Source organism: Ralstonia sp. R-29 (assembly GCF_049913345.1).
In the GTDB taxonomy this organism is placed as follows: domain Bacteria; phylum Pseudomonadota; class Gammaproteobacteria; order Burkholderiales; family Burkholderiaceae; genus Ralstonia.
In genome coordinates, this window is record NZ_CP184378.1 from 1,889,604 (window position 1) to 1,946,573 (window position 56,970).

A 56,970-nucleotide genomic window follows, 5' to 3' on the forward strand; every position below is an offset into this window, starting at 1 on the left:
GCGCCTCCCCTTCCAGCGCGCGGACATACGCCAGCACCTTGCGATTGGACGGCTGCAAGAACTGGATGGACCCACGCCCGAACACGCGGTGCCGCTTGCGCGTGGCCAGCAGCCGACGCGTCCAGTTCAGCAGCGAATGCGCATCGCGGCTCTGCGCTTCCACGTTCACCGATTCATAGCCGTACAGCGAGCCCATGATGGCCGGCAGCACAAGCTGTTCGGGGTCGGCGCGCGAGAAGCCGCCGTTGCGGTCGGGCGACCATTGCATGGGTGTGCGCACGCCGTCGCGGTCGCCCAGGTGGATGTTGTCGCCCATACCGATCTCGTCGCCGTAGTACATGACGGGCGTGCCGGGCATGGAGAACAGCAGGCTATTCATCAGTTCGACGCGGCGGCGGTCACGCTCCAGCAGCGGCGCCAGGCGTCGGCGGATGCCGAGGTTCAGCCGCGCACGGCGGTCGCTGGCGTAGACCTCCCACAGGTAGTCGCGCTCGGCATCGGTCACCATTTCGAGCGTCAACTCGTCGTGGTTGCGCAGGAAGATGGCCCACTGGCAGGCGTTGGGCACCTCCGGTGTCTGCCGCATGATGTCGGTGATCGGGAAGCGGTCTTCCCGCGCGATCGCCATGTACATGCGCGGCATCAGCGGAAAGTGGAACGCCATGTGGCATTCGTCACCCGCGCCGAAGTATTCCTGTGTGTCTTCCGGCCACTGGTTGGCCTCGGCCAGCAGCAGGCGGTTCTTGAATTCCGCATCCATGGCCGCGCGGATCTTGCGCAGCACGGCGTGTGTCTCGGGCAGGTTTTCGTTGGAGGTGCCTTCGCGCTCCACCAGGTAAGGCACGGCATCCAGCCGCAGGCCGTCCACGCCCAGGTTCAGCCAGAATTTCATCACGCCCAGCACCGCTTTCAGCACGCGCGGGTTGTCGAAGTTCAGGTCAGGTTGGTGCGAATAGAAGCGGTGCCAGTAGTAGGCCTTGGCCACCGGGTCCCACGTCCAGTTGGAGGGCTCACTGTCGATGAAGATGATGCGCGTGCCGGCGTACTTCTTGTCGTTGTCCGACCACACGTAGAAGTCGCGCAGCGCAGACCCTGGCTTGGCGCGCCGCGCACGCTGGAACCACGGGTGCTGATCCGACGTGTGGTTGATGACGAGCTCGGTAATCACCCGCAGGCCGCGTGCATGCGCCTCGGCAATGAAGCGGCGTGCATCGGCCATGGTGCCGTAGTCGGGGTGCACGCCACGGTATTCGGCGATGTCGTAGCCGTCATCCCGGCGCGGCGACGGGTAGAACGGCAGCAGCCAGATCACATCCACACCCAGCTCGGCGATGTAGTCGAGCTTGGAGATCAGGCCGGGGAAATCCCCCACGCCATCGTTGTCCGAATCGCAGAACGACTTGACGTGGATCTGGTAGATGACGGCGTCCTTGTACCAGAGCGGGTCGTCCACCAGCAGCGCGGTCGGGTTGCGCGTCATGACGGTTGCTCCTCCGATGGCAGGGCCGGGCGCACGCGCCAGATGGCAAACGGCTGCTCGGGCTCCAGGCGGATGTGCTGCCACTTGCCGCGCCATACCGTGCGCTGATTGGTGACGAGGTTTTCGGCCATCAGCGCGCCGTGGTCGGGCAGGCCCCATTGCCACAGCGGTAGCTCGATGTCGGATTCGTGCGCGTGGCTTGGGTCGAGGTTGATGGCGACGAACAGCGTGTTGTCGCCAAAGCGGTCTGCGGGAAGCGCATTGGCCAGCTCCGCAGGCGGGTTGTTTGACTGCGCGGGCAGCACGGGCGGCGTCGATTTGCTGAAGAACAGGATGTGCTCGCCGGATGCCGGCTGGAACGTCACGCCCAGGTGCGAGTGCAGCGCGGGGTTGGCGCGGCGGATGCGGTTGAGCAGAGCGATCTCTTTGACGATGTTGCCGGGGCGGTCGTGGTCCCACGCGCGCAGCTGGTACTTCTCGGAATCGAGGTACTCCTCCTTGCCCGGCACTGGCGCACCTTCACACAGCTCGAAGCCGTTGTACACGCCCCAGAGGCCCGACAGCGTGGCGGCCAGCGCGGCACGAATCAGAAACCCTGGTCGGCCCGACGTCTGCAGGAATATCGGGTTGATGTCCGGCGTGTTGACGAAGAAATGCGGGCGGAAATATTCCCGCACCGGTGTGCGCGTGAGTTCGTTCAGGTAATCAATGAATTCCTGCTTGGTGTGCCGCCACGTGAAGTACGTGTACGACTGCGAGAACCCGACCTTCGCCAGCCGGTACATCACCTTGGGCCGCGTAAAGGCTTCGGACAGGAACACCGCATCGGGGTAACGCGCGCGTACCTCGCCGATCATCCATTCCCAGAACGGCAGCGGCTTGGTGTGCGGGTTGTCGACGCGGAACAGGCGCACGCCTTCGTCGGCCCAGAACATCACCACATCGCGCAGTGCGGTCCACAGACCGGGTTTGGCGTCGTGCGCATAGAAGTCGACGTTGACGATGTCTTCGTACTTCTTGGGCGGGTTCTCGGCGTATTTGATGCTGCCGTCGGGGCGCCACGCAAACCAGCCGGGGTGCTCGCGCAGCCAGGGGTGGTCGGGTGAGCATTGGATGGCGAAGTCGAGCGCCAACTCCAGGCCCTTCTCGCGTGCGGCGTCACGCAGGCGGCGGAAATCGTCCAACGTGCCGAGCTGCGGGTGGATGGCATCGTGCCCGCCCTCTGCAGCGCCAATGGCGTAGGGGCTACCCGGGTCATCGGGCCCGGCCTGCAGGCTGTTGTTACGGCCCTTGCGGTTGGTGCGGCCGATGGGGTGGATGGGCGGGAAATACAGCACGTCGAACCCCATGCCGCGAATGGCGCCCAGCCGGCGGATCACGTCATCGAAGGTGCCGTGCCGGTGTTCGTCGTCTGAAGCCGAGCGCGGAAAGATCTCGTACCAGCTGGCGAAAGCTGCACCGCCGCGTTCGACCTCCAGCGGGTATGACACGCTCTCCACATAGAACGGCCGATAGTGCGACGCCTGCGCCATCACGTGCGCAGTCACCGGGTCCAGCAGCAACTGCAGGCGGCGGGCGTCGTCGGCATCGGCAAGCAGATGGGCGAGCTTATGCAGGGCATCGACGGGCGCGTCCTTGGGTGCATGCTCGGCGGCCTGTGCAACCAGGCGCGCGCCTTCTTCCAGCTCCAGCGTCACGTCGACACCGGCGGTGTGTTTCTTCTCCAGCTCCGAACGGTAGGTGCCAAACGCATCGCGCCAGGCACCGATGGCGTACAGGTGCCGCCCGAGCCGTTCGGGCCGGAACGCGCTGCGCCAGCGGTCATTGCCCAGCGGCACCATTGGCACGTGCTGCCAGGTGTCTTCATCCTGCGCGCGCCACAACAGATGCACGGCCAACTGATCGTGCCCATCCATGAGCACATCAGCTTCAACGACGATGTCGTCGCCCACCAGGCGTTTCACGGCAAAGCGGCCATCGTCCACGGACGGCTGTACCTGCTCGATGCCGATGCGCGGGGAGGCAATGGCAGCGTTGACCGGCTCCTTTGCGCTACTAGCCTTGGTGCGTGTGCCCTTGGTGGGTCCTACGCCGGCAAAACGCACCGGTGCATTGCGGAACACGCGCCACACCTGTACGTCACCGGGTAGCAGATCAATTTCGGCTAACGGCCGGGCGGTGGGGCGGAGCGTGTCATCGCAACTGCCGGCCGGCTCGGTCAGCAGGTCCAGCGCCACGCCGCGCGTAAAGCCGCCGGCCACGCCGGGCAGGAAATGATCCGTATGCACCGATACGCCCATGTGCAGATCGGGGTTGATGACGACCAGCGTGGCGGCATCGCTGGCGCGCAGGTCGGGGCCATCGGCACGCAGCAGGGCGGCGGCGGGTGCGTCGGGGCCGGTCAGCATGCGCAGTTCGGCATGCGGCGCGATGGTGTTGGCTTCGCGGGCCGCGCGGATGGTGGCGTTCACGTCGCGCACCGCATCGCTCAGGTCGAAGGCAGCATGCGCGTCGATCCATTGCTGGTCGGATGGGTCACCGCGCTCGGCCAGCATCGGCAGCAAGGCGCCGCGCTCGAAGCCCAGCGGCATCAGCCAGCCGGCATCCAGCGTGTCCGCCACGTGAAGCAGGCGGCGATAGGCGCGTTCACGCACCATCGCATCGCCAAACGCTTGTCCGTAGCGGGTGCCGAAGGGCGCTTCTACCGTGGCGATGGGTGGCGCGACGGCGGCCAGGCGTGCGTGTTCCTCCACCATCCAGCCGGCACGGAAATCCCACCAGCGCAATGACGAGAACGTGGCGTCAAAGCCCGCACCCGCCAGGGCTTCCACGGCACCGGCATCCATGCCCGGCGTCCAGGCGAGGAAGCGTGTGGCAGTGTCCTTGCGCACGTCGGCAATGAGCGTACGCCAGCGCTCCGCAGGTAGGCGTGCTGGTGCTTCGCAGCGGAAACCGCCGATGCCCAACGCGGCCCACGCGCGCAGCTGCTGCGTCCACCACGCGAGGATGGCGTCGGCGTAGCGTGGGTCGTGGTGGCGGAAGCAGGCCACTTCCAGATGAGATGGCGGCAGGCGTGGGTCGAGTGCGTTGCCGTCTTCCGCGCGGGCGGTGAACCAGTCGGGGTGATCGTCGCGCAGTGGGGCATCGGCAGCCACGCGGTCGATCACGAGGTCGAGCAGCAGCGTGAGGCCGCGCTGTCGGCACGCGCTGGCGAGGGCGGCCAGGTCCGCATCCGCCGCTCCGCCGCCCAGCGCGGCATGCAGTTGCGCATGGTCGCGCGTGGCGAACACGTTGCCACCTGCACTCACCGCAAACGGCGGCGCCATCAGCACATGGTCAAAGCCGAGGGAGGCAATGCGATCGAGCACGCTGTCCCAGCGGTCCAGTCGGCCGAGTTGGAGCGGATGCACGTAACAAATGGCGGGCGCGTAGACCGGCGCCGTAGCCGGACGCGAAGCGGCTTTGGCGACTGCCTTGGCTTCGCTGCCGGGCGGTTTGCCCGCCTTGAGCGCGGCGGTGGTCTTGCTTGGCGTGGTGGGTTTGGGTGTCTGGGTTGAAGGCATGCGTGACAGCCGGTGCGAACGTCAGGCGCGGATCTTCTCGGCGCTGGCGGCGCGCGCCACGGCGTGCGCGCGGACTTCGTCGGACAACGCCGTCGTGCGCGGGCGGACGGGCGTGCGCTCGGTGGGTTTGTCCCGGCGGGGCAGGGCCGCGGCGTCGGGTGTCGGTGCGGACAGCGCCAATGTCGGCATCGGCGTGGCGGCGGGCACCAGCGTGCGGTACAGCGCGACGTATTCGCGTGCCGGCTGCGACCAGCCGAAGTCTGTCGTCATGCCGTTGTATTGCAGGATGCGCCACGCCTGCGGCTGTGCGAACACCCGCAGCGCGCGCTCGACAGCGGCGACCATCGCCTCTGCGGTGTCCCCGTCGAATAGGAAACCCGTAGCGCCGCGCCAGGCGGCTTCAGGCGAGCCCCGATCCGTGATGGTGTCGACCAGTCCGCCCACGCGGGACGCCACTGGCACGGTGCCATAGCGCATCGCATAGAGCGGCGTGAGGCCACACGGCTCGAAGCGGCTGCCGTGCAGGAGAAGGTCGGCCCCCGCATGCAGCAGGTGGGCATGCGCCTCGGTGTAGCCGATCTGGGCCGCCATCTGGCGCGGGTAGCGGGCGGTCAGTTGCGCCATGCCGCTTTCGTATGCATGTTCGCCGCAGCCGAGCACGGCCACTTGCAGGCGCGGGTTCGATTCCAGCAACTGCGGCAGCGCCTGCAACGCCACGTCCGCCATCTTTTGATGCGTAAGGCGACTGCCGAGCGCCAGCAGCGGGGCTTGCGCGTCTTCCGGCAAGCCGAAGCGTTGCTGCAGCGCGCGCCTCGCGGCGTGTTTGCCGTTCAGGTCGGCGGCAAAGAATGGGCGTGGCAGGAATGGGTCCTTGGCCGGGTTCCACACATCGTTGTCGATGCCGTTGAGAATGGCGACCAAGTCTTGCTGGCGGGCGCGCAGCACGTCTTGCATGCCGCAGCCGGCAGCGTCAGTCAGGATCTCGCGCGCATACGCGTGGCTGACGGTGCTGATGCGGTCGGTCCACAGCAGCCCCGCCTTGAGGAAGCTGAGCTGGCCCCAGAACTCCGCCGCCAGTGCGACGTCGGGCGGTACGCCAATCTGCGGTGCCATCTCCATCGGGAAATTGCCCTGAAAGGCCAGGTTGTGCACCGTGAAGACGGTCTTGGCGCGTGCACCCGCGCGCCGCATGAACAGCGGCACCAAGCCCGTGTGCCAGTCATGCGCCTGCACGATGTCGAAGCTGGGCGTGCCCGGTACCCCCGCAGCTACGCGCGCCGCCGCCTGGCTGAACGCGGCAAAGCGCAGCGCGTTGTCGTCATACGGCGTACCGTGGTCGTCCAGATACGGGTTGCCCGGCCGATCGAACAGGGCCGGCGCATCGAACAGCAACACCGGCACCCCGTGCGGGCCCATGGTTCCCTTGAGAAGACGCGCGCGTCCACCGGGCAGGTCGGTCCACTCACAGACGGTCTGGGTGCGCTGCATCTGGGCGATGGCGCCGGGGTAGCCCGGCAGCATCACCGTCACGTGCAGGCCGGCACGCTGCAGCGCACCGGCGCAGGCGCCCACCATATCTCCCAGCCCGCCGGTCTTGGCCAGGGGCACCGCTTCTGAAGCGACAAAGAGGACATTCAGCGACAAGGTCATGCTCCCGGAGGAACCGCCATCACTCCGGCCTCGGCCGCCCGCATGAGCGAGGGCCGGGCGCCGATGTGCGGCAGAGGTTGCGATCCTCCCCGTCGCGCAAGAGCTATGCCAGTCGGACGGACGCTGACACGCGTGCCACGCCGGCGCATGCCGTGCCTTGGCAGGCAGTGAGGATCACCGTGCGTGGCGGTTCACCCAAGCACGTGCGGGGTGTGCAACGTGGGGATGCGCGATGTAATTTCGCCTATGGCGCTGGGGGCACATTCGCTGGGCGATCGAGAGACTCGAGAGAGCTGTCGCGGAGGCTCGATGTCAGACGCCGGGCAGAGCGGCGACTTGAGGCGGGAGATAGCGTGATAGAAAAAAACAATCAATAAAATCAGATCAATCAACTTGTGCAATGCATCGAACGACGATACGATCCACTCCGTTGTCAACCAAGCAACCCCAACCGAAAACCACTATGTCGCTGATCAATACTCAAGTCCAACCGTTCAAGGCCCAAGCGTTCCACAACGGCAAGTTCATCGAAGTTTCGGATGAGTCGCTCAAGGGCAAGTGGTCCGTGCTGATCTTCATGCCGGCCGCATTCACCTTCAACTGCCCGACCGAAGTGGAAGACGCAGCGGACAACTACGCTGAATTCCAGAAGGCTGGCGCTGAGGTCTACATCGTCACGACCGACACGCACTTCTCGCACAAGGTGTGGCACGAAACCTCGCCGGCAGTCGGCAAGGCCCAGTTCCCGCTGGTGGGTGACCCGACGCACCAACTGACCAACGCCTTCGGCGTGCACATCCCTGAAGAAGGCCTGGCTCTGCGCGGCACGTTTGTGATCGACCCGCAAGGCGTGATCAAGACGATGGAAGTGCACGACAACGCCATCGCCCGCGACGTGAAGGAAACGCTGCGCAAGCTCAAGGCTGCCCAGTTCGTCGCCAACAACCCGGGCAACGTGTGCCCGGCCAAGTGGAACGAAGGCGCGAAGACCATCAAGCCGTCGCTCGACCTGGTTGGCAAGATCTAAGTTGTAAGGCTGTTTGCTGCAGAAATGCAGCGGAAAAAACGGCCGGCTCTGCCGGCCGTTTGCTTAAGGGCGCAGGCATGTGCCGCGCCCTGTAACTGAATCAAAAACGAATAAAGGAAGTCGTCATGCTGGACGCTGATGTCAAGGCCCAACTGAAGGCCTACCTCGAACGCCTCGTGCAGCCCATTGAGCTGGTCGCCAACGTCGATGACAGCGAGGGCTCCCGCGACATGATGGACCTGCTGCGTGATGTGGCCGAGCAGTCCAGCATGATCGTGCTGACAGAACAACGCGATGCCGCCGAGCGCGCGCCGTCGTTCCAAATCCGCCGCACCGGCGCCGATGTGAGCGTGCGTTTTGCCGCCATCCCGACGGGCCACGAGTTCACCTCGCTCGTGCTGGCGCTGCTGCAAGTGGGCGGCTATGCCCCCAAGCTCGAAGCCGACGTCATCGAGCAGATCCGCAATATCGAAGGCGATTTCCGCTTCGAGACCTACATGTCGCTCACGTGCCAGAACTGCCCGGACGTGGTCCAGGCGCTGAACGTGATGTCCGTGATCAACCCGCGCATCCAGCACGTCGCCATCGACGGCGCGCTGTATCAGGGCGAGATCGAAGCGCGCCAGATCATGGCCGTGCCGACCGTCTTCCTGAACGGTGAAACGTTTGGGACGGGCCGCATGGGCGTGGAAGAGATCCTCGCCAAGATCGACACCGGCGCCGCCGCGCGTGATGCCGAGAAGCTGGCCGCCAAGGAAGCGTATGACGTGCTGATCGTCGGCGGTGGCCCCGCTGGCGCAGCGGCTGCCGTGTACGCGGCACGCAAGGGCGTGCGTACCGGTGTGGTGGCCGAGCGTTTTGGCGGCCAGGTGCTCGACACGCTGGGCATCGAGAACTTCATCTCCGTGCAGGAGACCGAAGGGCCGAAGTTTGCCGCCGCGCTGGAGCAGCACGTGCGCCAGTACGACGTCGACATCATGAACACGCAGCGTGCGGTCAAACTCACGCCGGCCGATGTGCCGGGCGGGTTCGCCGAGGTGACGCTGGCCAACGGCGCAGTGCTCAAGGGCCGCTCGATCATCCTGTCGACCGGCGCACGCTGGCGCAACGTCAACGTGCCCGGCGAGCAGGAATACAAGAACAAGGGCGTGGCCTACTGCCCGCACTGCGATGGCCCGCTGTTCAAGGGCAAGCGCGTGGCCGTGATCGGCGGCGGCAACTCGGGCGTGGAAGCGGCGATCGACCTGGCTGGTCTGGTGAGCCACGTCACGCTGGTCGAATTTGCTGGCGAGCTGAAGGCCGATGCCGTGCTGGTGCGCAAGCTGCAAAGCCTGCCGAACGCGACCATCGTCACCAACGCGCAGACCACCGAGATCACCGGTGATGGCCAGAAGGTCAACGGCATGCGCTACAAGGACCGCGTGGGCGGTGTCGAGCATGAAATTGCGCTGGAAGGCGTGTTCGTGCAGATCGGCCTGGTGCCCAACACCGAATGGCTGGATGGCGCGGTGGAACGCAACCGCTTCGGCGAGATCGTCGTCGATGCGCGCGGCCAGACCAGCGCAGAAGGCGTGTTCGCTGCAGGCGATGCGACCACGACGCCGTACAAGCAGATCATCATCGCCACGGGTGATGGTGCGAAGGCGGCACTGTCGGCGTTCGATCATTTGATCCGCGTGCCGCTGGCGGAAGCTGCCTGAAGCTGGAATCAAGCTGTATGAGGCCGGACCTTGCGAAAGCGGGGTCCGGTTTTTTATTGGTTCAACGCTTGCGCCCGTTCCTCGCACATCCGCGCCAACCGTTCACGCAAGGTACGGCCAGCGCTGTCCAGTTCCGATCGTGCATATAGCGCCAATTCGAGCCCACCGATGTCGGGAAAACCGTCAGCGGCGCCCAACACGCGATGCCCAGGCTGCACGCTGCCGGCCGGCAGCAGGCTGACGCCCAGCCCCGCGCTGACCGCCGCGCTGAGGCTGGCCAGGCTTGCACTCGAATAGCTGATTCGCCAAGACCGCCCCTGGGCTTCCAGCGCGTGGATCATCTCCTGCCGATACAGAGCGCCGAGCGGAAACACCACCAGCGGCAGGGCGTCCGTGGCGGCGTGCTGCGCCAGCACGGGGCGTGCGGCGCTTTCCACCCAACACAGCGGCTCTGGCCAGCGCGCATGGCAATCGCTATCGGCGCCCCATTGCTTGACGAGCAGTAGATCCAGCTCGCCGTTCCGATAGAGCCGCAGCACGTGATGGCTCAAGCCGCTTTCCACCTCCAGTCGCAAGCGCGGGCGTTCCACCGCAAAGTCGGCCACCAGCGGCATCAGCGCTTCGCCGCCCAAGTCTTCCGGCACGCCTAGGCGCAGGACGCCTTCGGTGTGCTCGGGGCCGAGCGCTTCGCTGGTCTCGTTGGCAAGGCGTAGCAGTCGGCGCGCATAGCTGAGCAGGCGGTCGCCTTCTTCGGTGGGCAGCACTTGGCGCTGGCTGCGGTCCAGCAAGCGACAACCGAAGTGCTGCTCCAGCCGGATCACCTGCTGGCTGACAGTCGATTGCGTCAGGTGCAGGTGCTCTGCCGCGCGCGTGAAGTTGCCCGTGTCGACCACGATGACAAAGCTGCGCAGCAAGACGAGGTCAATCATTCGGAATTCCACTCATAGGCATTCAATCATTTAATTTGAACATGCCTGGGGGCGCAACCATAATCGGCCGATTCAGGAGAACACCATGTCCGATGAACAGTTCATGCGCGAAGCCGTTGAGCTTGCGCGCAACAACGTTGCAGAAGGCGGCTTGCCGTTCGGTGCCGTGCTGGTGCGCGATGGCAAGATCGTTGCCCGCGCCGTCAACGAGGTGCACACCACCCACGATCCGACCACCCACGCCGAAATGCAGGCCATCCGGCAAGCCAGCCGCGCGCTTGCTACGCCCGACCTGCGCGGCGCGGTGATGTACGCCAGCGGCCATCCGTGCCCGATGTGCTTTGCCGCCATGGCGCGCTGTGGCATTCGCACCGCGTATTTCGCGTATTCGAACGACGACGGCGAACCCTTCGGCATGTCCACCGCCGCGATGTATGAAGCCATGCGCGGCGCCCCCGCCGCCGGCGCACTCCAGCTCAGCGCGCTGAAGCCGGCGGGCGAGCAAGGTTTGTACGAAGCCTGGCAGGACCGCCAGTCGTGAGCGAAGCGGCCATGCAGGGCGCAGCATCGGCCGCGCCATCCGCTGTCTCCGCACGTGCCGATGCGGGCTGGATTGGCGTGGCGCTGGTCGTGGCATTGGCGCTGAACCTGCGGCCGATCCTCACGACCATCGGGCCGCAGCTGGCTGAAATTCGCGCGGGCACAGGCTTGGGCTTGCAAGGCGCATCGCTGCTCACCGTGATTCCGGTGCTGTGCATGGGCAGCGTGGCGCTGTTTCTGCCGTGGCTGGCGCGCTGGCTGCCGGAGCATCGCGGCGTGGCGTGCAGCCTGCTGGCGATTGCGGGGGCGTGCCTGTGGCGGCTGTGGGCGGCGCAGGGCGCGGCGCTCATCGCCAGCGCGGCCCTGGCCGGAACGGGCGTGGCGATCATCCAGGCGTTGGTGCCGGGTATCGTCAAGCGCTGGTTTCCGCAGCGCGTGCCGATGGCGCTGGGTGTGTATTCCGCCGCGTTGATGGCGGGTGGTGGCATGGCAGCCACGCTCAGCCCGCGCATCGCGCATCTGGCAGATTGGCACGCGGGCCTTGGCGTGTGGGCGTTGCCAGCGCTGCTAGCGCTGGTGCTCTGGATTGCTGCACGCCCGCGCGAAGCGGCGGCGCCCACGCAGCGCGGTGCTGTGCTCAACTTTTTCGGCAACCGTCGCGCATGGCTGCTGGCGGTCTACTTTGGCGCGGCCAATGGCGGCTACACCAGCATGATTGCGTGGCTGCCGATGTTCTATCGCCAATTGGGGTGGAGCGCGCAAGACGCCGGTGGCCTCATCGGTGTGATGACCATCTTCCAGGTGATCGGCGCATTTACCGCGCCCATGCTTGCTCGCCGCCACCCCGATCGCCGCCCGTGGCTGATGGCGATGCTGGTGCTGCAACTGATCGGTATGGCGGGTTTGTTGCTCGCGCCACTCGCCGGGACTGCACTGTGGGTGGCGTTGATAGGCTGCGGCTTGGGCTCGATGTTTTCGCTGTGCCTCACGCTCACGCTCGACCACTTGCCCGATGCCCGCGCCGCCGGTTATCTGGCGGCCTTCGTGCAAGGCATCGGCTTCATCATCACCGGCATCATCCCGTATGCCGTTGGCTGGCTGCGTGAGATGACGGGCAGCTTTCAGGTGCCGTGGCTGCTGTTGCTTGCCATCGTGATCGTTTCATCGCTGACCACGCTACGCTTTGCGCCGGCCGGTTATGCGCGTGCCATCGGGCGCGTTTGACGCGGCCCCCGGGCCTCCACCGCAACGACTTTCGGCGATTTGCAAAAAACCCTTGAAATGCGAATCATTCGCATTTATAGTCTCTCCATCGACAGCGCAGACGCCGATGGGGCAGCCCCCCAAAACGCAAGGCAACGCAGCGCATCGACCCGAATTCCGCTGCGAGTGCGCGCATCTTCTGAGGATGCAGCGCCCCGGCAACCGATCTTTTGTGGGGACCGCTCTGACACACAGAGCGTTTGGCAGTAGCAAGCCGCCCGACAGTCGGGAAAGCACTTAGACCCCGCTTTCCCGACTGCGACTTTTCCGGGCCGCCAGCCATGCCGTTTTTTTTGAATCCCTCCTGCACGATTCCGACGATTGCGACGCCGTTCCTGGTTGCCGCTGATCGCCCTCCTTTTTTTACGCTCCGACCTTCACGTCAGGCCATGCCAAACTCGACCGACCTACCTGATTTGCGTAGAGCCGGGCTCAAAGCCACGTCGCCGCGCGTCAAGATCCTGGAAATCCTCGCGACCGGCACGGACCACAGCCGCCATCTCAGCGCCGAAGACGTCTATCGGCAGTTGCTCACGTCGGAACTCGATGTCGGCATCTCGACGGTGTATCGCGTGCTCAATCAATTGGTGGACGCCGGCGTGCTGCTGCGCCATACCTTCGAGGCCGGCCATGCGGTGTATGAGATCAACGAGGGCGCGCACCACGATCACCTGATCTGCATGTCGTGCGGCCGGGTGGAAGAGTTTCATGACGAGGCCATCGAGGTGCGCCAGGAGCGCGTGGCCAGCGAGCGCGGCTTCGTGCTGCGCGATCACGCCTTGGCGCTGTATGGCCTGTGCCCGACGTGCCAGCCTGCCGCGGGCACCTCACACTGAGTGAGTGCGCGTGGGCTGAGCGCATGTGATCTGGTAACGCCCTGAAACAGTATCGGGGCAATCATGGCGAAACTCATCGGGCGACAGCGGTTCCAACATACCGTGTTACCCAGGAGATGCCGATGCGACGCCGTCTGAAGTCCGAAGATGAAATCAAGACCTTGCTGGCCCGCTGTGTCCAGCAGCACCCGGAATGCGCCCAGTGCGAGCTGCGCGCCATGTGCATCCACCGCCCCGATCACACTGGTTGCAATTGGAGCGCCGAGTTCGATGTCTTGACTGAAGACGATGACGCGGCCATCCGAGGTTTGTCGGTGGCCAAGCGTTTGCTGATGCGGGCACGTACGCAGTACAACGTCGTGCGCTGAACGATATTCGCGAGCTATCCCTTCGCTTGCCGCGCGATCCGCTCCAGCAATTCACGGGCGCTTTCGCTGTGGCCTTGATGCGCCAGCAGGCGCGCATTCAGCACCAGGTTTTCCAGCACCAGCTTGGCGATGCTCGCCGTGAGCGAGACGATCACTTCGTCCTGGCTGAAATGCGCATCTTCCATTTGCGTTAACTGGCGCGAGACCAGCTTGCAGACGAGGTCACGCAGCATCTGCTCATCAAAGGGCAGGTTGGCGAAATCCACCGGGTCTTCCTTCTCGACTTCCGCGATCAACTGGACCAGCAACTCTTCGGTCATGATGCGTCCCCCGTTCAGGTTTGGACCAGTCTACGCCTGCGTTCGCCAAAAATGAAACGGGCCCGCATGGTTTGTCCCCATGCGGGCCCGTGGGTGTTGTGACGTTACGTCGGCCGTTATTTGCGGCGCACGAAGTGGATTGGCTGTTCAACCGCCGCAGACGAGGACGATTCGCCCGATGCGCATCCGCTGCAGCCACTGCCGCAGGCACTGCCCGAGAGCGGATCGGAATGGCACGAAGGTGCTTCGCCCGGCGTGAGCAAGCGCTGCCCGAAGGCGCGCATCCAATCGGGTCGTGATGGCCGGTCGCACCAGCCCGCCACACGTGCCATCGTGCGCGCCCGCATGGCCGGCGCATAGCGGCCGGTAATCGACAGCGCGCTGAAGGCCACCACGGTGGCAACAACGCCGGTTTCAACCACGTGGTACACGCTCATGTCAGCACCCGTGCGATCTGGTAAGTGGCAAAGGCGGCCAGGTAGGCCAGCGCGAAGAGGTAACCGGCCGTAGCGGCCATGATCTTCCACGAGTTGGTCTCGCGGCGGATGGTGGCCAGCGTCGAGATGCATTGCGGCGCGTACACGTACCACGCCAGGAAGGCCAGCGCGGTGGCCAGCGACCATTGCTGGGCGATCACGGGTGCCAACTGCGCGGCCGCATCTTCATGCGTGGCCGACAGCGAATACACCGTTGCCAGCGCACCCACGGCGACCTCGCGGGCAGCCATGCCCGGAATCAGCGCAATGCACATCTGCCACGTAAAGCCGATCGGCGCGAACACGACTTCCAGCGCGCGACCGATCATGCCGGCAAAGCTGTAATCGATGGCCGGCAGGGTGGCGTTGGCGGGCGGCGCCGGGAAGCTCGACAGGAACCACAGCACCACCATCATCTTGAGGATGACCGTGCCGATGCGGCGCAGGAAGATGCGCGCGCGTTCGATCAGGCCGACGGCCAGGTTGCGCACACTGGGCAGGCGATACGACGGCAACTCAAGAATGAGCGGGTGTTCGTTGCGGTCGCGCTTGAGGTACTTCAGCACGTAGGCCACCACCAGTGCCGACACGATGCCTGCCATATAGAGGCCAAACAGCACCAGGCCCTGCAGGTTGAACACGCCCCACACCTGCCGCATCGGAATGAACGCGCCAATCAGCAACGCATACACCGGCAGCCGTGCGGAACACGTCATCAGCGGCGCGACCAGAATCGTGACCAGCCGATCGCGCGGGTCCTGGATCGTGCGCGTGGCCATCACGCCGGGAATCGCGCAGGCAAAGCTCGACAGCAGCGGAATGAACGAGCGCCCCGACAGCCCGGCACCGGCCATCAGCCGGTCGAGCAGGAACGCTGCACGCGGCAGGTAGCCTGATTCTTCCAGCGAGAGAATGAAGAGGAACAGGATCAGGATCTGCGGCAAGAACACCAGCACGCTGCCCACGCCAGCGATGATGCCGTTGACCAACAGGCTCTTGAGCAGGCCATCGGGCATGACCGTACCGACCCACACGCCTACGGCTTCCACGGCGCCCTGAATGCCCTCCATGAGCGGCTGTGCCCACGAGAACACGGCCTGGAACATGAAGAACATCAGCACGGCCAATAGCAGCAAGCCGAACACCGGATGCAGCACGATGCGATCGAGCCGATCGTCCAACTCGGCCGTGCTGCGCGGCATGGTCACCGCAGCGTCGAGCAGGTGCTTCACCTCCACGTGCGGGTCAGCGTCGGCCGGCAGCCCCGCCGGTACGGCTGGCAGTTTTTCGTGATCGATATGCGCAACGAGGTCGGCTGCGCCATTGCGCTTGATGGCCACGGTCTGCACCACAGGCACGCCCAGCGCGGCTTCCAGCTTGGCGCGGTCGATGCGGATGCCGCGCCGTTCGGCCGCATCCACCATGTTCAGCGCCAGCACCATCGGTAGGCCCAGGCGTTGCAGTTCCAGCACAAAGCGCAGGTGCAGCCGCAGGTTGGTGGCATCGACCACGCAGATCAGCAGATCGGGCCGCGCCTCGCCCCGGAACGTGCCCAGGCAGATGTCGCGCGTGATGGCTTCGTCGGGGCTGGTGGCGACGAGGCTGTAGGCGCCAGGCAAATCCAGAATCTGTACGTGCCGACCCGACGGTGCAGTGAAGCGGCCTTCCTTGCGCTCGACCGTAACGCCCGCATAGTTGGCGACCTTCTGGCGGCTGCCCGTCAGCAGGTTGAACAGCGCGGTCTTGCCACAGTTGGGGTTGCCAACCAGGGCCACCCGCAGTGCAGGTGAGGAAGAGGAGGGGGAAGAAGCGTGCATCTGCATGAAGCCGGATAAGCGAGGCCGGAAAACGGCCGAAAGCAAAGGCGGGGCTACGCAGCCTCGCGCACCTTGGGCGGCGGCGCCGTCTCTTTGGCGGTAATGACAGTGGCGGTAGGCTGCGCGGCAGGTTGGGCCCGCAGGCGCACACGGGCGGCTTCCTGCCGGCGCAGCGCAAAGCGCGTGAAGCCTACTTGCACGACCAGCGGATCACCGCCGAAGGGCCCCACGGCCACCACGCGCACCTCTTCGCCCGTCACGAACCCGAGTTCGCGCAGGCGCTGGCTGATGGGATCGGCGGTCTCACGGTCTTCAACGTGGTCCACCACCGCCGTGGCCCGGCGGGAAAGCTCGGAAAGCCGCATCGTGCGAGATCGTTAACGTGGTAACTGCTGAGTGGCTAAATGCGAATCGTTTTCATTATATCGCATCAGCCTGCTTGAAGGACTGCGGCACCGCGTCGCCCGGATGGATATTTTGACGGAGGGCAGAAGATGCAACTGGAGACGGCCGCGCGCGTTGCGCCCAAGGCACAGAATGCGGCAGGTTCCCGTAAAACCGTTGTCAGCACGGGGTTTTTGCCAAATTACCTTATCCTGGGTATTGGCTGGGCTGGGGTCCTTGCCTATCCTTCAAGTGCGCTGAACTTCCCCGTTCAAAGCGTATTCTTGAGGCCACCGGATACCGCTATCCGGTGGCTTTTTTCATGGGCGCTCGGCCTGCGCGGTTCTTAGAGTCGTTAACAAAACCCAGCGCAGCGATCCTGGCTAGGCGTGCCGACGCAGACAGTACTTTGAGTACGGCAAGGAGGCACAACGACGCCAGGAGGGTTTTGTTAGCGACTCTTAGTCGGTCGCAATGGCGCCGCGCCCGGCATGCTTGGCGCGATAGCACGCCGCGTCGGCGCGGGCCAGGAAGGCACTGGCGTCGGTATCATCGGGGCGCAGTTCCACCACGCCTTGTGACAGGGCGATCTCCGCACGGGCGCCTGCGGCCTCAACCGGCTGCCGCGCCAGCGCCGCGCGAATCCGATCGGCAAACGTGACGGCCGCCTGTATGTCGCAGTGCGGCAGGATCACGGCAAATTCGTCACCGCCGAGCCGAGCGACGTGGTCTTGCGTGCGGGTGTTCTGCACGATGCGCTCAGCCACGCCACGCAACACGTCATCGCCTGCGGCATGGCCGTAGCGGTCGTTGATGGCCTTGAACCCATCCAGGTCGATCATGATGAGTGCCATGGGCGCGCGCGTGCCTGGGCTGCTGCGATGCGCGTCAAATTGCGCGCGGAATGTGGCGTCAAAGCCGCGCCGGTTCAGCAGGCCGGTCAGGACATCGTGCGTGGCATCCCAGGCGATGCGTTGTACGGTTTCACGCGTGGCGGACACATCGCGCAGCACCAGCACGCCACTGCCCGAGGTGCCTGGCAGCGGCCCCCAGGAGAGTTCGACATCGTGGCGGCGGCCGTCGGCGCGCTCCAGACGCAGGCTGCCGAACAGCGTGCCGCCCCCGCGCAGCAACTGCGTGGGGATGACGCGCCGGCCCCCGTCATGTTCAAACAGATGCAGTAGACGATTGATCGACTGGCCGACCGCGCGTGCAGGGTGCATGCCCACCAGCGTTTCGATGGCGCGGCTGGCGTGCGTGACGGTGCCGTCGCCATCAACAGTGAGCAGCGGTTCCTGAATAGCGTCGAGCACCAGCAGCGCGGCACGCACCTCGTGTTCGAGCGCTTCCTTGGCGCGTTGCTCGCGGGTGCTGTCGACCACCGCCACCGCCCATCCCGCCAACGGCGTGCCGGCGCCACCGACGGGCCGCGCCGTCAGCAGGACCGCGCCGATGCTCTCGCCTTGCCCTGTCGCCACCACCATCGGATGGTCGGCCAGCGCCAGCGGTGCATGCGGCAGCTGCGAAAGCGCAGCGGCCACGGCCCGGGCGGGGGAGGCGGCAGCATCGTCCGTGGCTTGCAGGGCCTGGCTGATGGCATGCGCGCTGGCTCCAAGCAAGCGCTCGAAACGCACGTTGGCAAACGACACGGCCAAGGTGCGATCCAGAAAGGCCAGCCCGACCGGTGCCTGCTCGGCCAGCCCGCGAAAGAAGGCGACATCCTGCTCGCTGGCGGCCAGCGTCTGTTCCCAATACTCGGCAAGGTGCCCGATGCGCGTGGCCAGCGCGCCCACTTCGGTGCCGGGGTCGAAGGCCGAGGCCTGGGGGTCAGCCAGTTCGCCCAGTCGGGTGAGCGGGCCGGGCGGAGGGGCGTCGTGCAGGGCTGGCCTGCCGGACACCGGCGCTACCGGGTGGATTGGCATGCCACCCTCCACTTCATGGCGCAGGCGCTCCAGCGGGCTGACCGCGCGCTCGATCCAGAACCAGGCGAACAGCAGGCACACCGCGCCAAACGCAATACCGGCGGCGATGAGCGTGCGTGTTGTGCGGCTGGCGCCTGCGTAGGCTTCCTGTTCGGGCCACCAGACGCCCACGCTCCACGGCACGGCGTTCAGGCGGCGGTAGCCCACGATGATGGCGGGCTGCCCCGGTGGGCTGAACACCGTGCCCTGGCTCCAGCCCTGCGTGGCTGCGCGAGCAGATGCCGGCATGGCCGCCAGATCGGGCGCTTGCTGCAACTGGCGCGAGCGGTCGGGCGCGACGATGTATTTGCCGGCTTCCGACACCATCACCAGCCGGCCCGTGCGCCCGAGCCGCACGGCCTCCAGGTCGGTCAGCATCGGGTTACGCGACAGCTCGATCGAGCCGATCACCAGCCCTGCGAAGCGCCCCGCCTCGTCGTGCAATGGCATGGCGAACGATGCCACGGGCCGCTTGCCCGCCGGTGCCAGGAACGGCTCCGGCATGACGAGCCGCTGGGTCGTGCGCGCAGCCACGAAGATGGGGTGGTTGGCCATGTTGTCGCCGCGGCGCTCGGGCAATTGCGGCGCGTCGGCCAGGATGGTGCCGTCAGCGGCCACCAGCAGCAGGTTGTCGAAAGCGCTGCGCAGGTCGGGGTGGTCTTCCAACCAGGCTTGGCCTTCCGCGGCCGTGCGTGGGGTGCTGGCGGTATCGGCGGCGGCGGACAGGCGGTCGATGCTATTGGCCAGGCGCGCATCGATCGGGCGTGCGGCTTGCGACAACGCTTGATCCAGGCGGCTGTCGATCTCTTGCCGCGTATCGTCATAGACTGTAGAAACCGCCACGACGATCAGCGCCGCAAACGGTATCAGCGCAGCCACCACCACGCCCGGTAGCAGACGGAACAACAGGCGACGCGGAACGATGAGCGGTGGCGGGGTCGACATGGGGCCGGATTGTAGGGCCAGTTCGTCGTTCGAAACCCGTTGATGTCGAGAAAGCCAGTTTGATTGCAACAGTGGTGTACAGACTATCCACAAGTTGCGTGCGATAGGAATTGCAAGCAAAATGCTTGCGCACTGCGTCAGCCGTTGTCCGGCACGATGCTGCAACTGCATCGTGCGCTTGGGGTGCGGTTCCTGAGCCGCGCATCGTGCAGCCTCTTTCCATACCAAGGCTCTACCGGTCATCCAAGTGCCGAAGCACGCTTTCTTTCCCACCACGCTGCGCGGCCGCTTGCTCGCACTGGCTGCGGTGGCCGCCTTGCCGGCCATCCTCGTGGCGGCGGCGGGCGTGGCGCTCTACCGGGATCGGCTCAATGACCACCTCGCCCAGCGCCTGACCCACGAGACCGAAGCCGCCGCCGCGCGTGTCGGCATGGTGCTCTCCAACGCCAACGAACTGCTCTCCGTGCTGGTGGCCGACGACTCCGCCCTGCGCATGGACCAGCAGGAGTGCAGTCGCTTCGTCAGCCGCGTCTTTCACAACCAGAGCGAACTCGCCAACCTCGGCATCATCGATGCCCACCGCAAGCTGGTCTGCACACCCAATACTGCCCGTCTGGGCATCGATCTGTCCGACCGGGATTACGTCAACGAGGTGCTGGCCACCGGTCAGCCCGCGCTGTCGACGTTCGTGACGGGGCGCGCGTCGAGTCAGGCGGTGCTGGTTTCCGCGCGGCCCATGATCGGCGGCGACGGCGCCATCCGCGGGGTTGCGTATGCGGCCGTACGGCAGCAAGCCATCATCCTGGCCGCGGCCGGTGGCATGCCCAGCGCACCGGTCTACCTGATCGACGCGGCCGGCAACGTGCTCTCCGTCAATGGCATGGTGGCCACCGCGCAGGTGCCGGCCATCGTGCAGGGGCAGTTGGTGGCCATGGCCGGCCAGCAGCCGGGCGAGCCGGTGCTGGTGGATGACGCAGATGGCGTGCGTCGCGCCTACGCTGCCATGGTGGTGCCGCATGCGGCGGCCGGACGGCTGCGCGTGGTGCGCGGCGTGGACGCTACCGACATCATTCGCCAGCAGCGCGACATCACCTTGGCCGGCGGCGGCGCCATCCTGCTGATGATGGTGTTGCTGCTGGCTCTGATCCAATTGGCGATGCGGCGCTTGGTGCTGCCGCGCGTGGATGCGCTGGTGGATGCCGCACGCCATTACGCGGCGGGCGATTTCTCCGCACGCGTGGTCGAGCAGGGCGCCGCGCGCGATGAGCTTTCCTTGCTCGAGCGCACCTTCAACGAGATGCGCGCGGCCATCGAACGCCACGACGCCACCGTGCATCGCCTGACCGAACGCTTCCAGCGCGTGGCACGTGCCACCAATGACTGGATCTTCGACTGGGATATCGCCACGGGCGAATCGTGGGCGAACGCGAGCCTGCACCGCCTGTTGGGTAGCGATGCGCTGCTCGGCCCCAGCGATGGCGAGGGCATTTCGCGTGCGCTGACGTTCCAACAGTTCGTGCATCCGGACGACGTGGAGGCTTTTGGCCAGGAACTGCGTGCCGTGCTGCATTCGGACCGCGATAGCTGGTACCACGTCTGCCGCGTGATCGACGCCAACCGCGCCACGCGTACGGTGGAGATTCGCGCCAGCGTCTATCGCGGCAAGGACGGCCGCGCCGTGCGCATGGTGGGCGGCGTGACCGATATTTCGCAGCGCTCGGCCATGGAGCAGGAATTGCGCGCGAGCGAAGCCAATCTCAGCGTGGCCGAGCAGATCGCGCAACTCGGCAGTTGGCGCTGGGATGTGCTGCGCGACTCCGCCACCTGGTCGTCCGGCATGTATGTGCTGACGGGCATGCCGCCCGGCACGCCCCCCACATTTGCGCAGCAGGCACAGTTCTTCACCGCTGAAAGCTACAACCGCCTGCGCGAAGCCGCGAGCCGCGCTGTCACCGAAGGCGAGTCGTATTCGCTGGAGCTGGAGATGATTCGCCGGGATGGCGAACACCGCTGGGTGCTCTCGCGCGGGAACATCGAGCGCAACAACCGCGGCGAGGTGATCGCATTGTTCGGCACCATGCAGGACATCACCGAGCGGCGCGACTCCGACGAGCAACTGCGTCTGTTGCGCCGTGTGGTGGAATCCGTGCCGTCGGGCATTACCGTGGCGGACGCGCAGCAGCCCGATTTGCCGGTGGTCTATGTGAACCCCGGTTTCGAACGCATGACCGGCTACCGCGCGGAAGAAGTGCTGGGCCGCAACTGCCGCTTCCTGCATTCCTCCGAGCCAGGACAACCGGCGCTGAACGAGGTGCGCGCTGCCCTGCGCGATGCCAGCGAGATCCGCGTGCTGCTGCGCAATTTCCGCAAGGACGGTCACCCGTTCCTGAACAACTTCCTGCTCTCGCCCGTGCGCGATGCCAAGGGCGCGGTCACGCATTACGTCGGCATCCAGGACGACGTGACCGAGCAGGAAATGACGCGCACGCGCCTGGCGCAGCACGCCACCATTGATTCGCTCACCGGTCTGCCCAACCGCACGCTGCTGGCTGACCGCGTGCAGCAGTCGGTGGAAATGGCCGCGCGCCAGCGCAGCCGCTTCTATGTGGTGCTGGTCAATATCGACCGCTTCAAGGTCATCAACGACAGCCTGGGCCACTTGCTGGGTGATGAAGTGCTGCGCCGCATTGCCGAGCGCCTGCGCGACGCCGCTGACACCGTCGACACCGTGGCGCGCTTCGGCGGCGATGTGTTTGCGCTGGTGGTGTCGCATGCAGGTTCGCGCGGCGGTGAGTTCGGCTTTGACTTGTTTGCCGATGCGATTCGCGTGGAAGGGCACGAAGTGTTCGTCACGGCCAGCATTGGCGTGGCGGAATACCCGACGCACGGCGCCGATGCCGATACCCTGATCCGCCATGCAGAAATGGCGATGTACTACGCCAAGCAGAACGGTCGCAACCGGTTGGAGTTCTTCGCGCCCGAGATGGACATCGGCGTGTCGTATCGCCTGAACCTGGAGCACCAGATCCGGGCCGCGCTGGAGCAACGCCAGTTCCGCCTGCTGTACCAGCCGCAGATCGACACCAAGACCGGCCGCGTGTGCGGGCTTGAAGCGCTGATCCGCTGGATTCACCCGACGCGGGGGTTGTTGCCGCCGGCGGCGTTCATCCCGGTGGCGGAAGAGAGCGGGCTGATCGTCGACATTGGCAACTGGGTGTTGGAGGAAGCCGCGCACCAGCGCGCCGAGTGGCACGCGCGCGGCTTGGCCGATGACCTCACAATTGCCGTGAATGTGTCGCCGCTGCAGTTCAAGCGCGGCACGGTGCTGCCGATGCTGCTTAAGCTGCAGCGCCAGTACGGGCTCGGCTCGGGCTTCCTGGAGCTGGAGGTGACCGAGTCGATGCTGATGGAAGGCACCGAGCGCACCATTGAAGACCTCACCGCCATCCGCCAACTTGGCGTGCGTATCGCCATTGACGACTTTGGCACCGGGTATTCGAGCCTGGCGTACCTGAAGCGGCTGCCCATCGACCTCATCAAGATCGACCGCGCTTTCGTCAAGGATATCGACCGGGACTCCAACGACGCGGCCATCTGCACGACGGTGGTGGTGCTGGCGCACAACCTGGGCGTGGCGGTCTGCGCGGAAGGCGTAGAAGACGCGGCGCAGTCGGCCTTCCTGACCTCGCACCGGTGCGATGTGCTGCAGGGCTATTACTTCAGCGAGCCACTATTGCCCGAGGCGGTGACGGAGTTGTTGGAGCGCGACGCGCGCTTCACCGTATAGCGCGCGCCGCCAGGCCACATCAAGACCGGAATACGGCCACGGCGCGCTTCAGGTCTTCCGATTGGCGAGCCAGCACCGACGCGGCTGCGGCTGCCTCTTCCACCAGCGTGGCGTTCTGCTGCGTGACCCCATCGAGCTGCGAGACCGAGTCGTTGATCTGCGCGATGCCGCTGCTCTGCTCGCGCGAGCTGGCCGAGATTTCCGACATGAGATGCGTGACGGTCTGCACGGATTGCACGATCTGCGTCATCGTCGCACCGGCCTTGTGCACCAGTTCGACGCCATCGCGCACGGATTGGTCGGACGTGCGGATGATCTCCTTGCTCTGTGCGGCGGCCTGCGCGCTGCGTTGCGCGAGGCTGCGCACCTCCCCGGCCACGACTGCAAAGCCGCGGCCTTCTTCACCCGCGCGGGCGGCTTCAACCGCAGCGTTCAGGGCGAGGATGTTGGTCTGGAACGCGATGCTTTCAATGGTGGCGATGATCTCCGTCACGCGCTGGCTATCGGTGCGGATGGCGTCCATGGTCTGCACCACGCGTTGCACGAGCTGGCCGCCATCCGACGCGATGGTGGAGGCCTGTTCGGCCAATGCGCTCGCCTCGCGGGCGTGATCGGCGTTTTGCGCCACCATCGAGGTGAGTTCTTCCATGCTCGAGGCGGTTTCTTCCAGCGCGGCGGCTTGCTGTTCGGTGCGTGCCGACAGGTCGTGGTTGCCGGCAGAAATCTGCAGCGTGCTGTGGGCGACATTCGATGCGCCGTCCTGGATGTCGCGCACGATGGACGACAGGCTTGCGCGCATGGTGCCCATGGCACGCATGACCTCGCCCACTTCATCGTTGGAACGCGCCTGCACGGTGGTGGTCAAGTCGCCGGCGGCCAAGCGTGTGGCCAGCGTAGCCGCTTCTTCCAGCGGGCCGATGAGGGTGCGTGCCAGCAGCACGCCGGAGAATGTGGCCAACGCTGCGCAGCCCACCCCGCTCAGCCAAAGCCAGTCACGGCTGAACACGAGCCATGGTGTGCCACGCAGATCGGCAGCTTCCAGCGCAATGTGCGCCCACACGGTGCCGATGAGGATGGCCATGGCGATCAGGCTTTGCAGCCCGATCACCTTGAAGCGCAGGCTGTCACGCTGGAACAGGTTGAGGCCGCGTCGCCAGCCCGTGCGCAGAACGCGGCCCGCGCGCACCGTGTACGACGTGTCGCCCTCGTTGATGGCGGTATAGGCGCGTTGGGCGCGGGCGATCTGCGCGGGCGTCGCCATGGAGCGCACCGAGGTGTAACCCGTCACCGCGCCGTTTTCGAATACCGGCGTCACATTGGCGAGCACCCAGTAGAAGCCGCCGTCCTTGCGGCGGTTCTTGACAAAGCCGCGCCAGGGTTTGCCGGCTTGCAGCGTGGCCCACAAATCGGCAAAGGCCGCCTCGGGCATGTCGGGGTGGCGCACCAGGTTGTGGGGCGCGCCCATGAGTTCTTCCTGCGCGTAACCGCTGATGCGCACGAACGCCGCATTGGCGAAGACGATGCGGCCTTTCAGGTCGGTGCGGGAGATGAGGTAGTCCGTTGGGTTGAGGGCGGTTTCGGCTTGGGTGACCGGCAGGTTCTGGCGCATGGTGATGCCGCGCTTCGTGGGCGCGGAGGTCGGAGTGAGCGGGAGTCCCTTCTTGCAACGGCAGCCCGGCGGCCCGCTAAAGGGGCGCAATGTGACGGGATTTGATCTCGATCAACTGGGCGCTACGCCAGCGTAAATGGGCATGAGCGTTGCTAACCTCCTCGCAATGCGCCCATCAGGCGTTGGAAACGGAGGAACGAGGTGCACAAGATCTGTGGGGATGTCGAGATCGTCCCGCGTGTGATTCCCGCGGGTGCCCGCGGTTGGGAAGCGCGTATCGAAGTGGTGTTCCGCAGCGCCGAGGGCCAGTCGTTGACGGGTTCGCAGCCGGTGCGGCCCGGCTGTACGTTCGGCTCGCCGCGCGAGGCGATGGATGCGGCGCTGTTGCATGGCCAGCGCTTGCTGCGCGATTGGGTGCGTGGCGCGACCCCGCCCAAAGCGGGGGCCGCCACCTAAGCGACAGTGCGTCTGTCAGTCCATTAGCGCGCTTCGAGGGCTTTGCGCTCCTCGCGCGAAAGGCCGGCTGTCCAGTAGCCCTTGGCGTCAATGGCGTCGTGCGGCACCGACCACGCGCCTTCCAGCAGCGCGCGCACATGTTTGAGCAACGAGGCTTCGCCGGCCAGGAACACCTGGGGTGTGCCGGATGGCATCGGTTGCGCGCTCAGCGCGCCGACCATCATCGCCCCGGCGTGCGCAGTGTCGGTTTCCACCCAGTGGATGCCCTGGCTGCGCGGGTGCGTGGCAAAGCTGCCTTCCAGCGGCAGCCGAGCACGTGCATCGCCGATGGCAATGTAGGTTTGCACGTGCGCGTGCTCCGGCAGGCTTTCCAGAATGGCAAAGATGGCGGGCAGGGCGGTTTCGTCGCCCACGAGCAAGGTCCACGGCGCGGCGGGGTCGGCTACGAAGCCGCGCTTGGGGCCGGCAAATTCCACTTCGTCGCCGGGCGCGGCGCGTTCCAGCCAGCGCGCGGCCGGACCATGCTGCGCGGCGGGCGTTTCGTCGTGCACGACAAAATCGATTTCCAGCTCACCGCGGGCCGCGTGGTACCGACGGATCGTGTAAGCGCGGCCGAGTTTGCGTCCTGCGCCTGCGGCGTCGTGCGCAAACATCAACTTGATGGCGGCGCCGGGTGGCGCATTGGCCAGGTCGGCCAAATCTGCCGCCGTGCCGGTAAAGACGACGCGCCGCATGCGGGGCGAGAGCGTGTGGATGGCCCGCACACGCACGCGACGTGTGGCGGGTTTGAGAGGGCTGAGCAGCTGCGACATGAGACCTTGTGTGCGAGTGAGGGCAAACATAGTGGCTGCGGAAAGAGGGATCGGCGAAGGCGCAGGGTCAGCGCCCTTCGGTGATTTCCTTCAGGGCACGTAGCAGGATGTCTGCCACGCGTTGTTGTTCTTCGCGCGAGGCGAAGCGTTTTTCCATCAAGGCGAACTTCAGGCGCCAGCGCGCGGCGCGCAGTGGGTCGTTGCCCGTGTCGGCCCATTCCCCCGCGTGTTCGGTTTCGCGGTCGAAGGCCATGGCTTCGTTCATGCGCTTGACGCGCTCGCCCATGGCACGCAACTGCGCGAGGATGGCGTCGGCGCTGTTCTGGCGCTCCGCCAGCCAGGCGAGGCCCTCGGGCGTGATGCCGTAGCGCTTCTTGTTGCCCTCGGCGGTGACAGAGGCAAAACCGTGGTCTTCCAGATACGACAGCGCCGGGTACACCATGCCGGGGCTCGGTGTGTAGAAGCCCAGCGAATGCTCTTCCACGGCCTTGATCAGTTCGTAGCCGTGGCGCGGGGCTTCCTTGAGTAGCGCGAGCAGCACGAGCTGCAGGTCGGCCGAACTCAGCCGCCGGCCACGCCAGGGGCTGCCGCCCTCGTCATCGCCTTCTCCATAGCCGCCCGGGCCGCCAAAGCCGCCCATTCCCCCCATGCCGCGCCCGAAACCGCCTCGTCCATGGCCGTGGCGGCCCATCATCGTGCAGTGCTTCTCCATCCACAGCTTGTGGTGGTGTCCAAACCATCCGCGCATCGTCGCTCTCCTGCTGAACATCGTCAGATATATCGTAAGATACATCGGATGATAGTGGCAACGGCACGGAAATCAAGGGCGACGATCGAAAAATTGGAAGACGGAAGTATTGGAGCCAGAAAAAAGCCCGCAATGAGCGGGCTTCTAGAGGCGATGCGCGGTCCTTTTGCCGGACCGCTTTCCATCGGACAACGCGGCTCCGCCGATCGGGGAGGCGTTGCCATCGATGTGCGGCGCGATCAGATCTGAATGGCAGCGCGCCGTTGCCTTTGCATGTTGTTGACGAACAGGATGGTGAGCAGCAGCACAGCGGCAATCGTGAAGATGGTCGCCCCCAGGCTTTCCGGGGCCATGCCTTGGGCCATGTCATGCGCGGCGTGTTCGTTATGGACGAACGTCGCGGCGCTCATGCCGGTGTAGTGCATGCCGCAAACGGCGATTCCCATGACCATGGCGCTGCCCAGCAATTGCACCCAGCCGCGTGTATGAAAGGCGAGCCACAGGGCCGCAATCGACGCCGCCACTGCGATGACGAGCGACAGTGCCACCATAGTCATGTCGTACACGGTGGTTGCGGGCATCAACATCGCCGCCATGCCCATGTAATGCATGCCGCCCACGCCCAGCCCCATGACGGTTCCGGCGGCAACCAGTCGGCCCCAGTTGGACGTATTGCCGCTGACAATGGCCAGGCCGACGATGCACGAGGTAATCCCCACCAGGGCCGAGACCAGCGTCAGCACCACATCGTAGGAAACGGGCATCGCCATTTCGCACCCGAGCATGGCAATGAAATGCATGGCCCAGATGGCCCCGCCACCCATGGCGACGCCGGATGCCAGCAACGCGGTCCGCCGTTGCTCCGAGGTTTTTGCCCCCGGAATATCGAGTGCCAATTGCAATGCGGTGTAAGAGCCAAGCACCGAAATAACGTACGACAGGGCAATCAATAGACCATTTTGTGTATGGTGAATATCAGTCATGAGAAACTTGATTAATCGTGGTGAGAAATCGTGAAACAGCAGTGGTGGGCACCAAGGCTGGTGCAGGATGTCTCCTCAACCTCGATTTTCGTATTGTTCGTGGCGCCTTGAACAATCCCTTTTAGGAACCCAGAAAAGAAATGGCAAGTGTTGCCGTGGTGGTCGCGGCTGAAAAATGGACTCGACTTCGTGCGGAGGTGATCGCCGTCCAGTTCGACCGGAATCAGCTCACGGAGCGCGGGCACGGCAATTTGCTTGAGCGACTGATTGACGTTGAGCTTGGCCCCACGAGAGAAATCGCGCCGATATACCCACGAGCCCACGCGCAGTCCGATTTGCGTCAGGACAGATTCCTGCACGCTGCTCGGTAATTCACGCTGTAGCTGCATGAGCCTGGGTAATACGTTCGGATAGCTTGCCGCCAATTGCGGGAGGAGCCGCTCGATGCTTTCGTCGTCAAACCTGGGTTTGGATGGGGGCGGCGCGAGCGGCTTTTTGTCGTGCTCCACCGATCGAGTGGCCGTGGGCTTCTCTACCATCTCCGGAGTGGAAACCGGCGCCGCAGCAAGCACTGCACTCGGTTGCACGGAAGATGGTGCAGGAGATTCCACGACCTGAACGCTGCACGAGCGCACCCGGGCATGGCTGCTCAGATGGTCGGCAAGTTCAAAGAGTCGTTCCTCCGGGCCGCGGACCACCAGGCTGGCGGACGCGCCTTGCGCACCCCCGAACATTGCGTGTTTCTGGAGCCGGAATCCGTAGAAGGTAATGCTTTTCCCAAGTTCGAGCAGTAGCCCTTCTTTCGCGTCCGCGACAATGCGGATCTGAGCGTCCACTATCTGGATTTCACTCACAACTTCCCCGTTTATTTGTTTTATTTTCGCTATTTTATGGATAAGTTTGATGTGGATCAATAAATGCGTGGGCGTTTTTTCAATCGTTTAACATTTCGATTAGAGGGGTATTCTTTAAGTTGATGTGATCCCCTCGAGAGGAGGGGGTGATGCTCTTGACATACTGCTGAAATGGAGAAAATCCGGGGTGGTTGCGGATAAATCAACGGCCTTATCTCGGGGGTATTGCGCGGACTTAGCGAAAATCGCTCAGTCTTGGAATCGCCCCGATGCCCTCTCGCTTTGAGGGTTCTTTGCGGACGAGGTTGGCCGGGCGTTGCCGATGTCGCTTGTGGTCGGATTCGCCGCTGGGGGGCTCAAGACGCTGACTTGTCGTCGCCCAGCAGGGCCACATGCACCAGCCAGCGCCGCACAACCTGCTCTTCATCGGGCGTGAAGCCCTCCAGTAGATCGCGTTCAATGCCACCCGAGCGTTTGCGGCAAGCGGCAAGCAATGCGGCGCCCTCCGGCGTGACGTCGATGTGCTGAATGCGGCCATGCACGGCATGCGGGCGTCGCGCAATGGCGCCACTGCGCTCCAGGTTGGCCACGATGACGCTCACCGTCTGCGGCGTGAGCAGCGTCAGGCGGGCGAGGTCAGCATTGGAGAGTCCGGGGTAGGCGCGGATCATTGTCAGCACTAGGAACTGCGGCAGCGTGACACCCACATCGGCCATGGCGCGCTCCATGCGCAGCCGGTGCGCGCCGCTGGCCTGGCGGAGCAGATAGCCGAGGTAGCCTTCTTCGCCGCGCTTGCCTTGGCCGGGCTGAGGGATGACGGGTGCGTTCGTGTCGGTACCCGCGCTGTTGGCAGGGGTGCGCTTGCTCATGATGTCAGTGCTCGAATATGATGTTCGAACTGTGATATTAACACGCAGCCCTCTCCCAACCCCTCAGGAGCCCTACATGGAACACATGGAAGATCTCTCACCCCGCATTGACTACGCAGAATTTGTCGACACCGCCGGTGGTGTATCGGCTGCCTTGCAGGCGCTTGGTAAGGCGGTCGACGCCTCCGGGTTGGAAAAGCCGTTGACCGAACTCATCAAGCTGCGTGCTTCGCAAGTCAACGGCTGTGCGTTTTGCGTGCAGTTTCATCTCAACCTCTCGCGCAAACTCGGCGTGGCGCAATCCAAGCTGGACCTTGTGGCCGTGTGGCGCGATACGCCGGCCGTGTTCACCGCACGCGAGCGTGCTGCATTGGCGTGGGCGGAAGCGCTGACCACCTTGGCACGCGCCACCGAGCATGGCGTGGAAGACCACGCCTATGACGCCGTGTGCCAGCAGTTCTCCCGGACCGAGGTCGCCTTCCTGACCGCCGCCATCGCCAACATCCAGGCGTGGAACCGCATTGCCGTGGCATTGCGTTTCGCGCCTCCGGTACCGGCAACGACGGCTGCGCACGTCTGACCATGGACGCCATTCGCCCCATTGAAGAAGAAGCCGCGCTGCGTGCGTGCTTTCCCGTCATGCACCAGCTGCGTCCGCATTTGGCGGATGCCGATGAGCTTGTCGCGCGCTGGCGCCGGCAGATGGAAGAGGGCTACCGCCTCATCGCTGTGTGGCGAGATAGCGTGCCCGTGGCGCTGGCGGGGTATCGGCTGCAAGAGAATCTCGTGTACGGCCGGTTCCTGTATGTCGACGACTTGGTGACCGATGCCAACCTGCGCAGCAGCGGCCTGGGCAATGTGCTGATGGACCACCTCAAAGCCGAAACACAGCGCCAGGGCTGTGTGCGGCTGGTGCTCGACACACCGATGTCCAACGTACTGGGCCACCGCTTCTATTACCGCAGTGGCCTGCTGGCGGGCGCGCTGCGTTTCGGCATCAATGTGCCGCCCGGAGGTATGGCATGACGACACTGCTGCATGTGGCTGTGAGCCCGCGTGAAGATCGCTCGCACAGCCGGCGCGCCGCGCAACTCATCCTCGATCAACTGGCCGAGGCGACGTCCGGGCTGCGCATCATCGAACGGGATCTGGCGGCAGCGCCCCTGCCGCACCCCGATGCCGGCTTCGTCCACGCCAGCTTGATGCCCGACGCTGATCGCGTGGGCACGCATCGCGCAGCGCTGGCGTTGTCGGAAACCTTGATCGGCGAGCTTGAGGCTGCCGACGCCGTGTTGATCTCCACGCCGGTGCACAACTACACCGTGCCATCGGCGTTGAAGGCGTGGATCGATCTGGTGGTGCGCCCGGAACGCACGTTCCGCCGCACGCCGACGGGCAAGGTCGGCATGCTGGCGAATCGCTCGGTGCTGGTGGTGTCCGCATCGGGCGGGCACTTTGACGGGGCGCACGCGCAGACGGATTTTCTGATGCCCTATCTGCGCTACGTGTTTGCCACCGTAGGGATTCACCAGGTTGAGGGGATCCGGCTGCAGAACACGGCGCGTGGCGCCGAGGCGACCGCCCAGGCGTTTGAGGGCTTCCGTCGGGAACTGGCGGCGCGCCTGTTGCTGATGCCGTTGGTGGCCTAAGCCGCTCGCAGGCAAAAAAAACAGGCCGGTGCATGACCGGCCTGTTTGTGTTGCAGAGGTGGCTCAACGGCATTTGCCGTGGCGTGTCTGCCCGCGCGGGCAAGGGTGGATGCGATTGCCGCCACGGTCCCAGCCGCCTTGGCGCATCTCCCAACCACGGGGCCCGTGTACCCACCTCGGCTGGCGCCAGTGATAACCCGGTCGGCCACGCATCCGATGGCCGGGGCGCCAGACGTAGCGGTTGCCCTGCAGTTGCCAGTACCCCGGCGCCCATACATAGCCTGGCGGCAGTGGGGGAATCCGCTCGTGGCGTGGCGCAGGCGGCGGCCCGATCCGCACATGCACGGACACCTGAGCCTGCGCAGGCAACGCGCTCGCACCCAGCACGCCGGCCACGGCCAGGCAGATGCTGAGTCGCCATGCATTCTTCTTCATAGTTGGGTCTCCCGAGAGCGATCGTGGTTGGATCGTAGCATCGGGCAGATGGTTTGCCAGTCTTCGTGTTAGTGCACCGCGCCGCCGCTGACTTTCACATCGGTGTGGGTTCGCAATGCCGTGTGTATGGCCATGCGGATGCCTTTGGTTTGCGTGTCGAGAGAGAGGCTCGGTCGGCCCGCATGCTGTGCTGCGAGTTCGGGCGTGGTTGGCACGTGGATGAAGCCCCCACGCACCTGTGGCGCGCGCCGGGCAAGGTGGTGCATCAACCCGTAGAACAGGTGGTTGCAGTTATAAGTGCCCGCGCTTTGCGACACCGCCGCCGGCACACCGGCTTCGCGCAGCGCCCGCACGATGGCCTTGATGGGCAGCGTCGAGAAATACGCCGCGGGCCCATCTGCCACTACCGGAGTATCGACCGGCTGGTTGCCGGCGTTGTCGGGAATGCGTGCGTCAATCACGTTGATTGCTACGCGTTCCACCGAGATCTCCGCGCGGCCCGTCGCGAGACCGAGTGCAACAACCAGCGCAGGCGAAGTTTCCTCAATCGCTTCGATCAGCTTTTTGTTGGCGACGCCGAACACGCACGGCAACTGTCGCGCCACGATGGTCGCGCCGTCGATTTGGGTGCCATTCAGCGCTTGCGCGATGTCCCACGACGGGTTGGTCGGGTCGGATTCGAAAGGTTCGATGCCGGTGATGAGAACGGTGGTCATGTGTGGCACGCCTCGTAAAATAGGTAGCAATGCAACTAGTTGACGATAAAAAAGAGCGGCTCAAGCCGCCCTGTTTTGTTTAGGTGCTTAGTGCGTTGCGTACCTCACGGATGGCTCGCACCGTGCCATCAAACGCGTCGGCGCCGACGTGTTCGCGCAAGCGCCGCGCGACCTTGGCGCTGGCCGCTTGTAACGGGGCTTCCAGCGCGAGAGCCGCATCGGTGGGGAGCAGATTCCACTCGCGGCCGTCTTCTGCCGACGGCTGACGTTCCACCAGACCCTTGGCAATCAAGCCATCAACGAGGCGCGTGGCGGTGGGACGAGCAATCCCCAGCACGTCGGCCAGCTCGCGGTTGAGCACTCCTGGCCGTTTGAGCACCATGCGCAGCACGAAGCCTTGCGGCGGCGTCAGCCTGAACGGCGCATAGGCGTCCGCCCATTCGCGCTCGATGGTGCGCGCGAGCGCAGTCGTGTTGAAGTACAGGCAGTGATCAAACATGCCCGCAGTCTAGCGACAGATCGTTAGTGATGCAACGATTCTCCGTAGACCGCTCGGCTCAGGGCGCAGATTCCGCCGCCTGCGCGAGCTGCTTCAGCGCCTGTACGAAATAGGCGCGATCATGCGGCGCCAGTTCCTGCATGGCTTCGGACAAGCGCTCTACGGCAGCGCGAGCCGTAGTGTGATCACCGTCGGCATGGGCGAACCACGCCAGTTCGAGCAGCAAGCCGCTGACTTGCACGCGGCCGTAGCGGTGGCGGCCGCTGTCATGTTCGCGCAGGCGCAACGCGGCCACGTCGGCCCAACGTACGGGCCAGTAGCGCGCATCAAACGCCTCGGCAAATGGCCCTGCCTGATTTTGCAGATCGGCTAGCGTGAGCGGAGCTCGGCTTGTGTCAGCGCGCGCAATGCGCATCAGTGCGATGGCGTTCCATGCCGATTGCAGCGGGCCGCCATTGCGCAACGCTTGCCATTCGCTCATGGCGAGCCAGCGCACGGCATCGACAGTGCCATCGCTGTGGGCCGCTTCGCACAGTACGTCGCGCAGCAGCCAGCAGGTCATGCCGAGGTTGGCAGCAACCTGCTGCACCGCATCCGCAGCTTGGCTTTCCAGTGCGGCGGCCAGCGCCGTTTCGAATTGCGCGACGATATGCCGGGCCGCTTGTGCGCGCACGTCGATGGCTATGTCGGTGGCATCGGCATAGAGCAGGCGTGCGCGTTCAATGAGGGCACTGAGGTTGTTCCACTCGAAGCGGATCTGCGGGTGATAACGCAGCAGGCTGCGCCCCGGTTCGGCATCGACCAGGCGGACGAGCAAGCCGGTGGCGAGGTCGAGGTCCCGCCGGTCATACGCGCACCAGGCGGTGACGATGCGTTCCATCGCCGCGAGGTAGTCGTTGCCAAGTACGTGACGCTGGCGGCGGTGCGCGCGCAGTTGCGAGAGCAGTGCGCTGGCGCGGGTGGAATCGCCCAAGCGGCGTGCGGCCATCGCCTCGCCCAGGGTGACGAGCGCGCGCTGGAAGTCGTTGTCGGCGGCGTCGCTGGCGTGGCGCAGGGCGAGCAGCGCGCCGCCGCGCTCGGTGGCCGATGCACTCGTGTTGGTGCTGAGGGCGTGCAGCAGGCGGCCCTCGCGCATGGCATGGCGCGCCGTCAGAAAGGCGTGCCAGAACGTCGGATTGGGCGTGCCGGGTGCTGGGCCAGAGAGAGCGCTGGCGGCGTCCACAGCGTGGTCCGCCGCGCTGTCCGGCACAGCGATGCCGAGAAAGGCGCGCACGTCGGTATCGTCGGCGATGCGGCCTTCCACCAGGCAGACCACGCGCACCGCATCTTCGGGCGTGAGCCAGAACGGACCCTGGCTGCGCTTGTCGGCGTTGAGAAAGCGCGGTTCGCGGTCGCGCGCCTCGCCCCAGCCGGCTTGCACGCCCCAGTTCTGCCAGTCGCGAAAGGCGCGGCTGATCATCATGCGCTGGGTACTGGCGTCCGACACAGCGCCACGCAAGTCAGCGAGCCGCACCACAGGCTGCTCCGGTGACAGCCGATGCGCATACGCCAGGCGTACCAGCAGCCACAAGCTCTGGAACGGCGCGCGCCGGCCATCGACGGTTTGCGGCGTGGTCAGCTCAACATGCAGGGTGGGGTGGGTGGATGGCGTCATGCGCAGGGCGCGGCGAAGCAACAACGTGGTCGCCATTGTGCGCCAAGCCATGCGTTACAGGCGTTACGCCCGTGACGTGCTGCCCGTGTTGCCAACTGGCGAGCGTCTCCCGTGCTCCCTACGATGCGCAGCGCCGGTGTTTGCCGGCAACCACCCCAACATTCAAGGAGCTCGTATGTTTTCTCGCTGGTTCAAGACCCTCGCGCTGGCCATCGGCGGCGGCGCCGTTGCGCTGTGTGCGACCACCGTCCACGCCGAGCTGATCGTGCGCAACGACCTGAAGCGCGTGTTTGACGACGCTGGTGTCACCGGCACGTTTGTTCTGATGGACATCAGCGCGGATCGCACCTACGTCGTCGATCCGGCGCGCGCCGCGCGGCGTATCAACCCGGCGTCCACCTTCAAGATTCCGAACAGCCTGATCGCCTTCGACACGGGCGCGGTGCGCGACGAGCAGGAAATCATTCCCTACGGCGGCAAGCCCCAGCCCTACAAGCAATGGGAGCACGACATGGCCTTGCCCGAGGCGATCCGGCTCTCAGCCGTGCCGATCTATCAGGAGGCGGCGCGCCGCATCGGGACGCAGCGCATGCAGGCCTATGTCGACGCGTTCGATTACGGCAACCGCCAGATCGGCGATGAGATTGACCAGTTCTGGCTACGTGGTCCGCTGGAGATTTCTGCATTCGAAGAGGCCCGCTTCACCAGCCGCATGGCGCTCAAGCAATTGCCGGTGAAGCCGCGCACGTGGGATTTGGTCCACCGCATGCTGCTGATCGAGCAACAGGGCGATGCCGCGCTGTACGCCAAGACCGGCGTTGCGACCGAATACCGGCCCGAGATCGGCTGGTGGGTCGGCTGGGTCGAGCGCGCGGGGCGCGTGTACGCCTTCGCACTGAACATCGACATGCCCCGCGAAGGCGATATGGCCAAGCGCATCCCGCTGGGCAAGCAGTTGATGCAGGCGCTCGCGGTGTGGCCGACCCCGTAAAGCGCACTGTGACTACATCTCGGGTATTCCTAGCTTCAATCAGGAATACCCGTAGTTATCGATGAGAATCAGACTGTATGACCATGCAATCTGCAAACAAGTGTTGCGCAAGGCTGTTACAAGATCGCCATTAAATGGGCAGCCGAGTGTGGTCGTTCTTCAACCACGAAACATCGTGGAACGCCCAAGGGTCGGGCAAACGGGGGTGCTATGTGCAGGGCTTATATGAAGGGATTGGTTGCCTTGATGGCAGCCATTGACTCTACCGGCGTATCGGCGGCTGGAGGCCAGATGGGCGGCACGATCCGGTTCACCGGTGCCGTCTTGGCAAGCGGATACAGCGTGACGGCCGCACCGCGCGTGGCTGCTGCAGTCGGGGGGCTGCAGACGCAGAACGCCGGGAGCGGCCGTCAGGTAGTGATCGATTTCAGTACGCCGATCACGCATCCGGTACCGGTGGTGGTGTCTGTGGCGTCACGCTCCAAAGCCTCGTCGACGTGGCGGCGCGTAGGGGCAGTGGGCAACGACACCGGTGTTCGTGCCCAATATGTCGGCTTCAAAGCCAACAGGCTGACCGGCAATAGCGGCACCCTTACGCTGTCGAATCCGCGAACGGCGCCACCAGCGTTGGCGGTCGTTATGGTTGCCTATCAATAGGCGAGGAGTCTTCCTCGCCTTTTTTGTTGCCGCCCTTTATGCCGCTACCGGCCCTACCGGCGATTGAAACGGGTGGTACTGATACAGCCACGTTTCTGATAGCGGCTTGCCATCCACGCGCAGGAACAAGCGCATGTCTACAGGCTCCTTGCCCTCGACCGTCAGATCGAACTGCGCACGCCAGTGGCCCGGCACACCATTGGGCACTGCCTCGGTAAACACATACGAGAACGTGCCGCGCGAGGTGGAGAGCACCGCCTCCGGCTTCACGCCAAAGGGTAGCTTTTCCAGCGGGCCACCTTTGAACTCCACCATGAATTTGCGTACCCCGCGTGGACGCGGCTGACCAGGCTGGCCGCCATTGCCCAGGCGCGTGGCTACGCAGCGCGCCAGTTGCGTCGGATACGGTTCATCGGCCAGCCAGTGCAAGCGATAGCGCAGGCGGTACTGGCTACCCGCGCGTGCCGGCGCCTTCGGCACCCACATGGCGACGACATTGTCGTGGATCTCGTCATCGGTCGGGATCTCGATGAGCTGCACGGCGCCTTCGCCCCAGCCCTCCAGCGGTTCCACCCACAGGCTCGGGCGGCGCTCGTAGTGCACGCCGTCCTGGTAGTTGTTGAAATCGCGATCACGCTGCAGCAGGCCGAACCCGCGCGGGTTGTTGTCGCCAAACGCTGACGCCACCGTGCGCGGCGGGTCGTTGAGCGGGCGCCAGATGCGCTCGCCGTTACCTGTCCACAGGGCCAGACCATCGGAGTCGTGCACCTCGGGGCGCCAATCGGTGGCGGTGCCCTTGGCGGTTTCCGAGAACCAATACATCGACGTGGCTGGTGCGATGCCGAAGCGGTCGACGTCCTTGCGCAGGAAGATCGCCGTATCGATATCCATCACCACGCCCTTTGTGCGATGCATGACGAAGCGATATGCCCCCGTGATGCTTGGGCCATCGAGCAGCGTGTAGATGGTGACCGAGTCGGCGCGGCTATCGTTGCCCTGTGCCGGCGTGTCGAACCACACGTGCGTGAAGTTGGGGAATTCTTCCGGCTTGCCAGCCTGGGCCACATCCAGCGCAATACCGCGCGCGGACAACCCGTACTGATACAACTCGCCGATCGCGCGGAAGTACGACGCGCCCAGGAAGGCCACCCAGTCGTTCTTCTTCCAGTCGAGCTTTTTCTGGTCGCCCAGGCGGCTTTCCTGGAAGCGGAAGCCGGCAAAGCCGCTGCCACGCGGTAGCTTGCGTGCCGGGCTGTCGGCCGGCATGTCGAAGTACGACTCGTCGTAGACGACCTCGCGCGCCGCACCTTTTTCCACCACATGCATGCGCACCGGCGCGCGGAAGAAGGTGCCCAGGTGGAAGAACGTCACCGGAAACTGCCCGGGGCCATCGGCAAACAGCGCGTGCGCGGTGTCGAACTTGATCTTGCCGTGTGCCTCGTAATCGATCTTGGCGAGGATGTCGGCCGGCGCGGTGGCGGGCGGCGTGTATGGCTTGCTTGCCATCGTGCGCGCTCGCTCGATGAGCGTGTCGAACGAAAACGGCGATGCATCGCCAAGCTTGACGCGGCTGGCGGCTAGCGCTTCGGGCGTGATGCCGAGCGCAGCCAGCGTGGCGGTGAGGGAAGCGGAGGCAAGAAGGGTGCGACGCGTGACCATAGGTGCCTGTGACGTATCGTTGAATCAGAAGAGTCCGACATGGTAACGCGGGTGGGGTTCCGGAGCCGGTTTGTGCCCCGTTCCCCCAAATGGCTGAGTGATGGCGCCTGTCTTACAGGAACCGGTCCAGGATTTTGCGGCTGGCCTTATCCAGCCCAAACTGATCGCGGATCAGGTAGTGGATGCCGTGGCTGTCGGAAATCAGCAGCGTGGTGCCCGTCAGGCGACGGATGTCTTCCTCGCCGCGCAGCACGAGGTCGGTCTGGCCGCGATCGGTTTGCACGGTCCACGTGCTGGGCGTGGCATAGGTCGATACGCCGATGATCTTGCGGATCTCGGGCATGAACTCGCGCGCGGCCAGTTCGGCTGCGATCAATTCGCGTGTGGGCGCGGGCAGCGCATCCAGCCGGGAGATCCACGCCAGCTCGCGGCCATCGGTGCTCATCAGGCTCAAACCGTCGTCTGCTGCGGAAATCGGGAACGCGCGCACGGGCATCACGCCCTCGTGGGCGGTGCCGTCGGCCAGGGTCACGACCAGCTTGCCGAAGCTGTTGCGGCTCAGGGTGAAGTCAGGTGTCTGCATCGTTGTCGCAATCCGTGATTACTGCGCCGACTGGGCGTAAGCCGGCTCGGCGGCGTCTACGCGTTCACCGTCGCTCGTCATGTCGGTGTCCGCATCGACGTTGCGGGCCTGTGCCTGATAGAGCTTGTAGTACGCGCCTTCGCGGGCGAGCAGTTCGTCGTGGTTGCCTACCTCAACGATCTGACCGCGGTCCATGACCACGAGGCGATCGGCCTTGCGCAGCGTCGACAGTCGGTGCGCGATGGCGATGGTGGTGCGGCCCTGCACGAGGTTGTCGAGCGCCTTCTGGATTTCCTTCTCGGTGGTCGTATCCACGGAAGACGTGGCCTCGTCCATGATCAGGATGCGCGGGTTGATGAGCAGCGCGCGGGCAATCGAAATGCGCTGGCGCTCGCCGCCTGACAGCGCCTGGCCGCGTTCACCCACCAGCGAGTCATAGCCATGCGGCAAGCGCAGGATGAACTCGTGCGCGTGCGCGGCGCGCGCGGCAGCGATGATCTCCTCGCGCGTTGCATCCGGCTTGCCGTAGGCGATGTTGTCGGCGATCGTGCCGAAGAACAGGAAGGGCTCCTGCAGCACGAGGCCGATGTTGCGGCGGAATTCCGAGATGGGCAGCGAGCGGATGTCGACGCCATCCACGCGGATCGCCCCTTCCGACACATCGTAGAAGCGGCAGATGAGGTTGACCAGCGTGCTTTTGCCCGAGCCGCTATGCCCCACCAGGCCAATCATCTCGCCCGGCTGGATCGACAGGTTCAGGCCGCGGATCACCGCCCGGTTGCCATAGCGGAAACCCAGGTCGCGCAGCTCAATGGCGCCGTTCACCTTCTCGATATGCACGGGCTTGGCCGGCTCCGGCACGCTCGACACGTGGTCGAGAATGTCGAAGATCCGCTTGGCGCCGGCCGCCGCCTTTTGCGTGACCGACACGATGCGGCTCATCGAATCCAACCGCGTATAGAAGCGGCTGATGTACGTCAGGAACGCCACCAGCACACCCACAGTGATGGCGTCGTGGCTCACCTGCCAGATCCCGAAGATCCACACCACCAGCAAGCCGATCTCGGTCAACAGCGTGACGGTGGGCGTGAACAGCGACCACACCGCGTTGACCCGGTCGTTGATCGCCAAGTTGTGCTTGTTGGCCTCGGCAAAGCGCGTGACTTCGCGCTTTTCCTGGGCAAAGGCCTTGACCACGCGGATACCCGGGATCGTGTCTGCCAGCACGTTGGTGATTTCCGACCAGATCCGGTCGATCTTCTCGAAGCCGTGGCGCAGGCGGTCGCGCACCAGGTGGATCATCCACGCGATAAAGGGCAGCGGCACCAGCGTGACCAGTGCCAGCCACGGGTTGATCGAGATGAGGATCACCGCCGTCATCGCAATCATCAGCACGTCGGTGGCGAAGTCCAGCAGGTGCAGCGACAGGAAGACGCTGATCCGGTCACTTTCCGAGCCGATGCGGGCCATCAGGTCACCCGTGCGCTTGCCGCCGAAGTATTCGAGCGAGAGCTTGAGCAGGTGCTCGTAGGTGGTGGTGCGCAGGTCGGCGCTGATGCGCTCCGACACGCGCGCCAGCAGGTAAGTGCGCGCCCAACCCAGCGACCAGGCCACCAGCGCAGCGCCCAACAGGCCGGACAAGTAGAGCGTGACGAGGCTGTAATCGATCGGCTTGCCGTTCTGATACGGGATCAGCACCTTGTCCATTAAGGGCATCGTAAGGTACGGCGGCACCAGGGTGGCGGCCGTACCGAGCAGCAGCAGGGCAAAGCCGGCCAGCAACTCCCACTGATACGGCCGTGCAAAGCGCCACAGACGCAGCAGTGCCCAGGTCGAGGGCGGCTGTTCCAGCTCGCGGCTGCATTGCGGGCAGGTGTCTTCGCTGGGCGGTAGGGGTGCCTTGCAGGTCGGGCAGATGTCCGCGTCGGGCTGTACGACTTGGGTGCCGTCGGTCAACGCCTTCAGTGCATCCAGGCGGGCGTCGAACAGATCGGCCAGTCGCAGGGCATCGGCGTTGTGGCCCAGCGTATAACGCCAGCCCGCCAGGCGGCGTTGTCCGTCAGCCAACTCCAGCGCGCCCACGCCGGCGTGGTCGGTGTGCGAAAGGGTCATGCCGGGGGCGATGTCCCAGCTTTGCAAATCCTGTTCACCCGGGTTCAGCGCGATCAGGCGACGATTCGTAACAACCAGCCACCCGTGGGTAAAATGCAGTTTGGCGTCCAGATCCAGCTGCATCCCGGCCAGGACGGTTTCTTCTGGGGCGAGGCTTGCGCCAAGCGCGGCGCTCCAGGGATCCTGAGTGCGGATAGAAGCGGGGATGGACGATGGGGAGGACTGGGTCATGCGCGGCGCAAAGAACTCAAAAAGCGCGTCTCCGTGGCACAAAAAACGGCCCAAAACGGATGAAAGACGAACATTAATCGGAGCAAGAGCGCGGGCTCGCACGTCTGGCGGCCCGCAAATTTTGCCCGCAAGTATACATAGCGAACCGAGCCTGACATTTGTTGCAATGCACAACGGGCGTCTGGCTCAAGAGGTCAACGCCGAAGCCGTTGTAACGTTATTGAAAGGTAACGGTTCGATTTCACGGGCCAATTCACGGGTACATCGCCCCCTGCTTTCCAAGCAAATTCAATGAAGAAGAAGGACATTGAGATTCTCGATGTCATGTCGCTGCGCGGCCCGAATATGTGGACATATCGGCCAGTGCTGGAGGCATGGGTCGACATCGGTGAACTGGAGGATTTCCCTTCCAACACGATTCCGGGGTTCTACGAGCGCCTGTCGACGTGGCTGCCAACGCTGATCGAGCACCGCTGCAGCCCCGGTGTGCGCGGCGGCTTTCTGATGCGCTTGAAGGAAGGCACGTGGCCCGGCCACATCCTGGAACACATCACGCTTGAGTTGCAGAACCTGGCCGGCATGCCCGGCGGTTTCGGCAAGGCACGCGAGACCCCCATCCGCGGCGTCTACAAAGTGATCGTGCGTGCCTGGCACGAAGACGTGACGCGCGCCGCACTGTTTGCCGCGCGTGACCTCGTCATGGCGGCCATCGAAGACCGCCCTTACGATGTGGACGCGACCGTCGAACGCCTGCGCGACCTGGTGGAGGAGCACTGCCTCGGCCCCAGCACGGCATGCATCGTCGACGCCGCTACGGAGCGTGGCATTCCGTCGATCCGCCTGTCCGACGGCAACCTCGTGCAACTCGGCTACGGCGCCCGCCAGCGCCGCATCTGGACGGCCGAGACGGACCGCACCAGCGCCATTGCCGAATCGATTTCGCGCGACAAGGACCTGACCAAGAGCCTGCTGCAATCATGCGGCGTGCCGGTGCCGGAAGGGCGCATGGTCGATAGCGCTGAAGACGCCTGGGACGCCGCCGAAGACATCGGCGTGCCCGTGGTGGTCAAGCCGTACGACGGCAACCACGGCCGTGGCGTGTTCACCAACCTGATGACGCGCGAGGAAGTGGAAACCGCGTACGCCGTGGCCATTGAAGAAGGCAACGGCGTGATCGTCGAGCGCTTCGTCTCCGGCAATGAGCATCGCCTGTTGGTTGTGGGTGGCCGCGTGGCTGCAGCGGCTATGGGCGAGTCCGCATCCGTCGTCGGCGATGGCACGTCCACCATCGAGCAACTGATCGAATCGCAGATCAACGCCGACCCGCGCCGTGGCAATACCGAAGAGCATCCGCTGAACCCGGTACGCCTGGATTCCGCCGCGCAGCTCGAACTCAAGCGTCAGGGCTATGCCGATGGCAACGCCGTGCCGCCGGTGGGCCGCAGCGTGCTGATCCAGCGTAATGGCAACGTGGCATTCGACGTGACGGATCGGGTGCACCCGAGCGTGGCCGCGCATGCGGCGTTGGCGGCACGTGTGGTTGGGCTCGACATTGCTGGCGTGGACCTGGTGGCTGAAGACATTTCGCGCCCGCTCGACGCACAGCGCGGCGCCATCGTGGAAGTCAATGCCGGGCCGGGCCTGTTGATGCACATCCGCCCGGCGCAGGGCGAACCGCGCCCCGTTGGCCGCGCGATTGTCGATCACCTGTTTGCCGGGAAGGACGGCGTGGACGAGGACGGCCGCATTCCCATCGTCGGTATCACGGGCACCAACGGCAAGACCGTGGTGGCCAAGCTGGTGGCGCATCTGCTGCAGCTTTCGGGCAAGCACACGGGCCTTGGCTGCAGCGACGGCCTGTACCTGGACCGCCGCCAGGTGGAACCCGGCGCGCGCACTGACCGTGCAGCATGGGACGCCTGCCACCGCATTCTGATGAACCGTGCTGTAGAAGCCGCCGTGTTCGAGAACGACAGCGGCATGATGCTCTCGCAGGGCTTGCCGTATGACCGTTGCCAAGTCGGCGTGGTCACCAACTTCAGCAAGCCAGATCACCTCGGCGACTTCTACATCGAAGACGAAGACCGGATGTACAGCGTCCTGCGCACGCAGATTGACGTTGTGCTGAAGACCGGCGTGGGCGTGCTCAATGCCGCCGACGCGCGTCTCGTTGAAATGGCTGAGCTGTGCGATGGCGATGTGATCTTCTTCGCGCTGTCGGGCGATCTGCCGGCCATCGTCGCGCACCGTGCACAAGGCAAACGCGCCGTGTTCGTGCGCGAGGGCAAGGTGGTGCTCGCCACTGGCCAGACAGAAGTCCCACTGGCCGATCTCTCGGCGATTCCGCTGGCTTACGCTGGGCGCGTGCCGTTCCAGATTGAGAACGTGCTGGCCGCTGTGGCCACCGGCTGGGCGCTGGGCATTTCCAACGATCTCATTCGCGCTGGCATCGTCACGTTCGACGTGGGCCAGGTCGATGTGCCGGGCCGCTTCACGCTCATCCAGCACAACGGCGCGACGATCGTCGTGGACGACGCGCACAACGCAGCAGCGCTCGAAGCGCTGGTTGCGGCGCTGGACAACTTCCCGGCTGAGCGCCGGACCTTGGTGTTTGGCGCTGGCCTGCAACGCCGCGATGAAGACTTGGTGGCGCAGGGCGCGGTGATCGGCAAGGCGTTCGACCGCGTGCTGCTGTGTGAGGACGTGAGCGTCAAGCGCACCGATGCCGGCTTCGATCGGCAGGCGCGTGCACTGCTCAAGCAGGGGCTGGAAGAAGGCGGTCGCGTCGCTGAGGTTGTTGTGGAGGGGGGTAAGCGCCAGGAGGTGGTGGCGGCGGCGCTGTCGCAGCTCAAGGCCGGCGATCTGCTCGTCCTGCAATGCGACGAATGCGCGATCGAGGGCACCGTCGAGCAAGTCCACCAGTGGATGGGCCGCGCTCAATCCCAGACCTGATGACCAGACCTGACGTCACAAAGAAAGCCCAAAGCACAACGGAAACCTGATTGCATGGAAGTCTCTCGTATCCGGGCCTTGCGCGGTCCGAACCTCTGGTGTCGACACACGGCGATTGAGGCCATCGTGGCCTGCTCGGACCAATCGCTTCTGCTGGCCGAGCTGCCGGGCTTTGAAGACCGCCTGCGCGCGCGTTTTCCGGCCATTGGCCCGCTGCGCCCGGATGACGAAGCCGATGCGCCGTCGATGGCGCACGCGCTGGAAGCCGCCGCGCTGGGGCTGCAGGCCGCCGCCGGTTGCCCGGTCACCTTCAGTCATACCGAGCCGACGCTGGAGCCGGGCACGTATCAGGTGGTGGTCGAATACACCGAAGAGGAAGTCGGGCGACTGGCGTTCGAGCTAGCCGGCCAACTGTGCCTTGCCGCGCGTGACGACCAGCCGTTCGATCTGGACGACGCGCTGCACCGCCTGCGCGATCTGGATGAAGACGTGCGCCTGGGACCGAGCACCGGTTCCATCGTCTACGCCGCGGTGGCGCGCGGCATTCCGTATCGCCGGCTGACGCAGGGTTCGATGGTGCAGTTTGGCTGGGGCAGCAAGCAGCGCCGCATCCAGGCCGCCGAGACCGACATGACCAGCGCTGTGGCGGAATCGATTGCGCAGGACAAGGAACTGACTAAGACGCTGCTGCATGCGGCGGGTGTGCCGGTGCCGCTGGGCCGCTCGGTGGGCAGCGCCGAAGAGGCCTGGGAAGCCGCACAGGAAATTCACGGCCCGGTCGTGGTCAAGCCGCGCGATGGCAACCAGGGCAAGGGCGTGGCCGTGCGTATCCGCACGAAAGAAGAGGTGATGACGGCCTACGAAGTGGCGGCCGAGATTTCGTCGGACGTGCTCGTCGAGCGCTACATCCCCGGCCATGATTTCCGTCTGCTCGTGGTGGGCAAGCACCTGGTGGCCGCCGCGCGGCGCGATCCGCCCCAAGTGATTGGCGACGGCAAGCACACGGTGCGTGAGCTTGTCGATGAAGTGAACCGTGACCCGCGCCGTGGCGAAGGGCATGCCACGTCGCTCACGAAGATCCGCTTTGACGACATCGCACTGGCGACGCTGGCCAAGCAGAACCTGAGCGCCGACGCCGTGCCGCCAAAGGGCACGCGCGTGGTATTGCGCAATAACGCCAACCTCTCCACTGGCGGCAGCGCCACCGACGTGACCGACGACGTCCACCCCGCCATTGCCGCGCGCGCCGTGGCTGCCGCACAGATGGTCGGCCTCGACATCTGCGGTGTGGACGCGGTGTGCGAAACGATGCTCAAGCCATTCGAAGAGCAGGCTGGCGGCATTGTGGAAGTCAACGCGGCGCCGGGGCTGCGCATGCACCTGCAGCCCTCGTACGGCAAGGGTCGGGCGGTGGGCGAGGCCATCATCTCGACCATGTTTGCGGACGGCGACGATGGCCGTATCCCCGTGGTGGCCGTTTCCGGCACCAACGGTAAGACGACGACCGTGCGTCTGATCACCCATCTGCTGGCGACAAGTGGCCTGCGCATGGGCATGACGGGCACGGATGGCGTGTACATCCAGGGCCAGCGCATCGACACCGGCGATTGCAGTGGCCCGCGCAGCGCCCGCAACGTGCTGCTGCACCCGGACGTGGATGCGGCCGTGTTTGAAACCGCACGCGGCGGCTTGCTGCGCGAGGGTCTCGCCTTCGACCGCTGCGATGTCGCCGTCGTCACCAACGTGGGTGAAGGCGACCACTTGGGCCTGAACTACATCAGCACGGTCGAAGACTTGGCCGTGCTCAAGAGCGTGATCGTGCAGAACGTCGCGCCGCGCGGTATGGCCGTGCTGAACGCCGCCGACCCCATGGTTGCGCGCATGGCGGAGGGCTGCCCCGGTTCGGTCACCTTCTTTGCGCAAGACGTCAGCCTGCCGACCATGGCGCTGCACCGTGCGCAGGGTAAGCGCGTGGTGTTTGTCGACGGCGCCGACATCGTGGCCACCGAAGGCTGCAACGCGGAAACGCGCGAGACACGCATTGCACTGGCCGACATTCCACTCACGCGCAACGGCACGATCGGCTTCCAGGTGGAAAACGCCATGTCGTCGATTGCTGCCGCGTGGGCGCTCGGCATTGATTGGGCGATCATCCGCCGTGGGCTGGCGACGTTTGTGAATGACGCCGCCACGGCGCCGGGCCGCTTCAACGTATTCGACTACAAGGGCGCCACGCTCATCGCCGATTACGGGCATAACCCCGACGCCATCCAGGCGTTGTGCAACGCCGTGGTGAGCATGCCGGCCAAGCGCCGCTCAGTGGTCATCAGCGGTGCCGGCGACCGCCGCGACGAAGACATCCGCCGGCAGACGCAGATTCTTGGCGGCGTGTTTGATGACGTGGTGCTGTATGAAGACCAGTGCCAGCGTGGGCGTGCAGATGGCGAGGTGCTGGCGCTGCTGCGCGAAGGGCTGCAGGGGGCTCAGCGCACGACGCACGTTGAAGAGATCCGTGGCGAGTTTCTGGCCATTGATACTGCGTTGGCTCGCCTGCAACCGGGCGACCTTTGCTTGATCTTGATTGATCAGGTGGAGGAGGCGTTGGAGCATATTGCTAAGCGCGTTGCCGAGTAAGTTAGAACCCCGGTTGAGTGATCGCCGGGGTTTTGTTTTTGTGGGGCATCCCCTGTTTTGTCCCCTGCTGGGGCGGGCCTTGGTGGTCCATCCCCCTTTCACCCCCTGCCGGGGGCGACTCACTTTCTTTGTCTTGCCAAAGAAAGTAAGCAAAGAAAGGCGGGCCCGATGCGGCGACCCCCTCCTTGAATTTATGTCGCAAGGAGGGGAAGGGAAAAACTCGCTGCGCTCAGACAGTTTCCCTTCCTTTTTCCTCCTTGCAACAGAAATTCAAGGCGCCGCATAGGGCAGGGGAACAGCAAACAATCTTTTGCGCGCTCGCCACTCCGTCTCGCATGCCCGCATCTCGCGCGACGCGGACAATGGATTGCATTGGTCTTGGCGCTTGCCTTTTCTTCGCGTTGGTTTGGCCTTTGACGTTCCTGCCCTTGATGGCGCCTTGAATTTTTGTAAGCGGGCGGAAAAAAGATGGGGAACTGTCTGAGCGAAGCGAGTTTTCCCATCTCCGCCCGGTTACGAAAATTCAAGGGATGGGTCGCCATCTCGGGCGCGCCTTTCTTTGCTTACTTTCTTTGGCAAGACAAAGAAAGTGAGTCGCCCCCGGCAGGGGGTGAAAGGGGGATGGACCACCAAGACCCTAAAACAAGAGAGGCGCCCCCTGGCCTATGATGACTCCTCCCATCCAACGCCCCACCATCATGCCCAACACCCCCACGCTAGCCCCAGTCGAGCTGGCAAAGTCCTACCGCCTCCTCAACCACGGCCCCACCACGCTCGTCAGCAGCGCCCACAACGGCGTACGCAACGTCATGGCCGCTGCGTGGGCGATGCCGCTGGATTTTGATCCGCCCAAGGTGCTGGTGGTGGTCGACAGCCGCACGCTCACCCGTGAGTTGATCGAAGCCTCCGGTGTGTTCGCCCTGAACATTCCCACCCGCGCGATTGCGCAGACGACCCTCACCGTCGGTACGCTCTCCGGCCGTGACGGCGACAAGTTCGATGCGTTGGGCCTTGCTACCATGTCGGCCCGCACGATCGACGTACCGCTGGTGGCCGGTTGCGCAGCATGGCTCGAATGCCGCGTCATCCCTGAGCCGCACAACCAGAAGCGTTATGACCTCTTCATCGGCGAGGTGACAACTGCATGGGCTGATCCTGCGCTGTTCAGCCACGGGTGGTGGCATTTTCCCGATGCCGACAGCAAGACCGTGCATTACCTTTCGGGCGGTGCATTCTTCGCGACGGGCGAAGCATTTGAAGTCGAGGCCAAGCAACCTTGATTGCCGAGGGCTGCGAGGACGAGCGCTTGCCGCTTGAGCCTCAGTCTTTCGACCGGTAATCCGTCGGCCGCATGCCCGTCCACTTGCGGAACGCGCGGTGAAACGCGCTGGGCTCTGCAAAGCCAACCGCGGCGGCAATATCCGCAATGGTGCGGCGCGTGTCCTGCAGTGCGCTGATGGCAATGTCGCGCCGCAGATCGTCCTTGATCGACTGATAGGTGTGGCCTTCCTGCTTGAGGCGTCGCCGCATGGTGGCTTCGGCCACGTTCAGCTTGAGCGCCATGGCATCGGAGGCGGGCCAGCTTGCCACCGGCAGGTTGCGCAGCGTCTTGCGCACGCGCGCCGCGAATGAATCGGGGTTGCGGTATTTGACGATGAAGCTGCCCGGCGCATCGCGCAGGAAGGATTTGATTGACGAAGCCGTCTGCACCACCGGCAAGTCCAGAAAGGCGGGGGAGAGATCGACGTACGACGCCGCTTGCTTGAACGCCATGTCGTCGCAGAACATCAGGCGGTATTCCTGCGCATCGGGTGGCGTTGCGCACCGAAAGCGCGCGGCGATGAACGGAATGCGTCGTCCGACCAGCCAGCACGTCAGCCCGTACACCATGATGAGCCACGTGGCATAGGTGAACATGGGGGGCACGCGCGTGCCCTTGCGGTGCACGAAGACCAGGCGTACGTGCTCTGCGCTTTCCTCAATCCGCACGTGCAGATCATCCAGCACCAGGCGTAGAAACCCCGTAGCGCGCTGCAGCGCTTGCCGGCCGGTGCGCGCGGTGAGTCCGGCCTGCGTCATCGCCACAAAGCTGCCCCAGCGCATCGGGTGCGAATCCTGCCCGAAGAACTCGTCGTCCATGGCCTGCGCGATGCCGGCCCACAGCGTGCCGTATTGGGTGGATGACACGCGGCTCCTGGGCGAGGCCAGCACCTGCGGAGCGATGCCTGCGGCCGCAATGATCGGCTGCACGTCCAGCCCGGCAGCCTGCGCGCGGCTGAGCGCCTCGTTGACGAGGCTGACGGAGACGGTTCCCTTTTCGTTGTTCTTCATCGTCGTAGCAAGAGGCGCCATGTCCCGACATGGCAAATGCGCTCACGCAAGTTGATCGTCGCGGGCATCGAAGCCGGGTGGCCGCGTGCCTACACTTTTTCCCCATCGAATCAACGTGCCGCAAGGCTACAAGTGTAAAGCGCTCGCCTGCGCAGCACTCTGTGGCGTTGTGCAGCCGACAAGTCAGAGCCAAACGATGGACGATTTCTATACCGAAGAGCAGCGGATGATCCACGACGCTGCACGCGACTTTGCCACCGAGCGCCTGGCGCCTCACGCCGCGCAGTGGGACCGCGATGCCGAGTTGCCGGATGACGTGGTCCGCGAGATGGGCGAGCTGGGCTTGCTCGGCATGATCGTGCCGCCAGAGTTGGGCGGCTCGTACACCGACTATGTGGCCTACGCGCTCGCGCTGGAAGAAGTGGCCGCCGGCTGCGCCGCGTGCGCGACGATGATGAGCGTGCATAACTCCGTCGGCTGCGGGCCGATCCTGAAGTTCGGTACCGAGGCGCAGAAGGCACGCTACCTGCCGGACCTTGCCACGGGCCGCGCGATTGGCGCGTTCTGCCTGACCGAGCCGCACGCCGGCTCGGAAGCCAACAACCTGCGCACGCGCGCCGTCTTGCGCGACGGCAAGTGGGTGCTCAACGGCAACAAGCAGTTCGTCACCAATGGCTCGCGCGCCGACCTCGCGATCGTGTTTGCGGTGACCGACCCTGAAGCCGGCAAGCGCGGTATCTCTGCCTTTATCGTGCCGACGGATACGCCGGGCTTTCATGTCGGGCGGCCGGAGCACAAGCTGGGCATTCGCGCGTCAGACACGTGCCCCATCACGCTGGAAGATTGCGCTGTGCCTGAAGAGAACCTGCTGGGCGAGCGTGGCGAGGGGTTGAAGATCGCGCTGTCGAACCTTGAAGGCGGGCGCATCGGCATTGCCGCGCAGGCGGTGGGGATTGCGCGGGCCGCATTCGACGCCGCGCGCAACTATGCCAACGAGCGTATCCAGTTCGGCAAGGCACTGCGCGAGCATCAGACCATCGCCAACATGCTGGCCGACATGGCCACGCGCCTCAACGCAGCACGGTTGCTCGTCCACCACGCCGCGCGCTTGCGCAGTGCAGACAAGCCCTGCTTGTCCGAAGCGTCGCAGGCGAAGCTGTATGCGTCAGAGCTGGCCGAGGAGATCTGCTCCAACGCCATCCAGATCCACGGCGGTTACGGCTACCTGGCCGACTACGCCGTCGAGCGGCACTACCGCGACGCGCGCATCACCCAGATCTACGAAGGCACCAGCGAAGTTCAGCGGATGGTGATTGCACGGCACGTCTGATGGTTCGGCGTGCCACGCATCATCGACCGAACACAAGAGAGCGCACACGCGCCGACCAGGAGACGACGATGAACGAAGTGGCATCTGCAGCAACGGGGGCACCGGGTTTTATTGAGGCGCGGGATTTTCTGCTGCGCCATCGCACCGACTACGACCGTGCGTATCGCGAGTTTGCGTGGCCGAAGCTGGACACGTTCAACTGGGCGCTCGACTACTTTGACGTGATGGCGCGCGGCAACGACAACCCGGCGCTGTGGATCGTCGATGACCTGCAAGGCGAAGGGCTAAAGCTCTCGTTTGCGCAGATGTCTGAACGTTCGTCACGCATGGCGAACTTCCTGCGCGGTCTGGGTATCGTGCGGGGGGATCGCCTGCTGCTGATGCTGCCGAATCGCGTCGAATTGTGGGACGTGATGCTGGCCGCAATGAAGCTGGGCGCGGTGGTGCTGCCGGCCACCACGCAGCTCTCGCCGGATGACGTGCGCGACCGTGTCGAGTTGGGCGGGGCGACCACGGTGGTGGTCGATGCGGCCGAGCTGCACAAGTTCGACAAGGTGGATGCGGGCGTCCGGCGCATCGCGGTTGGCGCGCAGCGTGATGGCTGGATTGACCTATCCGCCGCATACAGCGCACCTGCGGTGTTCACACCCGAGGGTGCAACCCAGGCGATCGACCCGCTGCTGCTGTACTTCACGTCGGGCACCACATCCAAGCCCAAACTGGTGGAGCACACGCACCAAAGCTACCCGGTTGGGCACCTGTCGACCATGTACTGGATTGGCCTCCAACCGGGCGATATTCACTGGAACATCAGCTCGCCGGGGTGGGCCAAACATGCGTGGAGCTGTTTCTTTGCGCCGTGGAATGCGCAGGCCTGCGTGTTCGTCTACAACTACGCGCGCTTCGTGCCGAAAGACACGCTGGATGTGCTGGTGCGCTGCGGCGTGACCACGCTGTGCGCGCCGCCCACGGTGTGGCGCATGCTGGTGCAGGAGCCGCTGGCGTCATACTCCGTCAAGCTGCGCGAGATCGTCGGCGCGGGCGAGCCGTTGAACCCCGAGATCATCGAGCGCGTGCGCAGCGCGTGGGGTGTAACCATTCGCGATGGCTTCGGGCAAACCGAGACCACCTGCCAGATCGGCAACACGCCGGGTCAGCCGGTGGTGCCGGGCTCGGTGGGCCGCCCGTTGCCGGGCTACCGCGTGGAACTGGTCGACCACGACGACCAGCCCGCCAGCGAGGGCGAGATCGTGCTGCCGCTCTTGCACCGCCCACTCGGCCTGATGCAGGGCTATGCCAACAACGCCAATGCCACGGCCGAAGCCATGCGCAACGGCTACTACCACACGTCCGACGTGGCCATGCGCCGTGATGACGGCTACTTCGTCTACGTGGGCCGTACGGACGACGTGTTCAAGTCGTCCGACTATCGCTTGAGTCCCTTCGAGCTGGAGAGCGTGCTGATCGAACACGAGGCCATTGCCGAAGCTGCCGTGGTGCCGAGTTCCGACCCGTTGCGCTTGTCGGTGCCCAAGGCCTTCGTAACGGTACGGCAGGGCTACGAGGCTGGCCCCGAACTGGCACGCGCCGTGTTCCTCTTCTCGCGCGAAAAGCTCGCGCCGTACAAGCGCATTCGCCGCCTGCAGTTCAGCGAACTGCCTAAGACCATCTCAGGAAAGATCCGCCGCGTTGAACTGCGCCGGCTCGAACTGGAGCGCACCCCCGAACCCGCCCGCATGCCGGGGGAGTTCTGGGAAGAAGACTTCGCCTGATCCATCTGCCCCATAGAACCCCCCCATCGATTCGCCTAGGAGACCTACATGAGCGCCGTCGCCTCTCTCGCTTCCGTTCAACCCGCTGCTAATCAAGCCACCCCGCCCACCGTCAAGCTGCTGATCGGCGGCGAGTTTGTCGAATCCAAGTCGAAGGAATGGCGTGACATCGTCAACCCCGCCACGCAGGAAGTGCTGGCACGTGTGCCGTTTGCCACGGCGGACGAGGTCGATGCCGCGATCCGCTCCGCACACGCTGCCTTCGCCACGTGGAAGAACACGCCGGTGGGTGCGCGCATGCGCATCATGCTCAAGTTCCAAGCGCTGATTCGCGAGCACTCGCCGCGCATCGCCCGCACGCTCACGGCTGAGCAGGGCAAGACGCTGCCCGATGCCGAAGGCGACATCTTCCGCGGGTTGGAGGTGGTGGAGCACGCCTGCTCGGTGGGCTCGCTGCAGCAGGGCGAGTTTCTGGAGAACGTGGCGGGTGCGGTCGACACCTACACGCTGCGCCAACCGATTGGCGTGTGCGCGGGCATTACGCCGTTCAACTTTCCCGCCATGATCCCGCTGTGGATGTTCCCGATGGCCATCGTGTGCGGCAACACGTTCGTGCTCAAGCCGTCGGAGCAGGATCCGCTGTCGACCATGATGCTGGTGGAACTGGCGCTGGAAGCGGGTGTACCGCCGGGCGTGCTGAACGTCGTGCACGGCGGCAAGGATGTGGTGGATGCGCTTTGCACACACGAACACGTGAAGGCGATTTCGTTCGTCGGCTCCACGGCGGTGGGCACGCATGTGTATCGCCTCGGCAGCGAGCACGGCAAGCGCGTGCAATCGATGATGGGCGCGAAAAACCACGCCGTGGTACTGCCCGATGCCAACCGCGAGCAGGCCATCAATGCGCTGGTTGGCGCGGGCTTTGGCGCGGCGGGCCAGCGCTGCATGGCGACCTCCGTCGTCGTGCTCGTGGGCGCTGCACAGCAGTGGCTGCCCGATCTGATCGAGAAGGCCAAGAAGCTGAAGGTGAACGCGGGCGTAGAGCCGGGCACGGACGTGGGCCCTGTTGTCTCCCGCGCCGCCAAGCAACGCATCCTGGGCCTCATCGAATCGGGTGTGAAGCAGGGTGCCACGCTGGCACTCGATGGTCGCAACGTTCAAGTGAAGGGCTATGAAGACGGCAACTTCATCGGCCCAACCATCTTCACCGACGTGAAGACCGACATGGACATCTACACCAACGAAATCTTTGGGCCGGTGCTGCTGGTGCTGACTGCGCCGACGTTGGACGATGCCATTGCTTTGGTCAACGCCAACCCGTTCGGTAACGGCGTCGGCCTGTTCACGCAGAGCGGGGCGGCGGCACGCAAATTCCAGAGCGAAATCGACGTGGGCCAGGTGGGTATCAACATCCCGATTCCGGTGCCGGTGCCGTACTTCAGCTTTACGGGTTCGCGCGGCTCCAAGCTGGGCGATCTGGGCCCGTACGGAAAACAGGTCGTGCAGTTCTACACGCAAACGAAGACCGTGACCGCACGTTGGTTTGACGATGCGGTCGATGCCGGCGGCGTCAATACCACCATCAGCCTGCGCTGATAGCACCGGGAGCGTTGACATGAAGATCGCATTCATCGGCCTGGGCAACATGGGCGCCCCGATGGCCCGCAACCTGCTGAAAGCCGGCCACGCACTCAACGTGTTTGACCTGAACGCGCAGGCGGTGGGCGCGCTGGTGGAAGCCGGTGCCACCGCTGCGGCGTCGCCTCGCGAGGCGGTGACGGGTGTGGACACCGTCATCACCATGCTGCCCGCTGCCGCCCATGTGCGTCATGTGCTGACGGCCGCAGACGGTGTGCTGGCCGGCATTGCCAAGGGCGTGCCCATCATCGATTCGAGCACCATCGACCCAGCCAGCGCCAAGGCGTTTGCCGCGTTGGCCGCCGAGCACGGCAACACCTTTGTTGATGCGCCGGTTTCTGGCGGTACGGGCGGCGCTGCGGCTGGCACGCTCACCTTCATGGTGGGCGGTAGCGCAGCGGCATTCGAGCAAGTTCGCCCCGTACTCAGCGCCATGGGCAAAAACCTCGTGCATTGCGGCGACACCGGTGCCGGCCAGGGCGCGAAGATCTGCAACAATCTCGTGCTGGGCATCACCATGGCGGGCGTGGCCGAAGCCATGTCGCTGGGCGAAGCATTGGGTATCGACCCGAAGGTGCTGGGCGGCATCATCAACACCTCCACGGGCCGTTGCTGGAGCTCGGACACGTACAACCCGTTCCCCGGCGTGATCGAGACGGCGCCGTCCTCGCGCGGCTACACCGGCGGTTTCGGCACGGACCTCATGCTCAAGGACCTGGGCCTGGCAGGCGACGCGGCCAAGTCGGTCAAGCAGCCGGTCTACTTGGGCGCGCTCGCCCAGCAGCTCTATCAGACCGTGAGCGGCAAGGGCGATGGCGCGCTGGATTTCTCCGCCGTCATCAAGCTGTATCGAAAAGACGGAGCGGCGTGATGATCGAACTGGATGTTCTGCACGACAACACCATCGCGCTGCTGACGCTCAAGCGCCCGCCCGCCAATGCCTTTACGCCGGAAGGCTTGCTGCAACTGCAGTCCACCGTGGAACGCCTGAACGCCGACGCACGCGTGCGCGCCATCGTCATCACGGGAGACGGCCCGAAATTCTTCAGCGCTGGCGCTGACCTCAACACCTTTGCCGATGGCGATCGCGAGGTTGCACGCGAGGCTGCTGCACGTTTCGGCGCCGCCTTTGAAGCGTTGCAGAATGCGCGCCCCGTGGCGATCGCGGCCATCAACGGCTTTGCGATGGGCGGTGGACTGGAGTGCGCGCTGGCATGTGACATCCGCATTGCCGAGCAGCATGCCAAGCTGGCTGTGCCCGAAACCGCTGTTGGCCTGCTGTGCTGCGGCTGTGGCACGCAGACCCTGCCATGGCTGGTGGGCGAGGGTTGGGCCAAGCGCATGATCCTGACGGGCGAGCGTGTTGATGCGCAGACCGCCTTGCGCATCGGCCTCGTTGAAGAAGTAGTGGAAACCGGCGCCGCACGCGAAGCCGCCATCGCCATGGCGCAGCGCGTGACGGCGTTGAGCCCGCAGGCTGTCACGTTCAGCAAGCAATTGATCCACCAGGCGCGCAATGGCGTGCCGCGTAGCGCGGCGCTGGCCGTGGAGCGCGAGCGCTTTGTTGATCTGTTCGACCACCCGGATCAACGCGAAGGTGTGAACGCCTTCCTGGAGAAGCGCGCACCGCGCTGGCACACCGCCCACGAATCGGAGACGCTGCAATGAGCGCAGTTCAGATGCAAGCGACGTTCCAGGAGCCGGCGGCCGCCGAGCCCGAAGTGCTGATGCGCGTGGTGAACCGCGTCGCCATCTTCACGTTGAACCGGCCATCGGCATTGAATGCCCTGTCGCACAACATGGTCCGGCAACTGGCCGTGCTGCTGGAGCAATGCCGTCATGACGACGGTATCGTTGCGCTCGTGTTGCGCGGCGCTGGCCAGAAGGGATTTTGCGCAGGCGGCGACGTGCGTTCGCTCTACCACCTCGCGCAACAAGGCCGCATGGACGGCGACGATGGCTGGTTGCAATTCTTCGTCGACGAATACCGGCTCGACTATGCGCTGCACCAGTTTCCCAAGCCCATCGTCGCATTGATGGATGGCATCACCATGGGCGGCGGCATGGGCCTGGGCCAAGCCGCGCGGCTACGCGTGGTGACCGAGCGCACGAAGATGGCGATGCCTGAGACGCGCATCGGCTTTCTGCCCGACGTGGGCGCCACGCATTTCCTAAGCGTGATGTCGCCCGAGCTGGAGTTGTATGTCGGGCTGACCGGCGTGACGCTCACAGGCGCCGACGCGCTGCATTGCCGCCTGGCCGATGTGTGCGTGCCCGCTGAATGGCTCGCCTCGTTTGAAGACCGCCTGCAACGCATGCCGCACGATGGTGATCTCATGCAGGCACTGCGCCGCGTGTTTGAGCCGCCCTGCAACATCGTTCCCCATGCACCGCTGGCGCAGGCCATGCCGTGGGTGCTGCGCTATTTCGATCGGCGCTCCTCGGTGGACCGCATTGTCGCCACGCTGCGCGAGAGCCTGGAGCGTGAGCCGGCCCGCGAGCCACGCCAATGGCTGCAGACCACGCTCGATGCGATGACCTCGCATTCGCCGACCATGCTGCACGTCACGCGCGAGGCGCTGCTGCGCGGCAGACAACTCTCGCTGGCCGAGTGCTTCCAGATGGAACTGGGCATCGTCGCGCGGGGGATTCAGGAAGGTGACTTTTGCGAAGGTGTACGCGCCCACTTGGTGGACAAGGACCATCGGCCGGGCTGGGCGCCTGCTACGTTGCCGCAGGTGCGGCCCGAGCGGGTGCGGCATTTTCTGGCGTCGCCCTGGCGGGCAGAGGGACACCCGTTGCGGGACATGGAGCGTTCGCAGCAGCGCTGAAGTGATGTGATGCGCCATCTGAGGCTTCAAGGCCAATGCGCTTTCCGGGGCGCCTCAATTGGTGGCGCGTCTACGAAACCACGCGCTCCACGCTGACCGATTCACAGATGGCCTCCTTGCCCCAGGCAACGACGCGCAGTGTTCCCACCTTCCACTCCAGCGCAAACCGGCCGAAGTCGAGCCCCGAGTACACGTAGTTGCTGCCGAGCGCCCGCACCAGCGTTTCCATTGGCTGATCCGTGAACCGGTTTTCATCCAGCAGTAACGCCAACAGCTTTGTCTCCTGTTCCGCTTGCTCGCGGCGCTTGCGTAAAGCCGCGCGCTGGCGCCAACGCATCAGGAGCAGCAACAGCACAAGCCCCACGGCAAGCGCGGGTGTCGACATCGGGACCAAGTTTGTTCTTCCTATGCAGTGAGGATTGCCATGCATTGGCGCGGGTATCGCGCGCATTCTAAGCCTGCGGCTCGATAGTGAACTGGTGACGTGGTGCGCGCTTCTCGTGTATGCCGTTTATGCAGATCCGAGTGAAACGACATTGAATTCACCGCCCGCCAACCCGCATGGCACCTGCAAAATACCCCGCTTTCGTCAGCGCATTGTCACGATCGCGGTGCTATAAAAAACGGATGCGCTTTGCCACTCCAGGAGGCTCCCCATGGCGACATCCGTCGATTCATTCGAGGTGAAGGTGTATCAGGGCGACAGCGCGGTGCTGTTTGCCTTTGACGTGGCCGATGCAGACCGCGCCGACTTGGCCGGGTTTGCTATCCAGTGCACACCGCAAGGCCAGGCGCCGTACTGGGTACCCAATCGGCTGACGTTCGATACGGCCGTCCATGCCAACGCGCCGTTGCAGGCTGGCAAGTACGCCGATTCCATCGACGCGCCGTTCCAGTCGTTTCACTGGGTTCACTTTCC

At 64.7% G+C, this 56,970-nt stretch carries 47 protein-coding genes (2 of these 47 running past the window's edge); 23 read left to right on the forward strand and 24 right to left on the reverse strand.

Going from position 1 to position 56,970, the window contains the following annotated elements; all coding sequences use genetic code 11:
- The 3 genes in view from treS to glgA are tightly spaced (at most 21 nt apart) and all read right to left on the reverse strand, a layout consistent with a single transcriptional unit that may run on beyond the window.
- On the reverse strand, positions 1-1,480 hold the beginning of the coding sequence (treS, locus tag ACN9M1_RS25630) for a maltose alpha-D-glucosyltransferase (protein WP_426399671.1). It extends 2,015 nt beyond the left edge of the window; 1,480 of the gene's 3,495 nt are visible here — the first part of the coding sequence; it begins with the start codon at positions 1,478-1,480; its stop codon lies beyond the left edge, outside the window.
- Positions 1,477-5,043: a maltotransferase domain-containing protein gene (locus ACN9M1_RS25635; protein ID WP_426399672.1), complete on the reverse strand. Its 3,567-nt coding sequence runs from the start codon at positions 5,041-5,043 to the stop codon at positions 1,477-1,479. Before ACN9M1_RS25635 ends, treS begins: the two co-directional genes overlap by 4 nt.
- 21 nt (positions 5,044-5,064) lie before the next feature.
- Complete coding sequence (gene glgA / locus ACN9M1_RS25640) at positions 5,065-6,693, reverse strand: glycogen synthase GlgA (RefSeq protein ID WP_426399673.1); 1,629 nt, start codon at positions 6,691-6,693, stop codon at positions 5,065-5,067.
- A 463-nt stretch (positions 6,694-7,156) separates the two neighbouring features.
- Between glgA and ahpC the strand changes: the two genes are divergently transcribed.
- Positions 7,157-7,720 carry an alkyl hydroperoxide reductase subunit C gene (gene ahpC, locus ACN9M1_RS25645; RefSeq protein WP_199032869.1) on the forward strand — a complete coding sequence of 188 codons (564 nt, stop codon included), beginning with the start codon at positions 7,157-7,159 and terminating at the stop codon, positions 7,718-7,720.
- A gap of 125 nt (positions 7,721-7,845) precedes the next feature.
- Positions 7,846-9,420, forward strand: coding sequence for an alkyl hydroperoxide reductase subunit F (gene ahpF / locus ACN9M1_RS25650; RefSeq protein ID WP_426399674.1), 1,575 nt, complete (start codon positions 7,846-7,848; stop codon positions 9,418-9,420).
- A 53-nt stretch (positions 9,421-9,473) separates the two neighbouring features.
- Here the strand turns inward: ahpF and ACN9M1_RS25655 are convergent, their stop codons facing one another.
- A complete protein-coding gene (locus ACN9M1_RS25655; RefSeq protein ID WP_426399675.1) occupies positions 9,474-10,349 on the reverse strand; it encodes a LysR family transcriptional regulator in 876 nt (291 codons plus the stop codon).
- Between the two features lie 85 nt (positions 10,350-10,434).
- On the opposite strand from ACN9M1_RS25655, the gene ACN9M1_RS25660 reads away from it, so the two are divergent.
- From ACN9M1_RS25660 to ACN9M1_RS25675, 4 genes are all read left to right on the forward strand, one after another.
- A complete protein-coding gene (locus ACN9M1_RS25660) occupies positions 10,435-10,890 on the forward strand; it encodes a nucleoside deaminase (RefSeq protein ID WP_426399676.1) in 456 nt (151 codons plus the stop codon).
- On the forward strand, positions 10,887-12,113 hold the full coding sequence (locus ACN9M1_RS25665) for a CynX/NimT family MFS transporter (protein WP_426399677.1): 1,227 nt from the start codon (positions 10,887-10,889) through the stop codon (positions 12,111-12,113). Before ACN9M1_RS25660 ends, ACN9M1_RS25665 begins: the two co-directional genes overlap by 4 nt.
- A 428-nt stretch (positions 12,114-12,541) precedes the next feature.
- Positions 12,542-12,988, forward strand: coding sequence for a ferric iron uptake transcriptional regulator (fur, locus tag ACN9M1_RS25670; RefSeq protein ID WP_426399678.1), 447 nt, complete (start codon positions 12,542-12,544; stop codon positions 12,986-12,988).
- Between the two features lie 122 nt (positions 12,989-13,110).
- On the forward strand, positions 13,111-13,356 hold the full coding sequence (locus ACN9M1_RS25675) for a hypothetical protein (protein WP_426399679.1): 246 nt from the start codon (positions 13,111-13,113) through the stop codon (positions 13,354-13,356).
- 14 nt (positions 13,357-13,370) lie between these two features.
- Here the strand turns inward: ACN9M1_RS25675 and ACN9M1_RS25680 are convergent, their stop codons facing one another.
- From ACN9M1_RS25680 to ACN9M1_RS25700, 5 genes are all read right to left on the reverse strand, one after another.
- Positions 13,371-13,676 (reverse strand): hypothetical protein, encoded by a 306-nt coding sequence (locus ACN9M1_RS25680; protein WP_426399680.1) that lies wholly within the window; start codon positions 13,674-13,676, stop codon positions 13,371-13,373.
- A gap of 116 nt (positions 13,677-13,792) precedes the next feature.
- Positions 13,793-14,113, reverse strand: coding sequence for a DUF6587 family protein (locus ACN9M1_RS25685; RefSeq protein ID WP_426399681.1), 321 nt, complete (start codon positions 14,111-14,113; stop codon positions 13,793-13,795).
- Positions 14,110-15,975 carry a ferrous iron transport protein B gene (feoB, locus tag ACN9M1_RS25690; RefSeq protein WP_426399682.1) on the reverse strand — a complete coding sequence of 622 codons (1,866 nt, stop codon included), beginning with the start codon at positions 15,973-15,975 and terminating at the stop codon, positions 14,110-14,112. Before feoB ends, ACN9M1_RS25685 begins: the two co-directional genes overlap by 4 nt.
- Before the next feature lie 47 nt (positions 15,976-16,022).
- Positions 16,023-16,334: a FeoA family protein gene (locus ACN9M1_RS25695; protein ID WP_426399683.1), complete on the reverse strand. Its 312-nt coding sequence runs from the start codon at positions 16,332-16,334 to the stop codon at positions 16,023-16,025.
- A 480-nt stretch (positions 16,335-16,814) separates the two neighbouring features.
- A complete protein-coding gene (locus ACN9M1_RS25700) occupies positions 16,815-19,259 on the reverse strand; it encodes a sensor domain-containing diguanylate cyclase (protein WP_426399684.1) in 2,445 nt (814 codons plus the stop codon).
- A gap of 247 nt (positions 19,260-19,506) precedes the next feature.
- On the opposite strand from ACN9M1_RS25700, the gene ACN9M1_RS25705 reads away from it, so the two are divergent.
- Positions 19,507-23,046, forward strand: coding sequence for an EAL domain-containing protein (locus ACN9M1_RS25705; protein WP_426399685.1), 3,540 nt, complete (start codon positions 19,507-19,509; stop codon positions 23,044-23,046).
- Between the two features lie 19 nt (positions 23,047-23,065).
- Here the strand turns inward: ACN9M1_RS25705 and ACN9M1_RS25710 are convergent, their stop codons facing one another.
- A complete protein-coding gene (locus tag ACN9M1_RS25710; RefSeq protein ID WP_426399686.1) occupies positions 23,066-24,655 on the reverse strand; it encodes a methyl-accepting chemotaxis protein in 1,590 nt (529 codons plus the stop codon).
- Positions 24,656-24,856: 201 nt separating this feature from the next.
- Here ACN9M1_RS25710 and ACN9M1_RS25715 point away from each other — a divergent pair, with 201 nt between their 5' ends.
- Positions 24,857-25,111, forward strand: a complete 255-nt coding sequence (locus ACN9M1_RS25715) for a hypothetical protein (RefSeq protein ID WP_426399687.1) — start codon at positions 24,857-24,859, stop codon at positions 25,109-25,111.
- Positions 25,112-25,134: 23 nt separating this feature from the next.
- On the opposite strand, the gene ACN9M1_RS25720 is transcribed toward ACN9M1_RS25715, so the two are convergent.
- The 5 genes from ACN9M1_RS25720 to ACN9M1_RS25740 form a co-directional block, all read right to left on the reverse strand.
- Positions 25,135-25,953: a siderophore-interacting protein gene (locus tag ACN9M1_RS25720; RefSeq protein ID WP_426399688.1), complete on the reverse strand. Its 819-nt coding sequence runs from the start codon at positions 25,951-25,953 to the stop codon at positions 25,135-25,137.
- A 37-nt stretch (positions 25,954-25,990) separates the two neighbouring features.
- Positions 25,991-26,671 carry a PadR family transcriptional regulator gene (locus ACN9M1_RS25725; protein WP_426399689.1) on the reverse strand — a complete coding sequence of 227 codons (681 nt, stop codon included), beginning with the start codon at positions 26,669-26,671 and terminating at the stop codon, positions 25,991-25,993.
- A gap of 239 nt (positions 26,672-26,910) precedes the next feature.
- The gene (locus ACN9M1_RS25730) at positions 26,911-27,654 is read right to left on the reverse strand and encodes an MHYT domain-containing protein (RefSeq protein WP_426399690.1); all 744 of its coding nucleotides are present in this window, start codon (positions 27,652-27,654) and stop codon (positions 26,911-26,913) included.
- Positions 27,655-27,665: 11 nt separating this feature from the next.
- Complete coding sequence (locus tag ACN9M1_RS25735) at positions 27,666-28,508, reverse strand: V4R domain-containing protein (protein WP_426399691.1); 843 nt, start codon at positions 28,506-28,508, stop codon at positions 27,666-27,668.
- Positions 28,509-28,864: 356 nt separating this feature from the next.
- Entirely contained in the window at positions 28,865-29,377 is a 513-nt protein-coding gene (locus ACN9M1_RS25740) for a MarR family winged helix-turn-helix transcriptional regulator (protein ID WP_426399692.1), read from the reverse strand.
- An 85-nt stretch (positions 29,378-29,462) separates the two neighbouring features.
- Here ACN9M1_RS25740 and ACN9M1_RS25745 point away from each other — a divergent pair, with 85 nt between their 5' ends.
- From ACN9M1_RS25745 to ACN9M1_RS25755, 3 genes are read left to right on the forward strand one after another with little or no spacing between them, the layout of a single operon-like run.
- Positions 29,463-29,957 (forward strand): carboxymuconolactone decarboxylase family protein, encoded by a 495-nt coding sequence (locus ACN9M1_RS25745; RefSeq protein ID WP_426400735.1) that lies wholly within the window; start codon positions 29,463-29,465, stop codon positions 29,955-29,957.
- On the forward strand, positions 29,954-30,403 hold the full coding sequence (locus ACN9M1_RS25750) for a GNAT family N-acetyltransferase (protein WP_426400737.1): 450 nt from the start codon (positions 29,954-29,956) through the stop codon (positions 30,401-30,403). Before ACN9M1_RS25745 ends, ACN9M1_RS25750 begins: the two co-directional genes overlap by 4 nt.
- Positions 30,400-31,026, forward strand: coding sequence for an FMN-dependent NADH-azoreductase (locus ACN9M1_RS25755; protein WP_426399693.1), 627 nt, complete (start codon positions 30,400-30,402; stop codon positions 31,024-31,026). Before ACN9M1_RS25750 ends, ACN9M1_RS25755 begins: the two co-directional genes overlap by 4 nt.
- A 63-nt stretch (positions 31,027-31,089) precedes the next feature.
- On the opposite strand, the gene ACN9M1_RS25760 is transcribed toward ACN9M1_RS25755, so the two are convergent.
- The 4 genes from ACN9M1_RS25760 to ACN9M1_RS25775 all read right to left on the reverse strand — a co-directional run bounded on the left by ACN9M1_RS25760 (position 31,090) and on the right by ACN9M1_RS25775 (position 34,330).
- Positions 31,090-31,461 carry a YXWGXW repeat-containing protein gene (locus ACN9M1_RS25760; RefSeq protein ID WP_426399694.1) on the reverse strand — a complete coding sequence of 124 codons (372 nt, stop codon included), beginning with the start codon at positions 31,459-31,461 and terminating at the stop codon, positions 31,090-31,092.
- A gap of 68 nt (positions 31,462-31,529) precedes the next feature.
- Positions 31,530-32,177: a pyroglutamyl-peptidase I gene (pcp, locus tag ACN9M1_RS25765; protein WP_426399695.1), complete on the reverse strand. Its 648-nt coding sequence runs from the start codon at positions 32,175-32,177 to the stop codon at positions 31,530-31,532.
- A 79-nt stretch (positions 32,178-32,256) separates the two neighbouring features.
- The gene (locus ACN9M1_RS25770; RefSeq protein WP_426399696.1) at positions 32,257-32,676 is read right to left on the reverse strand and encodes a MarR family winged helix-turn-helix transcriptional regulator; all 420 of its coding nucleotides are present in this window, start codon (positions 32,674-32,676) and stop codon (positions 32,257-32,259) included.
- A 58-nt stretch (positions 32,677-32,734) separates the two neighbouring features.
- A complete protein-coding gene (locus ACN9M1_RS25775; protein ID WP_426399697.1) occupies positions 32,735-34,330 on the reverse strand; it encodes a hypothetical protein in 1,596 nt (531 codons plus the stop codon).
- Between the two features lie 175 nt (positions 34,331-34,505).
- Here ACN9M1_RS25775 and blaOXA point away from each other — a divergent pair, with 175 nt between their 5' ends.
- The gene (gene blaOXA, locus ACN9M1_RS25780; RefSeq protein ID WP_426399698.1) at positions 34,506-35,321 is read left to right on the forward strand and encodes an OXA-60 family carbapenem-hydrolyzing class D beta-lactamase; all 816 of its coding nucleotides are present in this window, start codon (positions 34,506-34,508) and stop codon (positions 35,319-35,321) included.
- Positions 35,322-35,546: 225 nt separating this feature from the next.
- A complete protein-coding gene (locus tag ACN9M1_RS25785) occupies positions 35,547-35,978 on the forward strand; it encodes a hypothetical protein (protein ID WP_426399699.1) in 432 nt (143 codons plus the stop codon).
- Between the two features lie 36 nt (positions 35,979-36,014).
- Here ACN9M1_RS25785 and ACN9M1_RS25790 read toward each other — a convergent pair whose 3' ends face one another.
- From ACN9M1_RS25790 to ACN9M1_RS25800, 3 genes are all read right to left on the reverse strand, one after another.
- A complete protein-coding gene (locus ACN9M1_RS25790) occupies positions 36,015-37,637 on the reverse strand; it encodes a glucan biosynthesis protein (RefSeq protein ID WP_426399700.1) in 1,623 nt (540 codons plus the stop codon).
- Between the two features lie 112 nt (positions 37,638-37,749).
- Complete coding sequence (locus ACN9M1_RS25795) at positions 37,750-38,220, reverse strand: DUF1854 domain-containing protein (protein ID WP_426399701.1); 471 nt, start codon at positions 38,218-38,220, stop codon at positions 37,750-37,752.
- Positions 38,221-38,238: 18 nt separating this feature from the next.
- The gene (locus tag ACN9M1_RS25800; RefSeq protein ID WP_426399702.1) at positions 38,239-40,563 is read right to left on the reverse strand and encodes an ABC transporter ATP-binding protein; all 2,325 of its coding nucleotides are present in this window, start codon (positions 40,561-40,563) and stop codon (positions 38,239-38,241) included.
- A 291-nt stretch (positions 40,564-40,854) separates the two neighbouring features.
- Here ACN9M1_RS25800 and cphA (ACN9M1_RS25805) point away from each other — a divergent pair, with 291 nt between their 5' ends.
- From cphA (ACN9M1_RS25805) to ACN9M1_RS25815, 3 genes are all read left to right on the forward strand, one after another.
- Positions 40,855-43,515 carry a cyanophycin synthetase gene (gene cphA, locus ACN9M1_RS25805; protein WP_426399703.1) on the forward strand — a complete coding sequence of 887 codons (2,661 nt, stop codon included), beginning with the start codon at positions 40,855-40,857 and terminating at the stop codon, positions 43,513-43,515.
- Between the two features lie 54 nt (positions 43,516-43,569).
- Positions 43,570-46,149 carry a cyanophycin synthetase gene (gene cphA / locus ACN9M1_RS25810; protein WP_426399704.1) on the forward strand — a complete coding sequence of 860 codons (2,580 nt, stop codon included), beginning with the start codon at positions 43,570-43,572 and terminating at the stop codon, positions 46,147-46,149.
- Positions 46,150-46,814: 665 nt separating this feature from the next.
- The gene (locus ACN9M1_RS25815) at positions 46,815-47,429 is read left to right on the forward strand and encodes a flavin reductase family protein (protein ID WP_426399705.1); all 615 of its coding nucleotides are present in this window, start codon (positions 46,815-46,817) and stop codon (positions 47,427-47,429) included.
- Positions 47,430-47,469: 40 nt separating this feature from the next.
- On the opposite strand, the gene ACN9M1_RS25820 is transcribed toward ACN9M1_RS25815, so the two are convergent.
- The gene (locus ACN9M1_RS25820; RefSeq protein WP_426399706.1) at positions 47,470-48,480 is read right to left on the reverse strand and encodes an AraC family transcriptional regulator; all 1,011 of its coding nucleotides are present in this window, start codon (positions 48,478-48,480) and stop codon (positions 47,470-47,472) included.
- Positions 48,481-48,676: 196 nt separating this feature from the next.
- Between ACN9M1_RS25820 and ACN9M1_RS25825 the strand changes: the two genes are divergently transcribed.
- The 6 genes from ACN9M1_RS25825 (at position 48,677) to ACN9M1_RS25850 (ending at position 56,051) form a co-directional block, all read left to right on the forward strand.
- A complete protein-coding gene (locus tag ACN9M1_RS25825; RefSeq protein WP_426399707.1) occupies positions 48,677-49,810 on the forward strand; it encodes an acyl-CoA dehydrogenase in 1,134 nt (377 codons plus the stop codon).
- A 68-nt stretch (positions 49,811-49,878) separates the two neighbouring features.
- Positions 49,879-51,582 carry an AMP-binding protein gene (locus ACN9M1_RS25830; RefSeq protein ID WP_426399708.1) on the forward strand — a complete coding sequence of 568 codons (1,704 nt, stop codon included), beginning with the start codon at positions 49,879-49,881 and terminating at the stop codon, positions 51,580-51,582.
- A gap of 48 nt (positions 51,583-51,630) precedes the next feature.
- Complete coding sequence (locus ACN9M1_RS25835; protein WP_426399709.1) at positions 51,631-53,178, forward strand: CoA-acylating methylmalonate-semialdehyde dehydrogenase; 1,548 nt, start codon at positions 51,631-51,633, stop codon at positions 53,176-53,178.
- Positions 53,179-53,197: 19 nt separating this feature from the next.
- Positions 53,198-54,091, forward strand: coding sequence for a 3-hydroxyisobutyrate dehydrogenase (gene mmsB, locus ACN9M1_RS25840; protein ID WP_426399710.1), 894 nt, complete (start codon positions 53,198-53,200; stop codon positions 54,089-54,091).
- Entirely contained in the window at positions 54,091-54,888 is a 798-nt protein-coding gene (locus ACN9M1_RS25845; protein ID WP_426399711.1) for an enoyl-CoA hydratase, read from the forward strand. The genes mmsB and ACN9M1_RS25845 overlap by 1 nt, the downstream gene beginning before the upstream one ends.
- Positions 54,885-56,051 carry an enoyl-CoA hydratase/isomerase family protein gene (locus ACN9M1_RS25850; protein WP_426399712.1) on the forward strand — a complete coding sequence of 389 codons (1,167 nt, stop codon included), beginning with the start codon at positions 54,885-54,887 and terminating at the stop codon, positions 56,049-56,051. Before ACN9M1_RS25845 ends, ACN9M1_RS25850 begins: the two co-directional genes overlap by 4 nt.
- A 70-nt stretch (positions 56,052-56,121) precedes the next feature.
- On the opposite strand, the gene ACN9M1_RS25855 is transcribed toward ACN9M1_RS25850, so the two are convergent.
- Positions 56,122-56,436: a hypothetical protein gene (locus ACN9M1_RS25855; RefSeq protein ID WP_426399713.1), complete on the reverse strand. Its 315-nt coding sequence runs from the start codon at positions 56,434-56,436 to the stop codon at positions 56,122-56,124.
- A gap of 271 nt (positions 56,437-56,707) precedes the next feature.
- On the opposite strand from ACN9M1_RS25855, the gene ACN9M1_RS25860 reads away from it, so the two are divergent.
- A protein-coding gene (locus ACN9M1_RS25860; RefSeq protein ID WP_426399714.1) for a phospholipase D-like domain-containing protein crosses the window boundary here: on the forward strand, positions 56,708-56,970 show its 5' end (the start). It continues 1,507 nt past the right edge of the window; the window shows 263 of its 1,770 coding nt (coding positions 1-263); it begins with the start codon at positions 56,708-56,710; its stop codon lies off the right edge, out of view.

What these genes read in the sequence shown, in the direction of transcription:
- ACN9M1_RS25635 (WP_426399672.1), bottom strand. Translation starts at nt 5,043, where the DNA reads ATGCCTTCAACCCAGACACCCAAACCCACCACGCCAAGCAAGACCACC.
- glgA (WP_426399673.1), bottom strand. Translation starts at nt 6,693, where the DNA reads ATGACCTTGTCGCTGAATGTCCTCTTTGTCGCTTCAGAAGCGGTGCCC.
- ahpC (WP_199032869.1), top strand. Translation starts at nt 7,157, where the DNA reads ATGTCGCTGATCAATACTCAAGTCCAACCGTTCAAGGCCCAAGCGTTC.
- ahpF (WP_426399674.1), top strand. Translation starts at nt 7,846, where the DNA reads ATGCTGGACGCTGATGTCAAGGCCCAACTGAAGGCCTACCTCGAACGC.
- ACN9M1_RS25655 (WP_426399675.1), bottom strand. Translation starts at nt 10,349, where the DNA reads ATGATTGACCTCGTCTTGCTGCGCAGCTTTGTCATCGTGGTCGACACG.
- ACN9M1_RS25660 (WP_426399676.1), top strand. Translation starts at nt 10,435, where the DNA reads ATGTCCGATGAACAGTTCATGCGCGAAGCCGTTGAGCTTGCGCGCAAC.
- fur (WP_426399678.1), top strand. Translation starts at nt 12,542, where the DNA reads ATGCCAAACTCGACCGACCTACCTGATTTGCGTAGAGCCGGGCTCAAA.
- ACN9M1_RS25675 (WP_426399679.1), top strand. Translation starts at nt 13,111, where the DNA reads ATGCGACGCCGTCTGAAGTCCGAAGATGAAATCAAGACCTTGCTGGCC.
- ACN9M1_RS25680 (WP_426399680.1), bottom strand. Translation starts at nt 13,676, where the DNA reads ATGACCGAAGAGTTGCTGGTCCAGTTGATCGCGGAAGTCGAGAAGGAA.
- ACN9M1_RS25685 (WP_426399681.1), bottom strand. Translation starts at nt 14,113, where the DNA reads ATGAGCGTGTACCACGTGGTTGAAACCGGCGTTGTTGCCACCGTGGTG.
- feoB (WP_426399682.1), bottom strand. Translation starts at nt 15,975, where the DNA reads ATGCAGATGCACGCTTCTTCCCCCTCCTCTTCCTCACCTGCACTGCGG.
- ACN9M1_RS25695 (WP_426399683.1), bottom strand. Translation starts at nt 16,334, where the DNA reads ATGCGGCTTTCCGAGCTTTCCCGCCGGGCCACGGCGGTGGTGGACCAC.
- ACN9M1_RS25700 (WP_426399684.1), bottom strand. Translation starts at nt 19,259, where the DNA reads ATGTCGACCCCGCCACCGCTCATCGTTCCGCGTCGCCTGTTGTTCCGT.
- ACN9M1_RS25710 (WP_426399686.1), bottom strand. Translation starts at nt 24,655, where the DNA reads ATGCGCCAGAACCTGCCGGTCACCCAAGCCGAAACCGCCCTCAACCCA.
- ACN9M1_RS25720 (WP_426399688.1), bottom strand. Translation starts at nt 25,953, where the DNA reads ATGTTTGCCCTCACTCGCACACAAGGTCTCATGTCGCAGCTGCTCAGC.
- ACN9M1_RS25725 (WP_426399689.1), bottom strand. Translation starts at nt 26,671, where the DNA reads ATGCGCGGATGGTTTGGACACCACCACAAGCTGTGGATGGAGAAGCAC.
- ACN9M1_RS25730 (WP_426399690.1), bottom strand. Translation starts at nt 27,654, where the DNA reads ATGACTGATATTCACCATACACAAAATGGTCTATTGATTGCCCTGTCG.
- ACN9M1_RS25740 (WP_426399692.1), bottom strand. Translation starts at nt 29,377, where the DNA reads ATGAGCAAGCGCACCCCTGCCAACAGCGCGGGTACCGACACGAACGCA.
- ACN9M1_RS25745 (WP_426400735.1), top strand. Translation starts at nt 29,463, where the DNA reads ATGGAAGATCTCTCACCCCGCATTGACTACGCAGAATTTGTCGACACC.
- ACN9M1_RS25755 (WP_426399693.1), top strand. Translation starts at nt 30,400, where the DNA reads ATGACGACACTGCTGCATGTGGCTGTGAGCCCGCGTGAAGATCGCTCG.
- ACN9M1_RS25760 (WP_426399694.1), bottom strand. Translation starts at nt 31,461, where the DNA reads ATGAAGAAGAATGCATGGCGACTCAGCATCTGCCTGGCCGTGGCCGGC.
- pcp (WP_426399695.1), bottom strand. Translation starts at nt 32,177, where the DNA reads ATGACCACCGTTCTCATCACCGGCATCGAACCTTTCGAATCCGACCCG.
- ACN9M1_RS25770 (WP_426399696.1), bottom strand. Translation starts at nt 32,676, where the DNA reads ATGTTTGATCACTGCCTGTACTTCAACACGACTGCGCTCGCGCGCACC.
- ACN9M1_RS25775 (WP_426399697.1), bottom strand. Translation starts at nt 34,330, where the DNA reads ATGACGCCATCCACCCACCCCACCCTGCATGTTGAGCTGACCACGCCG.
- blaOXA (WP_426399698.1), top strand. Translation starts at nt 34,506, where the DNA reads ATGTTTTCTCGCTGGTTCAAGACCCTCGCGCTGGCCATCGGCGGCGGC.
- ACN9M1_RS25785 (WP_426399699.1), top strand. Translation starts at nt 35,547, where the DNA reads ATGAAGGGATTGGTTGCCTTGATGGCAGCCATTGACTCTACCGGCGTA.
- ACN9M1_RS25790 (WP_426399700.1), bottom strand. Translation starts at nt 37,637, where the DNA reads ATGGTCACGCGTCGCACCCTTCTTGCCTCCGCTTCCCTCACCGCCACG.
- ACN9M1_RS25795 (WP_426399701.1), bottom strand. Translation starts at nt 38,220, where the DNA reads ATGCAGACACCTGACTTCACCCTGAGCCGCAACAGCTTCGGCAAGCTG.
- ACN9M1_RS25800 (WP_426399702.1), bottom strand. Translation starts at nt 40,563, where the DNA reads ATGACCCAGTCCTCCCCATCGTCCATCCCCGCTTCTATCCGCACTCAG.
- cphA (WP_426399703.1), top strand. Translation starts at nt 40,855, where the DNA reads ATGAAGAAGAAGGACATTGAGATTCTCGATGTCATGTCGCTGCGCGGC.
- cphA (WP_426399704.1), top strand. Translation starts at nt 43,570, where the DNA reads ATGGAAGTCTCTCGTATCCGGGCCTTGCGCGGTCCGAACCTCTGGTGT.
- ACN9M1_RS25815 (WP_426399705.1), top strand. Translation starts at nt 46,815, where the DNA reads ATGATGACTCCTCCCATCCAACGCCCCACCATCATGCCCAACACCCCC.
- ACN9M1_RS25820 (WP_426399706.1), bottom strand. Translation starts at nt 48,480, where the DNA reads ATGAAGAACAACGAAAAGGGAACCGTCTCCGTCAGCCTCGTCAACGAG.
- ACN9M1_RS25825 (WP_426399707.1), top strand. Translation starts at nt 48,677, where the DNA reads ATGGACGATTTCTATACCGAAGAGCAGCGGATGATCCACGACGCTGCA.
- ACN9M1_RS25830 (WP_426399708.1), top strand. Translation starts at nt 49,879, where the DNA reads ATGAACGAAGTGGCATCTGCAGCAACGGGGGCACCGGGTTTTATTGAG.
- ACN9M1_RS25835 (WP_426399709.1), top strand. Translation starts at nt 51,631, where the DNA reads ATGAGCGCCGTCGCCTCTCTCGCTTCCGTTCAACCCGCTGCTAATCAA.
- mmsB (WP_426399710.1), top strand. Translation starts at nt 53,198, where the DNA reads ATGAAGATCGCATTCATCGGCCTGGGCAACATGGGCGCCCCGATGGCC.
- ACN9M1_RS25845 (WP_426399711.1), top strand. Translation starts at nt 54,091, where the DNA reads ATGATCGAACTGGATGTTCTGCACGACAACACCATCGCGCTGCTGACG.
- ACN9M1_RS25850 (WP_426399712.1), top strand. Translation starts at nt 54,885, where the DNA reads ATGAGCGCAGTTCAGATGCAAGCGACGTTCCAGGAGCCGGCGGCCGCC.
- ACN9M1_RS25855 (WP_426399713.1), bottom strand. Translation starts at nt 56,436, where the DNA reads ATGTCGACACCCGCGCTTGCCGTGGGGCTTGTGCTGTTGCTGCTCCTG.